Annotated in this window: 84 protein-coding genes and 1 pseudogene (2 of these 85 only partly in view); 7 read left to right on the forward strand and 78 right to left on the reverse strand. The window is 70.5% G+C overall.

Annotated elements, in window-relative coordinates:
- From MF672_RS38735 to MF672_RS38865, 27 genes are all read right to left on the reverse strand, one after another.
- On the reverse strand, positions 1–2,342 hold the 5' portion of the coding sequence (locus tag MF672_RS38735; protein ID WP_242375214.1) for a phage tail protein. Its footprint begins 727 nt before the window's first position; 2,342 of the gene's 3,069 nt are visible here — the first part of the coding sequence; the start codon lies at positions 2,340–2,342; the stop codon falls past the left edge of the window.
- A gap of 3 nt (positions 2,343–2,345) precedes the next feature.
- A complete protein-coding gene (locus MF672_RS38740) occupies positions 2,346–3,530 on the reverse strand; it encodes a hypothetical protein (protein WP_242375215.1) in 1,185 nt (394 codons plus the stop codon).
- Entirely contained in the window at positions 3,523–7,077 is a 3,555-nt protein-coding gene (locus MF672_RS38745) for a phage tail protein (RefSeq protein WP_242375216.1), read from the reverse strand. Before MF672_RS38745 ends, MF672_RS38740 begins: the two co-directional genes overlap by 8 nt.
- Before the next feature lie 329 nt (positions 7,078–7,406).
- Positions 7,407–7,874 (reverse strand): hypothetical protein, encoded by a 468-nt coding sequence (locus tag MF672_RS38750; RefSeq protein WP_242375217.1) that lies wholly within the window; start codon positions 7,872–7,874, stop codon positions 7,407–7,409.
- On the reverse strand, positions 7,875–8,429 hold the full coding sequence (locus MF672_RS38755) for a phage tail tube protein (RefSeq protein ID WP_242375218.1): 555 nt from the start codon (positions 8,427–8,429) through the stop codon (positions 7,875–7,877).
- Positions 8,429–8,701, reverse strand: coding sequence for a hypothetical protein (locus MF672_RS38760; RefSeq protein WP_242375219.1), 273 nt, complete (start codon positions 8,699–8,701; stop codon positions 8,429–8,431). Before MF672_RS38760 ends, MF672_RS38755 begins: the two co-directional genes overlap by 1 nt.
- Positions 8,701–9,024 (reverse strand): hypothetical protein, encoded by a 324-nt coding sequence (locus MF672_RS38765; protein WP_242375220.1) that lies wholly within the window; start codon positions 9,022–9,024, stop codon positions 8,701–8,703. The genes MF672_RS38760 and MF672_RS38765 overlap by 1 nt, the downstream gene beginning before the upstream one ends.
- A 43-nt stretch (positions 9,025–9,067) precedes the next feature.
- The gene (locus MF672_RS38770; protein ID WP_242375221.1) at positions 9,068–9,487 is read right to left on the reverse strand and encodes a hypothetical protein; all 420 of its coding nucleotides are present in this window, start codon (positions 9,485–9,487) and stop codon (positions 9,068–9,070) included.
- Entirely contained in the window at positions 9,487–9,936 is a 450-nt protein-coding gene (locus tag MF672_RS38775; protein WP_242375222.1) for a hypothetical protein, read from the reverse strand. Before MF672_RS38775 ends, MF672_RS38770 begins: the two co-directional genes overlap by 1 nt.
- 10 nt (positions 9,937–9,946) lie before the next feature.
- The gene (locus MF672_RS38780; protein ID WP_242375223.1) at positions 9,947–10,393 is read right to left on the reverse strand and encodes a hypothetical protein; all 447 of its coding nucleotides are present in this window, start codon (positions 10,391–10,393) and stop codon (positions 9,947–9,949) included.
- Positions 10,394–10,465: 72 nt separating this feature from the next.
- A complete protein-coding gene (locus MF672_RS38785; protein ID WP_242375224.1) occupies positions 10,466–10,819 on the reverse strand; it encodes a hypothetical protein in 354 nt (117 codons plus the stop codon).
- A 2-nt stretch (positions 10,820–10,821) separates the two neighbouring features.
- The gene (locus MF672_RS38790; protein ID WP_242375225.1) at positions 10,822–11,739 is read right to left on the reverse strand and encodes a phage major capsid protein; all 918 of its coding nucleotides are present in this window, start codon (positions 11,737–11,739) and stop codon (positions 10,822–10,824) included.
- A gap of 19 nt (positions 11,740–11,758) precedes the next feature.
- Positions 11,759–12,151 (reverse strand): capsid cement protein, encoded by a 393-nt coding sequence (locus MF672_RS38795; protein WP_302893353.1) that lies wholly within the window; start codon positions 12,149–12,151, stop codon positions 11,759–11,761.
- 4 nt (positions 12,152–12,155) lie between these two features.
- Positions 12,156–13,376, reverse strand: a complete 1,221-nt coding sequence (locus MF672_RS38800) for a head maturation protease, ClpP-related (protein ID WP_242375226.1) — start codon at positions 13,374–13,376, stop codon at positions 12,156–12,158.
- A 9-nt stretch (positions 13,377–13,385) separates the two neighbouring features.
- Positions 13,386–15,464, reverse strand: coding sequence for a phage portal protein family protein (locus MF672_RS38805; RefSeq protein ID WP_242375227.1), 2,079 nt, complete (start codon positions 15,462–15,464; stop codon positions 13,386–13,388).
- Positions 15,465–15,478: 14 nt separating this feature from the next.
- Positions 15,479–17,029, reverse strand: coding sequence for a phage terminase large subunit (gene terL / locus MF672_RS38810; protein WP_242375228.1), 1,551 nt, complete (start codon positions 17,027–17,029; stop codon positions 15,479–15,481).
- The gene (locus MF672_RS38815) at positions 17,026–17,301 is read right to left on the reverse strand and encodes a hypothetical protein (protein WP_242375229.1); all 276 of its coding nucleotides are present in this window, start codon (positions 17,299–17,301) and stop codon (positions 17,026–17,028) included. The genes terL and MF672_RS38815 overlap by 4 nt, the downstream gene beginning before the upstream one ends.
- A gap of 11 nt (positions 17,302–17,312) precedes the next feature.
- Positions 17,313–18,266, reverse strand: coding sequence for a hypothetical protein (locus tag MF672_RS38820; protein WP_242375230.1), 954 nt, complete (start codon positions 18,264–18,266; stop codon positions 17,313–17,315).
- Between the two features lie 11 nt (positions 18,267–18,277).
- Positions 18,278–18,580 (reverse strand): hypothetical protein, encoded by a 303-nt coding sequence (locus MF672_RS38825; protein ID WP_242375231.1) that lies wholly within the window; start codon positions 18,578–18,580, stop codon positions 18,278–18,280.
- 14 nt (positions 18,581–18,594) lie between these two features.
- Entirely contained in the window at positions 18,595–19,008 is a 414-nt protein-coding gene (locus MF672_RS38830; protein WP_242375232.1) for a hypothetical protein, read from the reverse strand.
- A gap of 10 nt (positions 19,009–19,018) precedes the next feature.
- Positions 19,019–19,306 carry a hypothetical protein gene (locus tag MF672_RS38835; RefSeq protein ID WP_242375233.1) on the reverse strand — a complete coding sequence of 96 codons (288 nt, stop codon included), beginning with the start codon at positions 19,304–19,306 and terminating at the stop codon, positions 19,019–19,021.
- 18 nt (positions 19,307–19,324) lie between these two features.
- The gene (locus tag MF672_RS38840; RefSeq protein WP_242375234.1) at positions 19,325–20,557 is read right to left on the reverse strand and encodes a hypothetical protein; all 1,233 of its coding nucleotides are present in this window, start codon (positions 20,555–20,557) and stop codon (positions 19,325–19,327) included.
- A gap of 8 nt (positions 20,558–20,565) precedes the next feature.
- On the reverse strand, positions 20,566–21,075 hold the full coding sequence (locus MF672_RS38845; RefSeq protein ID WP_242375235.1) for a hypothetical protein: 510 nt from the start codon (positions 21,073–21,075) through the stop codon (positions 20,566–20,568).
- A complete protein-coding gene (locus MF672_RS38850; protein WP_242375236.1) occupies positions 21,075–21,335 on the reverse strand; it encodes a hypothetical protein in 261 nt (86 codons plus the stop codon). The genes MF672_RS38845 and MF672_RS38850 overlap by 1 nt, the downstream gene beginning before the upstream one ends.
- Before the next feature lie 255 nt (positions 21,336–21,590).
- On the reverse strand, positions 21,591–21,932 hold the full coding sequence (locus tag MF672_RS38855; protein ID WP_242375237.1) for a hypothetical protein: 342 nt from the start codon (positions 21,930–21,932) through the stop codon (positions 21,591–21,593).
- Complete coding sequence (locus MF672_RS38860; RefSeq protein WP_242375238.1) at positions 21,929–22,408, reverse strand: helix-turn-helix domain-containing protein; 480 nt, start codon at positions 22,406–22,408, stop codon at positions 21,929–21,931. The genes MF672_RS38855 and MF672_RS38860 overlap by 4 nt, the downstream gene beginning before the upstream one ends.
- Entirely contained in the window at positions 22,401–22,637 is a 237-nt protein-coding gene (locus tag MF672_RS38865; RefSeq protein WP_242375239.1) for a hypothetical protein, read from the reverse strand. The genes MF672_RS38860 and MF672_RS38865 overlap by 8 nt, the downstream gene beginning before the upstream one ends.
- Positions 22,638–22,727: 90 nt before the next feature.
- Between MF672_RS38865 and MF672_RS38870 the strand changes: the two genes are divergently transcribed.
- The 3 genes from MF672_RS38870 to MF672_RS38880 are packed head-to-tail and all read left to right on the forward strand — an operon-like array spanning position 22,728 to position 23,548.
- Positions 22,728–23,102, forward strand: a complete 375-nt coding sequence (locus tag MF672_RS38870) for a helix-turn-helix domain-containing protein (protein WP_242375240.1) — start codon at positions 22,728–22,730, stop codon at positions 23,100–23,102.
- 18 nt (positions 23,103–23,120) lie between these two features.
- Entirely contained in the window at positions 23,121–23,267 is a 147-nt protein-coding gene (locus MF672_RS38875) for a hypothetical protein (RefSeq protein WP_242375241.1), read from the forward strand.
- A 32-nt stretch (positions 23,268–23,299) separates the two neighbouring features.
- The gene (locus MF672_RS38880) at positions 23,300–23,548 is read left to right on the forward strand and encodes a hypothetical protein (protein ID WP_242375242.1); all 249 of its coding nucleotides are present in this window, start codon (positions 23,300–23,302) and stop codon (positions 23,546–23,548) included.
- A 65-nt stretch (positions 23,549–23,613) separates the two neighbouring features.
- Here the strand turns inward: MF672_RS38880 and MF672_RS51605 are convergent, their stop codons facing one another.
- The 50 genes and pseudogenes from MF672_RS51605 to MF672_RS52305 all read right to left on the reverse strand — a co-directional run.
- On the reverse strand, positions 23,614–23,736 hold the full coding sequence (locus MF672_RS51605; RefSeq protein WP_302893354.1) for a hypothetical protein: 123 nt from the start codon (positions 23,734–23,736) through the stop codon (positions 23,614–23,616).
- Positions 23,733–24,536 carry a hypothetical protein gene (locus MF672_RS38885; RefSeq protein ID WP_242375243.1) on the reverse strand — a complete coding sequence of 268 codons (804 nt, stop codon included), beginning with the start codon at positions 24,534–24,536 and terminating at the stop codon, positions 23,733–23,735. Before MF672_RS38885 ends, MF672_RS51605 begins: the two co-directional genes overlap by 4 nt.
- A gap of 3 nt (positions 24,537–24,539) precedes the next feature.
- Positions 24,540–24,821 (reverse strand): hypothetical protein, encoded by a 282-nt coding sequence (locus MF672_RS38890; RefSeq protein WP_242375244.1) that lies wholly within the window; start codon positions 24,819–24,821, stop codon positions 24,540–24,542.
- Positions 24,818–25,033: a hypothetical protein gene (locus tag MF672_RS38895; protein ID WP_242375245.1), complete on the reverse strand. Its 216-nt coding sequence runs from the start codon at positions 25,031–25,033 to the stop codon at positions 24,818–24,820. The genes MF672_RS38890 and MF672_RS38895 overlap by 4 nt, the downstream gene beginning before the upstream one ends.
- Positions 25,030–25,251: a hypothetical protein gene (locus MF672_RS38900; protein ID WP_242375246.1), complete on the reverse strand. Its 222-nt coding sequence runs from the start codon at positions 25,249–25,251 to the stop codon at positions 25,030–25,032. The genes MF672_RS38895 and MF672_RS38900 overlap by 4 nt, the downstream gene beginning before the upstream one ends.
- A gap of 82 nt (positions 25,252–25,333) precedes the next feature.
- Entirely contained in the window at positions 25,334–25,594 is a 261-nt protein-coding gene (locus tag MF672_RS38905) for a hypothetical protein (RefSeq protein WP_242375247.1), read from the reverse strand.
- A complete protein-coding gene (locus tag MF672_RS38910; protein WP_242375248.1) occupies positions 25,591–25,809 on the reverse strand; it encodes a hypothetical protein in 219 nt (72 codons plus the stop codon). Before MF672_RS38910 ends, MF672_RS38905 begins: the two co-directional genes overlap by 4 nt.
- Before the next feature lie 3 nt (positions 25,810–25,812).
- Positions 25,813–25,974 carry a hypothetical protein gene (locus MF672_RS38915; RefSeq protein WP_242375249.1) on the reverse strand — a complete coding sequence of 54 codons (162 nt, stop codon included), beginning with the start codon at positions 25,972–25,974 and terminating at the stop codon, positions 25,813–25,815.
- A complete protein-coding gene (locus tag MF672_RS38920) occupies positions 25,967–26,332 on the reverse strand; it encodes a hypothetical protein (RefSeq protein WP_242375250.1) in 366 nt (121 codons plus the stop codon). Before MF672_RS38920 ends, MF672_RS38915 begins: the two co-directional genes overlap by 8 nt.
- Positions 26,325–26,906: a hypothetical protein gene (locus MF672_RS38925; RefSeq protein WP_242375251.1), complete on the reverse strand. Its 582-nt coding sequence runs from the start codon at positions 26,904–26,906 to the stop codon at positions 26,325–26,327. The genes MF672_RS38920 and MF672_RS38925 overlap by 8 nt, the downstream gene beginning before the upstream one ends.
- A gap of 46 nt (positions 26,907–26,952) precedes the next feature.
- The gene (locus MF672_RS38930; RefSeq protein ID WP_242375252.1) at positions 26,953–27,309 is read right to left on the reverse strand and encodes a hypothetical protein; all 357 of its coding nucleotides are present in this window, start codon (positions 27,307–27,309) and stop codon (positions 26,953–26,955) included.
- A 102-nt stretch (positions 27,310–27,411) separates the two neighbouring features.
- Complete coding sequence (locus MF672_RS38935; RefSeq protein WP_242375253.1) at positions 27,412–27,840, reverse strand: hypothetical protein; 429 nt, start codon at positions 27,838–27,840, stop codon at positions 27,412–27,414.
- Positions 27,837–28,088 carry a hypothetical protein gene (locus tag MF672_RS38940; RefSeq protein WP_242375254.1) on the reverse strand — a complete coding sequence of 84 codons (252 nt, stop codon included), beginning with the start codon at positions 28,086–28,088 and terminating at the stop codon, positions 27,837–27,839. Before MF672_RS38940 ends, MF672_RS38935 begins: the two co-directional genes overlap by 4 nt.
- On the reverse strand, positions 28,085–28,387 hold the full coding sequence (locus MF672_RS38945; protein ID WP_242375255.1) for a hypothetical protein: 303 nt from the start codon (positions 28,385–28,387) through the stop codon (positions 28,085–28,087). Before MF672_RS38945 ends, MF672_RS38940 begins: the two co-directional genes overlap by 4 nt.
- Positions 28,388–28,456: 69 nt before the next feature.
- Positions 28,457–29,230, reverse strand: coding sequence for a DNA-methyltransferase (locus MF672_RS38950; RefSeq protein WP_242375256.1), 774 nt, complete (start codon positions 29,228–29,230; stop codon positions 28,457–28,459).
- On the reverse strand, positions 29,223–29,894 hold the full coding sequence (locus MF672_RS38955; protein WP_242375257.1) for a hypothetical protein: 672 nt from the start codon (positions 29,892–29,894) through the stop codon (positions 29,223–29,225). The genes MF672_RS38950 and MF672_RS38955 overlap by 8 nt, the downstream gene beginning before the upstream one ends.
- A 717-nt stretch (positions 29,895–30,611) precedes the next feature.
- Positions 30,612–32,111 carry an AAA family ATPase gene (locus MF672_RS38960; RefSeq protein WP_242375258.1) on the reverse strand — a complete coding sequence of 500 codons (1,500 nt, stop codon included), beginning with the start codon at positions 32,109–32,111 and terminating at the stop codon, positions 30,612–30,614.
- Between the two features lie 37 nt (positions 32,112–32,148).
- Positions 32,149–32,526 (reverse strand): hypothetical protein, encoded by a 378-nt coding sequence (locus tag MF672_RS38965; RefSeq protein ID WP_242375259.1) that lies wholly within the window; start codon positions 32,524–32,526, stop codon positions 32,149–32,151.
- A complete protein-coding gene (locus MF672_RS38970) occupies positions 32,523–32,978 on the reverse strand; it encodes an SLOG family protein (protein ID WP_242375260.1) in 456 nt (151 codons plus the stop codon). The genes MF672_RS38965 and MF672_RS38970 overlap by 4 nt, the downstream gene beginning before the upstream one ends.
- Complete coding sequence (locus tag MF672_RS38975) at positions 32,975–33,382, reverse strand: winged helix-turn-helix domain-containing protein (RefSeq protein ID WP_242375261.1); 408 nt, start codon at positions 33,380–33,382, stop codon at positions 32,975–32,977. The genes MF672_RS38970 and MF672_RS38975 overlap by 4 nt, the downstream gene beginning before the upstream one ends.
- Positions 33,379–33,732, reverse strand: a complete 354-nt coding sequence (locus MF672_RS38980) for a hypothetical protein (RefSeq protein ID WP_242375262.1) — start codon at positions 33,730–33,732, stop codon at positions 33,379–33,381. Before MF672_RS38980 ends, MF672_RS38975 begins: the two co-directional genes overlap by 4 nt.
- Positions 33,729–34,091, reverse strand: a complete 363-nt coding sequence (locus tag MF672_RS38985; RefSeq protein ID WP_242375263.1) for a hypothetical protein — start codon at positions 34,089–34,091, stop codon at positions 33,729–33,731. The genes MF672_RS38980 and MF672_RS38985 overlap by 4 nt, the downstream gene beginning before the upstream one ends.
- Entirely contained in the window at positions 34,091–34,963 is an 873-nt protein-coding gene (locus MF672_RS38990) for a DUF2303 family protein (protein WP_242375264.1), read from the reverse strand. The genes MF672_RS38985 and MF672_RS38990 overlap by 1 nt, the downstream gene beginning before the upstream one ends.
- Positions 34,964–34,966: 3 nt before the next feature.
- The gene (locus MF672_RS38995) at positions 34,967–35,332 is read right to left on the reverse strand and encodes a YfdP family phage-associated protein (protein ID WP_242375265.1); all 366 of its coding nucleotides are present in this window, start codon (positions 35,330–35,332) and stop codon (positions 34,967–34,969) included.
- A complete protein-coding gene (locus MF672_RS39000; RefSeq protein WP_242375266.1) occupies positions 35,329–35,487 on the reverse strand; it encodes a hypothetical protein in 159 nt (52 codons plus the stop codon). Before MF672_RS39000 ends, MF672_RS38995 begins: the two co-directional genes overlap by 4 nt.
- Positions 35,484–36,626 (reverse strand): ParB/RepB/Spo0J family partition protein, encoded by a 1,143-nt coding sequence (locus MF672_RS39005; RefSeq protein WP_242375267.1) that lies wholly within the window; start codon positions 36,624–36,626, stop codon positions 35,484–35,486. The genes MF672_RS39000 and MF672_RS39005 overlap by 4 nt, the downstream gene beginning before the upstream one ends.
- Positions 36,623–36,964, reverse strand: coding sequence for a hypothetical protein (locus tag MF672_RS39010; protein WP_242375268.1), 342 nt, complete (start codon positions 36,962–36,964; stop codon positions 36,623–36,625). The genes MF672_RS39005 and MF672_RS39010 overlap by 4 nt, the downstream gene beginning before the upstream one ends.
- Positions 36,961–37,401, reverse strand: coding sequence for a helix-turn-helix transcriptional regulator (locus MF672_RS39015; RefSeq protein WP_242375269.1), 441 nt, complete (start codon positions 37,399–37,401; stop codon positions 36,961–36,963). The genes MF672_RS39010 and MF672_RS39015 overlap by 4 nt, the downstream gene beginning before the upstream one ends.
- Entirely contained in the window at positions 37,398–38,000 is a 603-nt protein-coding gene (locus MF672_RS39020; protein WP_242375270.1) for a RuvC family protein, read from the reverse strand. The genes MF672_RS39015 and MF672_RS39020 overlap by 4 nt, the downstream gene beginning before the upstream one ends.
- Positions 38,000–38,242, reverse strand: a complete 243-nt coding sequence (locus MF672_RS39025; protein WP_242375271.1) for a hypothetical protein — start codon at positions 38,240–38,242, stop codon at positions 38,000–38,002. Before MF672_RS39025 ends, MF672_RS39020 begins: the two co-directional genes overlap by 1 nt.
- Positions 38,242–38,475 carry a hypothetical protein gene (locus tag MF672_RS39030; protein ID WP_242375272.1) on the reverse strand — a complete coding sequence of 78 codons (234 nt, stop codon included), beginning with the start codon at positions 38,473–38,475 and terminating at the stop codon, positions 38,242–38,244. The genes MF672_RS39025 and MF672_RS39030 overlap by 1 nt, the downstream gene beginning before the upstream one ends.
- Positions 38,472–38,780: a hypothetical protein gene (locus MF672_RS39035; protein ID WP_242375273.1), complete on the reverse strand. Its 309-nt coding sequence runs from the start codon at positions 38,778–38,780 to the stop codon at positions 38,472–38,474. The genes MF672_RS39030 and MF672_RS39035 overlap by 4 nt, the downstream gene beginning before the upstream one ends.
- Positions 38,777–39,289 (reverse strand): hypothetical protein, encoded by a 513-nt coding sequence (locus MF672_RS39040; protein WP_242375274.1) that lies wholly within the window; start codon positions 39,287–39,289, stop codon positions 38,777–38,779. Before MF672_RS39040 ends, MF672_RS39035 begins: the two co-directional genes overlap by 4 nt.
- A complete protein-coding gene (locus tag MF672_RS39045; RefSeq protein ID WP_242375275.1) occupies positions 39,286–40,110 on the reverse strand; it encodes an exonuclease domain-containing protein in 825 nt (274 codons plus the stop codon). Before MF672_RS39045 ends, MF672_RS39040 begins: the two co-directional genes overlap by 4 nt.
- Entirely contained in the window at positions 40,107–40,316 is a 210-nt protein-coding gene (locus MF672_RS39050; protein ID WP_242375276.1) for a hypothetical protein, read from the reverse strand. The genes MF672_RS39045 and MF672_RS39050 overlap by 4 nt, the downstream gene beginning before the upstream one ends.
- Complete coding sequence (locus MF672_RS39055) at positions 40,316–41,452, reverse strand: hypothetical protein (protein WP_242375277.1); 1,137 nt, start codon at positions 41,450–41,452, stop codon at positions 40,316–40,318. The genes MF672_RS39050 and MF672_RS39055 overlap by 1 nt, the downstream gene beginning before the upstream one ends.
- Entirely contained in the window at positions 41,449–42,330 is an 882-nt protein-coding gene (locus MF672_RS39060) for a PD-(D/E)XK nuclease-like domain-containing protein (RefSeq protein ID WP_242375278.1), read from the reverse strand. The genes MF672_RS39055 and MF672_RS39060 overlap by 4 nt, the downstream gene beginning before the upstream one ends.
- On the reverse strand, positions 42,327–42,524 hold the full coding sequence (locus MF672_RS39065) for a hypothetical protein (protein WP_242375279.1): 198 nt from the start codon (positions 42,522–42,524) through the stop codon (positions 42,327–42,329). The genes MF672_RS39060 and MF672_RS39065 overlap by 4 nt, the downstream gene beginning before the upstream one ends.
- A 115-nt stretch (positions 42,525–42,639) precedes the next feature.
- Positions 42,640–42,984, reverse strand: coding sequence for a hypothetical protein (locus MF672_RS39070; protein ID WP_242375280.1), 345 nt, complete (start codon positions 42,982–42,984; stop codon positions 42,640–42,642).
- Positions 42,981–43,349, reverse strand: a complete 369-nt coding sequence (locus MF672_RS39075) for a hypothetical protein (RefSeq protein WP_242375281.1) — start codon at positions 43,347–43,349, stop codon at positions 42,981–42,983. The genes MF672_RS39070 and MF672_RS39075 overlap by 4 nt, the downstream gene beginning before the upstream one ends.
- A complete protein-coding gene (locus MF672_RS39080) occupies positions 43,346–43,807 on the reverse strand; it encodes a hypothetical protein (protein WP_242375282.1) in 462 nt (153 codons plus the stop codon). Before MF672_RS39080 ends, MF672_RS39075 begins: the two co-directional genes overlap by 4 nt.
- Positions 43,804–44,058, reverse strand: a complete 255-nt coding sequence (locus MF672_RS39085; RefSeq protein WP_242375283.1) for a hypothetical protein — start codon at positions 44,056–44,058, stop codon at positions 43,804–43,806. Before MF672_RS39085 ends, MF672_RS39080 begins: the two co-directional genes overlap by 4 nt.
- Positions 44,058–44,300 carry a hypothetical protein gene (locus tag MF672_RS39090; RefSeq protein ID WP_242375284.1) on the reverse strand — a complete coding sequence of 81 codons (243 nt, stop codon included), beginning with the start codon at positions 44,298–44,300 and terminating at the stop codon, positions 44,058–44,060. Before MF672_RS39090 ends, MF672_RS39085 begins: the two co-directional genes overlap by 1 nt.
- On the reverse strand, positions 44,300–44,644 hold the full coding sequence (locus tag MF672_RS39095; RefSeq protein ID WP_242375285.1) for a hypothetical protein: 345 nt from the start codon (positions 44,642–44,644) through the stop codon (positions 44,300–44,302). The genes MF672_RS39090 and MF672_RS39095 overlap by 1 nt, the downstream gene beginning before the upstream one ends.
- Entirely contained in the window at positions 44,644–44,967 is a 324-nt protein-coding gene (locus MF672_RS39100; protein WP_242375286.1) for a hypothetical protein, read from the reverse strand. Before MF672_RS39100 ends, MF672_RS39095 begins: the two co-directional genes overlap by 1 nt.
- Complete coding sequence (locus MF672_RS39105) at positions 44,967–45,278, reverse strand: hypothetical protein (protein ID WP_242375287.1); 312 nt, start codon at positions 45,276–45,278, stop codon at positions 44,967–44,969. The genes MF672_RS39100 and MF672_RS39105 overlap by 1 nt, the downstream gene beginning before the upstream one ends.
- The gene (locus tag MF672_RS39110; protein WP_242375288.1) at positions 45,275–45,700 is read right to left on the reverse strand and encodes a hypothetical protein; all 426 of its coding nucleotides are present in this window, start codon (positions 45,698–45,700) and stop codon (positions 45,275–45,277) included. Before MF672_RS39110 ends, MF672_RS39105 begins: the two co-directional genes overlap by 4 nt.
- An 87-nt stretch (positions 45,701–45,787) precedes the next feature.
- On the reverse strand, positions 45,788–45,991 hold the full coding sequence (locus tag MF672_RS39115; protein ID WP_242375289.1) for a hypothetical protein: 204 nt from the start codon (positions 45,989–45,991) through the stop codon (positions 45,788–45,790).
- Positions 45,992–46,010: 19 nt separating this feature from the next.
- The gene (locus MF672_RS39120) at positions 46,011–46,196 is read right to left on the reverse strand and encodes a helix-turn-helix domain-containing protein (protein ID WP_242375290.1); all 186 of its coding nucleotides are present in this window, start codon (positions 46,194–46,196) and stop codon (positions 46,011–46,013) included.
- A 60-nt stretch (positions 46,197–46,256) separates the two neighbouring features.
- Positions 46,257–46,403: pseudogene (locus tag MF672_RS52305) on the reverse strand (hypothetical protein); the annotation flags it as partial.
- A 519-nt stretch (positions 46,404–46,922) separates the two neighbouring features.
- Between MF672_RS52305 and MF672_RS39125 the strand changes: the two are divergent.
- The 4 genes from MF672_RS39125 to MF672_RS39140 all read left to right on the forward strand — a co-directional run bounded on the left by MF672_RS39125 (position 46,923) and on the right by MF672_RS39140 (position 49,136).
- Positions 46,923–47,153, forward strand: a complete 231-nt coding sequence (locus MF672_RS39125) for a hypothetical protein (RefSeq protein ID WP_242375291.1) — start codon at positions 46,923–46,925, stop codon at positions 47,151–47,153.
- Between the two features lie 223 nt (positions 47,154–47,376).
- Positions 47,377–47,727 (forward strand): hypothetical protein, encoded by a 351-nt coding sequence (locus MF672_RS39130; RefSeq protein ID WP_242375292.1) that lies wholly within the window; start codon positions 47,377–47,379, stop codon positions 47,725–47,727.
- Positions 47,728–47,748: 21 nt separating this feature from the next.
- The gene (locus MF672_RS39135; RefSeq protein ID WP_242375293.1) at positions 47,749–48,006 is read left to right on the forward strand and encodes a hypothetical protein; all 258 of its coding nucleotides are present in this window, start codon (positions 47,749–47,751) and stop codon (positions 48,004–48,006) included.
- A complete protein-coding gene (locus tag MF672_RS39140) occupies positions 48,006–49,136 on the forward strand; it encodes a tyrosine-type recombinase/integrase (RefSeq protein ID WP_242375294.1) in 1,131 nt (376 codons plus the stop codon). Before MF672_RS39135 ends, MF672_RS39140 begins: the two co-directional genes overlap by 1 nt.
- Before the next feature lie 941 nt (positions 49,137–50,077).
- Here the strand turns inward: MF672_RS39140 and MF672_RS39145 are convergent.
- Positions 50,078–50,535, reverse strand: partial view of a GntR family transcriptional regulator gene (locus MF672_RS39145; protein WP_247815650.1) — the 3' portion only. 40 nt of this gene lie beyond the right edge of the window; the window shows 458 of its 498 coding nt (coding positions 41–498); its start codon lies off the right edge, out of view; the stop codon is at positions 50,078–50,080.

Genomic DNA, 50,535 nt, shown 5'->3' on the forward strand with positions numbered 1-50,535 from the left:
AGCGTCGCCCCAGACGGGTTGAAGATCATGCGCTTGCCGGAGAAGCCCGTCGCGAGCTGACCGACGAGCGTGACGGCTCCCGTCGATGCCGAGATGTCCACGGTGGCCTGGCTGGAGGAGTTGTACGTACGGAATCCTGTGCCGTCGAGCTGGATGCGGGCGCCGCTGGTGGCCGACAGCAGTTCGAACGAGCCGTCGGTGTCGAGGTGGACGGTGCGCGTGCCGCCCGAGTTGTAGATCTGCACACCGGAAGTGCTGGACAGATCGACCCGAGCGCCCGAGGACGCCGATCGCAGGGTGAACGAACCGGTGTTGAGCAGTGAGACCAGTTCGGTGCCGCCGCTGTTGTAGCCGTGCAGCCCGGTCGCGTTGAGCTCCACTCGCTGTCCGGAGCTGGCGGTGCGGATGCTCGCGCCGATCAGCCAGTTCGCGCTGATGGTCCCGGCCGTGACCTTCGTGACGGTCAGGTCCGAGATGTGCGCGTCGTCCACCAGCAGCGCCGTCACCGTCGCCGTCGCCGACGGAGCCGACCTGTTGCCCGCAGCGTCCACCGCGATCACCCGCACGTACCGGGTCGTGACCTCCTCGCACGGCACCGTCCCGACCGCCGGGATCTCCGCCAGGATCATGCCCGCGCCGCACGGCACCTTGCCCTTCAGCGTGGTGTCGTCCGGCGTGTAGGAGTTGGTGTCGCCGGAGTGCACTTCGAGGTGGTCAAGGTCGGCTTCGAGGTTGAACGTTCCGCCCGACGCCTTGCCGAGGGTGTGCGTGATCTGGATGCTGAGGCGGTTCCCGGCCACCGTCGGTGGCGCCGGGGTGCTGGGCGGGATGGTGTCCGGGTTGGCCAGGGCCGTTTCGACGGTGCTCCAGGCTCCCTGGTTGTTCGAGCTGTCGACCGCGCGGATGCGGACGTCGTACTCGACGCCGGGCGACAGGTCGTTGATCATGGCCTGGAGGGTGCCCCACGGGGCGTAGGCGGTCGCCCAGTCGGTGGCAGGCGAGACGCCGTAGGCGATCTCGTAGTGGTCGCCGTCGAGGATCGTGGAGCCGTCCTCGTTGAGCGGCAGCTCCCACTTGACCAGCATCTTGGCCCGGGTCTCGCCCGTCGGACCGATGTAGACGCCGGACTCGAACGGCAGGTCCCATATCACCGTGCCGGGGATCGTCGAGTCGGGCACGGGGCGCGGCCCGACCGGCTCGACGCCGGCCTCAGACAGGGACTTGAGCAGGTCGCCGACGTCGACCGTGGTCTCGCCGCCCTCCCAATCCACGTAGGAGGTGAGGTCCAGCCAGGTGCCGTTCTTGTCGCGGTAGGCGACCGTCATCCCCTTGCGGATCGGCCACGACGCGCCGACCATCCTCAACCGGACGGGGTTGATCCGTTCGCCTCGGAAGACGATCTCGTTTCCGGTGTCCACGAGGCCGGTGTCCGGGTCGTACACCCAGGCCCAGTCCCCGACGGCGGCGAAAGCGCCGATCACGTCGTAGTCGTCCGTCGTCATCCGCATCGCCGCCCGCGGATTGACGAACCTGCTGAGCTGGTACTCCGCTCGCCCCTGGGCGTTCGTCGGTGTCGTCTGGGACTCGGACATGATCCGCGTCCGCTTCACCGGCTGGCCGCGCAGGTCCTTGTACGGGTTGACCGCGTTCGTGGCCACGCCGGTGACCACCGCGTCGCCCTGGCCCTCCGCGAGTAGCACGAGCCTGTCGGTCCAGTCGTCCACGTCCTGCGCGACGCCCATGTCCCCGCGCAGCCCGTGCAAGGTGAGATCGTCGCCGTCGGTGTGGCGGTTGGGACGCCGGCGCACGATGACCGTATCCGGGACCTCGTCGTACAGATCCTCCGCCAGGCCGGCGTCGAGCCGGCCGTCGCCCGTCACCCGCCACTCAGCGCCCATGGTGTCGCAGATGTAGCTGATCGCCTTGCGCTTGCTCTGCCAGACGTGCCGGCCCTTGTACGTGCCGGGCACCGAGTAGAGCGTGCCCTCGACGACGGCCGTGCCAGCCCCGAGGACCTGGCGGATAGCGTTCGGGAAGGTCGCGTTGATCGACACGCCCGGGGCTTCGATGACGTCGCCCTTGCCGTCCGCGTCGCCCAGCCACAGCGCCATGGACTGGCCGTCGACCGTCTTGCGGATGTGGTCGACGTCGCGGCCGGTGAGGACGCCGACGTAGCGGGCCATGGTGAGCAGCTGGTCGCCGTACTGGGCTGGGTCGAGGCGGCCGGGGATGAAGGCGACGTGGCCGAAGTAAGCGAGCTGGTCGAGGACAGTGCGGGGTGTCTCCTCTACGAGGGTCAGCTTCCAGCTCCCGAGGTCCATGAGCTTCTCGTTGACCGGCATCTGCTACCTCCTCACGGCCGCTACGGTCTCTGGCAAGGCGCCCACGTACTGATTGCGCAGGTCAGTGGCAGCATCTCCGGACACTGCGTCGGAACCGCCGGCGACAACGCCGAGCCAGAAGTCCATCGCCGTCTGGCCGGTCCGGATCAGCCCGCCGCTCGCGTGCGGGTCGAAGTTGCGCGCCGACCCGGCCACAACGCGGTTGCCGTCGGTGTCGTTCGTGCTCCGCACCACGTACGAGGTGCTATCGGTGAGCGTCTCTGCGCTGGCCAGATACACCGAGAGGTTGCCGCTGTCGCCGCGTTGCAGGTAGCCCTCGACGATCCGCGAGCCCCTGCGCAGCGTGAGGTCGAGGTACACCCGGCCCACCGGCGACCGCCGCACGGCCAACCTGACCGTGCACCGTTCGAGATCGTTCTGCAGCACGCTGGCCGAGTCCCAGCCGGTGATCTGCGTGCCGCCGACGTCCACCCACCAGCTCTTGGGCCGCCACGCGCCGCCGGTGAAGGACGCCACCTCGATGCTGCCGCCGCTGGACAGCGGTCGCACCCTCACCAGGCCGTTCGACAACTCCCAGCCATCGGCAGCAAGCGGATGGCCCGCGCCCACCCGCTCCACACCGCGGGTCAGCACCCGCACCCGGCCGCGCAGGAAGTCGGCCACGTCGCAGCCCCAGCGCGGGTTCACTCCGGACGGGATGCCGCGGTAGACGGTGATGTCGCCGTCGGTGCTGGCGCGGGTCATGAGGCTGGGCAGGGTGGAGCCGGTGTAGTAGGCGTAGTGGCCGACCGGCGGCGCGCTCCACCGCTCACCGGTGAGGGCGAAGTCGTTGGCTCGCACCGCGCCCGCCAGGCGGGATTCGAGGTCGACGTCGGTGTCCGGGCCGTGCCGCTGCAGCGAGATCTTCCAGGCGATCTCGGTGATGCCCTGCCGCTTGCGGTCCTTGACCTCGCCGGACGCCGAGCTGACGGTGTAATAGCCGTTCCGCTCCGTCTTCTCCTCGAAGACGACGTTGACCAGAGACCCTTGGCCGCCGAGCACCCCGTCGAACCTGTCCCAGGTCTCCTCCCGGGTGATGAGCGGGCACACCTCCACGCCCTGGATATGCATCGACCAGCCCTGGTACGCGGACTCGGAGAACGTCATCGTTTCCCGGAGCGTGAGACGGCCGAGCTGCAGATCAGACACCGGCGAACTCCTCCCGCTCCAGGTCGCGGATCGCCTGCCGCAGCGACTCCACCAGCCGCCGGTAGCTCACCGGATTCGTGGGGTCGAGCACGCCTTGCAAGCTGACGTTGAGGTTCTCCACGTGCACGGTCCGCCCGGCCACGCCGCCACCCGCCGCGGCCGGCGCCCCGAACGAGCCGGCGAAGTCCGGCGGCCCGGCGGCCACTCCCGGCATCTGCAGCCCTGCATCCAGCGTTGCCGCGCCGGCCGCGAGCACGCTGTCGAGCGTTCCGGTGAGAGCGGCTTGCTGGCCGGAGATGCCCTCGGCCAGGCCGGTCATCATGGACCGGCCGGAGTACAGCGTCCACCCGCGACCGCTGAACGGGCCCGCCTTGGCGGGGCTGAAGGGGAAGAGCGACCGGAGGTGGTTGAGGACGTCGGTGATTGAGTTGTACGCCGTCTGCCACATGGAGTAGACGCCGTTGATCAGGCCCTGCATCAGGCTCCGGCCGCTGTTGTACAAGAGCCCGCCGAGGTCGCCCAGCGCCCCCGTGATCTGCCCCGGGAGGCCGCGTACGACGTTGAGCACGTCGTTGGCTCCGTTGGAGACGGCGTTGCGGATGTTGTTCCAGGCGTCGGAGGCGATGTTGCGGACGTTGCTCCAGCCGTCGGCCCAGCGCTGGCCGATCTGCCCGAGGACGTCGCTGATGTTGCCCCGGATGTCGTCGATCTTGTTGCTGATGGCGGAGCGGATGTCGTTCCACCGGTTCTGGACCTGGCTCAGCACGTCGCCCATCCACCGGCCGATCATGCCGGGCAGGTCGCCGAACCAGCTCACCGCGTCCTTGATCCACTGGACGCCGTCGCGGAACCACTTCGTCATCCCATTGATGAGGTCGGGGATGATGCTGTGGCCGACGAGGGTGTCGTACAGAAATTGGAAGATCGCGATGATCTGGTCGATGTACGGCTTGATGTCCGCTACGAGCTGCGACAGGGCGACGCCCATGCGGGCGATCTCGATTGCCAGCCGAGTGAGTTCGGGGGTCATGGGCAAGATAGCGGGCAGCACCTCGTTGATGAACTTGACCGCCAGGTCAGCGAGGAGCGGTATCAGGGGCTGAATATCCCTTGCCAGCTGCGCAAACGCCGGAATCAAACTGTTGATGATCACCGGCACCAGGTTCAGCAGCGGCGGCAGCAACTGAGTGATCAACGCCGCCCCGATCTGGCCGAACGCGGCGTAGATCGGCTGCATGTACGGCAGCATGATCGCCAGCGCGTCAGAGATCGCCCGCAGCGCGGGCTCCAGCGCGCTGGACAGGGCAGCGATGATCGGGCCGAGCGCCGACCCGAGGTTGGACAGGGCGGCAGCGAGGATCTGACCGAGGACGCCCGCGACCTGAGCGATCACTGGCAGCAGCGGAGCAGCCGCGACCAGCAGGTCTGAGATGCCCTTCCCGAGGGCGAGCAGCCCGGCCTGCAGCGCGGGGTCAGCGAACGCCTTGGCGAGGTATCCAGCCAGCGCAACGAGACCGGGACCCAGCTGAGCCAAGGCGGGGCCGAGCGCGTTGAGGGCGGCGGCCAGAGCGGGCGCGACCGCGGTAGCGATCGTGACCAGCGGGGGGACCACCAGCGCGGCGGCGCCACCGAGCGCGGCGAAGATGTCCCCGATCGCGGCTCCGAGAGGCTCCAACGGACCGATGGCCTCGACCATGCGGCCGAAGCTCTCGACCATGCGGACGAGACCAGGACCGAGCGCGGCGATCCCGCGTCCCAGCACTTCAATGGCCTGCGCGAGCACGGGGCCGAGCGCTGTCGCCACCTTGGCCGCCTCGGGCGCGATGGTGGAGATGGCGCCAACGAGGGATGTGATCACGGGGAGGAGGGCGCGGCCGATGTCCTGCAACGCCTTGAAAATTGCGACCAAGGTCTCCTGGCCCTTGGCCGAGTTGACCCACTCATTCATGCCGTGCACGAGCTGGCCGAGGATGCCGAGCGCGTTGCCGCCGGCCTTGGCCGCGGCATCGAGCAGCCCGGTGAAGGTCTGCCACACGTCCTTCACGAGGCGGCCGAGCTGCTTGAGGACATCGGTGGCGTCGTTGAGCCACTGCCACGCCTGGCCGCTGCTGGAGACCTGGCTCATCCATTGGCCGAAGGTCGTCAGCACGCCCTGCAAGCCGGGCGCGAACGAGGCCAGCCAGTTCGAACCCACCACGCCCAGATCGGTGAACCCGCGCAGGAGCGGATCCAGCGCCGACCAGATACCGCCCAGCAATGTGCGGGTGTTCACCAGCACCTGGTCGAGCTTCTTGACCGTGTCGCCGGCGGAGACGAACTCGAGCACGCTGCGGGTGATGCCGCCGAACGCCGCGGCCAGCTCGGCGAGGCTAGGCTTCAGCCCGGCGATCCCGGCGACGAACGGCTGCAGGGCGCCGGCGAGCTGGTCGGTGAACGCGTCCTGCGCCGCGCCTTTGAACGCCTTGAGCTGCGGGATGACCTCGCCGAACTCGCGGACGAACGCCTTGCCGCCATCGGAGAGCTTGAGCAAGATCTCGCTGAGGGCCTCGCCGTTGCCCGACAAGGCCGCGCCCATGGCCTCGCCGAGCCCGCCCGTGGCAAGCTTCCACGTCGTGAACGCAGCCGCCCCGGTCAACGCGACGCCGGGCAGCCCGGCCAGCAGCCCTGACAGCGGCGCGATCGCCGCCGCCAGCTCGGCCACGTATCCGGCCGACGACGCCGCAGCGGCCCCCAGCGTGGCCACACCGGCGGCCCCCGCCCCCAGCAGCGTCATGGAAGAGGCGACGCTGGTGAACGCCCCGCCCAGCCCCTTCGCGACGCCGGCGAGGCCGCTCATCACGCCGCTGGACCGGTCGAGGTCGGGGGTGAGCCGGGACCGGATGGAGTCGCTCAGCCGGTCGGTGTCTCGGCTGGAGTCAGCCTGGGCTTTCGCGTACGCCTGCGACACCTGCGCGGCCCGCTCGGACACCTTGACCTTGGCCAGCTGCGCGGTCGTGGCGGCGATCTCCGCCTTTTCCTGCTCCCGCGCCGCCGCCGCGGCCAGCCGGATTGCCTCCTCCTTGTCGCCCTCGCCCCTCTTGACCTTCTCGGCGGCTTCTGCCGCACGGTCACTGGCCGCTTTCGCCCGCTCCCCGGCCTCAGCGGCAGCCAACCCAGCGCGCCGCGCGGCCAGCTCCGCCTGGGCGAGCTGGAGCTCGAACCGCTTGATCGGGTCCAGCGCCTGGGAGAAGCCCGCGCTGGCTTCCTTGCCCATGGCCTTGGCGAACGCCTTGCCGGCGGCGTCGCCGACCTGCTCGCCCAGCCGCTTGCCCACGGCGACGAACGGGCTGGCATCGTCGCCGAAGCGGACGCCGTTGTCCTTCATCCCGTCGGCGAACTCGCGGCCGGCCGCATCGCCAGCCGCCTCGCCGATCCGCTCGCCCTCGTCCTCGAACACCGGCCGCTCGGCGCGGAGCCGGGCGGAGGCGTCACGGGAGAACTGCTTGCCGAAGTCGTCACCGATGCCGTCGAAGCCCTGCTTGACGTCGTCGCGGAACTTGTCCGTCAAGGCTCTGACCCTGACGAACGCCTCAGCGAGCGGGGTGCCAGCCACCATGCACCCCCGCTCCGGCCTGTCGTGTGCTGGTGGCTATCCGGCGGCGGCGAAGCGGGCGAGCAAGAGCCTGCGCGCCTCGCGCTCCTCCGGCGTGCGCGGACGGCGTGGCGCCGGAGGCGGAGGCGGCGAGAACACCTCATCGAACGCCTGGTGGGCGTCGCCGACGGCCTTGTCCGAGACGCCCGCGAGAGCGAGTAGCGCGCTGGTCTGGACAGTCTGCGTGCGCCACTCAACCCAGAGGGCGTGGACGAAGTCGAGCTGGTCAGCGAGGGGGAGATCTTCTAGCCGTAGGAGACCACTCGCCGCTCCTGCGGCTCCGTCTCCGTCTTCGCCACTTCCTCGACGGGGACCTCCGTGACCGTGGCCCGCGAGAAGGAAACGACCCGAGCAGTATCCGGCATGGTCGGCGGCCCATCGGGCGAGCCCGAGGACCGCTCCGTAGGGCGCTCACCCTGCTCAGACAGCAGGCCGCCGAGGATCTCGATCAGCACCTCGCCGTCCGTTCCGTGCTCGCGGCAGTGCTGCCGGAACCGGCCGTACTCCTGCGGGCCGAGGATGGCCCGGTAGATGTCGGCGAGGATTGCGATGCCGTCAGCAGAGTCGGTGTCGAACCCGGCGGCGGCGAGGCGGGCGAACTCGCTGATGTCCATCAGGCTGATCTCGCCTTCGCCGACGAACTGAACGCCGTCGAGCTCGAACGTCGCAGGGGTGCTCTCCGCCTTGCGGCTCTTGCTGGTGTAGGAGCGCATCTACGCCGCCCGCGCGTTGTCGAAGAGGACCTTGAACAGCTTGGCCGCCGACGGCTTCTCGAGCTTGAACTCACACGGAATCGTCGCCTTCTCCGCGCCCTTGCGCCGGTTGATCTCCAGGCTGCCCGTCTGCAGGGCCTTGCGGTAGACCCACCGCTCCTCGCCGTCCTCGCTCTCGAAGCCGAGCATCACGCGGACCTCTTCGCCCAGGTCCGGCGGCTCGAACGTGACGATCCCGGTGCCGGAGACGATGCTGCCGCCGTTGAGCGCGCGCTGCAGGTTCTTGGCCGTCATCTCGGCCAGCGCGAATGCGACGGTGCCCTCGCGGCTGGTGAGCGCGACCGCGACCGGGTCCAGCTCTTCGGCCACCTCGACGTTCTCGGAGTCCACGGAGTACGAGAAGCTGCTGCCCTCGTTCGTGTAGCCGAGAGCGGCCCACGCGGCGGACACTGTCTCCCACGGCGTGGTGAGGTCGGTCGGCTCGGTGGTGCCGAGCGGCGCGATGTAGAGCTTGCCGGGGCCGAGCGCGATCGCGTTCGGGTTGCCACGGGCCATCAGACGTCACCTTCCTTGCTGGTGGCCTGGCCGCCCTTCGCGTCAGGCTCGTCGCTGGTCTGCTGGGGGGAGTCGTAGCCGTCCGGCGGGCGCACCTTGTCGGCCCAGCCGTGCGTTTCGACGTGCTCGACCGGCACCCGGTCGCCCGGGTTGAACGCGCGGGCGAACTGGTTGCCGCCGATGAACAGGGCCTCGATGGCGATGTAGTACGGCGGCGCGGTCGGAGCGGGCGCGGACGGCTGCTTAGCGTCGCGGCGGGAGGAGGCGGCCATCAGACGATCCGGAACGCGCCGACCGTGACCGTCGTCGCGCTGGAGTAGGTGATGTCCGCGGACCCGTCTGCCTTGGCGTACCGGCGCCCGACCGGAATCTTCCATCGCTCGCCAGCCGGGATCGCGACGGCCCGGTCGGCGATGGCCAGGCCGTCCACGGTGCCGGGAGTGGCGATGGTCACCGTCACCGACGAGCCGGAGCCGTTGTTGACCTCCAGGAAGATGCCGTCACCGGCCGGGCAAGTGTCGCCGCCGCCGGAGGCGTTGACGAGGGCGGACGCCGCGCCTCCAAGGCCGAGCGTCTGCAGGGTGAGTGCCGCCATCGGAACCTCCAGGTGGTCACGGCGGGGTAAGGGGTAGGGCTGGTCAGCGGAGGTAGAACGTGGCGTCGACCTGGTAGGCGACGAGTTCGCCGCGCGCGCCGGCCTGGTCGTCGATCAGCTGGGGGCCGACGATGTCGTCCACCACCAGGCACGTTGCGTCGCCCATCGGCGTGTGCTGGCCGGACAGGTCGGCGAGGGCGTTGGCGTACGCCACGGCGGCCAGCTCGGCCGCGGTGCGGGTCGCGGCGAAGACCACGCCGGCCATCCGGGCTTCGTCGATCGGGGCCTCGGCCACCATGGCGTCGGCGCCGTCGAGCCGGGTCAACCAGAGGTAGGCGCCCCTGCTCGGGGAGCGGATCTGGGTGTCGAACGCGCCCTGGTCGAGCGGCCGGCCGGGACCGGACAGGGTGGGGTGGTTGTTGATCCACGCGAGGACCGCGCTGGTGGCGGCGACGCGCGCCATCAGGCTCCTCGCAGTTCGGCCAGGGCGCGGCGGAGGTAGGCGTATGGGCGGGTGCCGGGGTGGTGGACAACGCGAGCGAAGACGACCTTGCCGTTGACCATGAACCGCAGCCAGCCGTCCGGCCGGCGTGAGCGGATGATGTGCGGGCGCGTGCCGACCTCCATGAACAGGCCGTACGGCGCTCCGTCTCTCGCCGTGCGGGCCGGGGAGGAGATGTCGGCGTACACGCCGATCAGGTCGCGTCCCCTGTCCCATCGGATCTTCGACCGCATGTAGCCCGGCGGCCGGCCCGCCTCGATGTCCCCCGCGGGGCTCACGTTCGCGAAGCGCTTGGCCGTGCGCGTGCACCGGCGGGCCAGCTTCGCGATGTGCAACCCCACCGGCCCCTCGTAGCTCTTGAGCACGTAGAAGACCTCGGGCTCGTTCCACACCCACACCACGTCAGCCACCAGGACCTCCTCAGAGCGGGTAGTCGCCGTACCAGGCCGGCTCGGGGAACGCCCACTGCGGCAGCAGCGACCCCTCGGTGCCGGAGCCCTGGTCGTCCATCGCCTGCTTGAGCCGGTCGAGAGCGTCCTTGGCTCGCTGGTCGAGCTGAGGGAACCGGTCAGCGTCCGCGTTCCGGTTCGGATACGCCAGCTCGATGTCGGCCGCCGCGCGCAGCGCCGCCGCCTCCGACGCGAGGTGGTACAGGAAGGTCGGCGCGGTGGGGACGGCGCCGCCGACCGCGCCGAGCACCTCCGCGACCGCCGCGGCGATGTGGCGTCGCGCCTGCTCGTCGGTCGGCTCGGTCTGCGCCGAGAACGTGCCGCTGAGCGCTGTGTCGCCGGGAGACGCCGCGTTGCGGGTGCGGGTAGGGATGTGGTCCGCGACCTGTTCGAGCGTCGGAGTCCAGAGTTCGGCCACGGCCCCTCCTCGCTATTCGGTTGTGGCGGCCCGGCCGGCGGCTACGGGGAAACCGCCAGGCCGGGCCACGCTCTACTCCGGCTTGCGGACGTACCGGTCGAGAAGCTGGTCGCGCGTCATCGCGTCCAGCTCGCCGCGGTCGTCGCCCTGGGCGACGCCATACTCGACGAGGTCACCCTTGCTGGACCGTGCGTTGACGGAGGCCGGCGCGCCGCTCACCGTCTCCAGCTTCTTCGGCTCCTCGGCCGGGGCGTCGCCGCCCTTGACCTCCTCGATGAGGTTCGAGTCGAGAAGGTGCTGGATGCGGTCCTCAGGTACGTCGGCCGGAAGCATGGCATCCCGGTACAGGGTGACCAGCATGCGGCCCTGGGCGGTGGACACCGGCACGTGCGTGATGCACGCGCCGGTCACGATGTAGCGCTTCATGCTCACGTCCCTGTGATCTTGATGCCGGAGCCCGGCTCCTGAACGACCGGGACCGTGATGCGACGGCCCCAGACCTCCCACATGTCCCGGCGAGGAAGACGCTCGGACTGAACCTGCACCGCCAGCTCGTCCACGGTGTAGCCCGGGTCCACCTCCGCCTCATCGGCCATGCCGCCGAGCTGCATGCTGTCGATGACCCACACGTCGTCGGACGGCAGCACCGACAGCGGCGCCTTGACGACGATCAGATCCGCGAGGATGTCGACGCTGCCGTTGTAGACCGGGTTGTCCGTGGTCTCCCGGCGGCGCAGCGACGCGAGCTTCTCGTCCGAAGCCATGTAGGCGTACTTCGTGTTCGACATCACGATGATGTTCGGCCGGTAGCCCATCTGCAGGTCCTCGACCTTGGCGATGGCCAGTTCGACGTCCCGCAGGATCGTCGCGGTCGAGTTCCACGCCGCCGAGGCGGCCTGTGTCTGGGTGACGGCAGAGGCCACGGCGGACATGGTGATCGTGTCGATGTGCTTGATCACCGTGTTGACGACCTTGCGCAGGACGCGGTCGAGCTCGTTGCCGGGCCTGGCGTTGCGCTTGATCTTCTCGTCGGTGAGCTGGGTCGCCTGGCCCCACTTGGTGACGGCGGCCAGCGCGGCGGCGCCCTCGGGGGTGACGTCCTTGGGGTACTCGGCCCCGGCGGGGACGGCCTCGATGGGGCGGGTGGTGAAGATCGGTTCCGAGACTTCGTACAGGACGGCGCCGCCCGAGCTGCGGTAGCGCTGGGTCAGGATCTGGTCCGAGATGAATCGCAGGTCCTGGATGGTGCGCAGGCGGCGCTGGATCTGCGCCGGGGACTGCAGTAGCCGGTGGATGGTGAGCAGGTCACCGGACAGGCCCGGAGGGGGCGGCGGGTATGTGGCCATTCTGTCAGGCTCCTTGTCTCTACCAGGCCATCCAGCGGACCTTGGCGGTGTCCGCGGCGGTGGTCAGGGCGACGCCGATGACGGCGCGGGCGTTGTTGATGTCGGCCGCGGTGGTGCCAGCGGCGGCGGCGAGCGAGGCGACGGTGCCGGCTGCGCCGGTGGCGAGCTGGGCGCCTGCGGTGATAGCGCCGGACGCGGTGGACTCGTGGACGACGCCGCGGGCGTACACGGTGACCCGGGCTCCGGAGGGGGCGTCGGCCGCGGCGACGCCGATCCATGAGGCGCTCGATGCGCCGGCTGGGGCGACGGTGCCGTTGCCGGAGACGGCGACGGTCTGGCCACCGGTGATGGCCGCGCTGGTGGTGAAGCCGACGGCCTCGCCGGGGGTGTAGACCGGCAGGTACTCAGCCATGGGGTCAGGCGTCCTTTCCGGGGATGGAGAACAGCCGGTCGATCGCCGCGTTCTCGGCGTCGCTGGCCAGCGGGTCGGTGCCGGGCTCGCCGATGTCCTCGACCGGGACCGAGTTCTTGGGCAGCAGGTCGAGCAGTGCGCGCGTCCCGTCGGGGTCGCGGTCCCACGCCTTCGCGTAGTGCTCGCGCCGGGCGGGCGGGAACTTGCCGTCGCGGAGTGCCTCGTTCAGGACGCGGTCGCGCTCCTCGGCGCGCTGCTGCGCCCGGGCGGCGACGCCCTCGGCGGCGCTGTTGCGCAGCTCGTCGAGGGCGGCGGAGTCGATGAGGGTCATGCCCTCGGGGATGCGGGCTGCGATCGGCTCCGGCGCGGGGGCCGGGGCGGGCTCGGGCGGGGTGGTGTCGGCGCGCTCGGCCAGGGCCTCGTCGAGCGCGTCGAGCAGGGCCGTGTCGTCGAGCTCAGCGTCGGCGTCGATGCCGAGCCGCTCACGCAGGCCCTCGCTCAGAGTGGACATGCTGTCCTCCTCCTGATCGGTTATTGCGGGCCCCGCGGCCGGCTCGGCCGGGGGAGTCTGGACGGCGAGAACCGGCGCGGGGGCGGCGGCACGGCCGGGGTAACGGAACCTCTCGGCGAGGTCCCACGAGTTGGTCACTGGCTGGTCGTCGTCGGTGTCGCGACGCTGCCCGACCTCGTCGGCCAGGCCGGCGGCGACCGCCTCGTCGGCGGAGAACCACGCCTCGCCGCGCATCCGCTCGCGCCACTCGGCTACGGTGCCACCCGCGCGCTCGGCGTACACGCCGGCGATGTTGTCGGAGTGGCGGTCGAGCATGTCGGCCATCTCCCGCATGTCGGCGGCCTGGCCGTAGCAGAACCCGGACGCGTCGTGGATCATCATCTGCGAGTGGGGCTCCATCACCACGCGGTCGCCGGCGAGGGCGATGACGCTGGCGATGGAGGCGGCGAGGCCGTCCACGTGGGTGGTGACGTGCGCGGTGTGGGCGCGCAGCAGGTTGTGGATGGCGATGCCGTCGAAGACGTCGCCGCCCGGCGAGTTGATGCGCAGCGTGATCTGCGAGGCGGTGATGTCCTTGAGGTCGCGCATGAACTGCTCGGCGGTGGTGCCCCACCAGCCGATCTCGTCGTAGATGACGACCTCAGCGGTGTCGGCGAGGTTGGTGATGCGGTACCAGTCGCCCGCGCGGGGCGGCCGGGGCGGGCGGTGCTGCACGCGGGGCTCCTAGGTCCAGAGGGCGTAGACGGTGCCGCGGCAGCGGACGCCGCCCTGGCAGTCGATGTATGAGCCGGTCCCGTACGCGGCCTCGGCTGCGGCGAGGTCGTCGAACTCCTGGCCGTCGATGTCGCGGCAGGGGCCGCAGGTGTTCGGGTCGAGCACCTCGCTGCTCAGGTAGCGGGCGTCGGGTGCCTCGTGCAGCACGGCGAACCGGCCGGACGCCTGCGCCTGCGAGAGAGCGGCGCCGAGCTGGTCGCGCAGGAACCGGTCGGACAGGCCGGCCAGGAACGCCACCACTGCGGCGGCCACCGTGGCGGCTGCCGCGCCTGGGGTGGTGAGGCGGAGCGCTTCGCGGGCGGCTGCCCCGGCCAGCCACACCGCGAGGAGGGTGGCGATGACGGTGGCGACTGCGCCGAGCCCTTCCTCGTCGACCGGCGGCGGCTCGACGGTGACGCCCTGGCTCGCAGCCTCGGCCGCCATCTGGTCGGCGGAGGTGCCAGCCAGCGCCACCATGGCCGCGGTGAGGAGCGCAGCGGCGGCGGCCCAGTCGAGGCTGAGCGCGCACAGCGCTTCGAGGTCCTCGTCATCGAGCGCCTGCTCGATCTGCTCACCGAGCTGGCCGCGCCAGGTTTCGGCGATGTCCTGCCAGTCGACGAGCAGCTCGTCGAGCGCCTCCTGCCACGCCTGCTGGATGGCGGCGGGGTCCATGCCGGAGGTGTCCTCGTCGAGGGTGAGCTGCCGCCTGGTGCCCTCCTCGGCAGTGGCGGCGCGCGGTTGGCGGGCGCGTGGCCGGCGCCGGGCCCGGGCCGCAGGGGGCTCCGGCGCCGGGTCTGGTGCGGGCGGCGGCGTGGTGGGTCGCGAGGTGGGGGCGTCCGGGTCGCGTTCGGGAAGCTTCCAGGTCTTGCGGACGTAGGCTTCAAGCTCGGGGTCGGGGTCAATCGCACCCGACCGGATGAGCAGGTCGAGCGCTTCGGCGGTGACCTCGGGTCGGGCGCCGACGTCCTGCACGACGATCTTGGGGGCTGGCTCGTCGTCGCCCCAGTTGTAGTCGACGAGCTGGGTGACGATGCCGTCGATGCCAGGCTGGCCTGAGGTGGCGGCGTCGGCGATCTCGTCGGCCACGCTCTGGAGCGACAGGAGGAACAGGTCGAGGAAGCTCTGGCCGAGCGCCCTCGATCCGTTCGAGGTGTCGCCGAGATCCATCAGCCCCGCCAGGGCGCTGCGGCTCATCTGCTGATCGAGGTAGTGGATCATCGCCATGGCGTCCGGCGCCGACCCGGTCATGCCCGTGATCGCGAGCTGGAAGCCCGCAGGAAGGCCTACGCCGGCCTGGTCGCCTACGCGCATCGAGCTGGCCAGCCGCTGGGCCTCGGCCACCTGCGCCGGGGTGGCGCCTGTCGGAGCGGTGACGGATGGGACGCCCATGCCGAAGCGGCGGATCGCGGTGGCGTTGACGCGCCACATCTCGTGCTTGAGCAGCCAAGGCCCGTACGAGGCGCGCATGATGGAGCGTCCGGCCCAGTTGGCGCCTTCGCGCTCGTGCACGTACCAGGCCAGGCGATCGGCGGGGATCGGGTTGCTGGCGGGGGCGATGTCTTGCTGGATGGAGCGGATGGTGCCGTCGCGGTGGAGGTTGATGGCGCCGATGGTGTGCGGGAGCCGCTCGCCGAGATTGATCAGGCGGGCGAGGCCGTTGCGGATCTCGTACCGCCGCTCGAACACCGAGAATCCGTACGTGAGGCTGAGCAGGGCCAGCCTGAGGTGGTCGGCCCAGGAGACGCCGCGCCGCCTCGCTGGGCCGGGCTCCACGTCCGCGCCGAGGATCGGCAGGCCGAGGTCGTCGGCGACGAGCTGGACGACCTCGTCGCGGCACCCGGCCGGGTCGATCATCCACGTCGCGCGGCGGATGGGCAGGGTGTAGGCGGCGAGGACGCCGGTGAGCTGGGGGTCGTGCCGCATGCGGGCGTAGGTCTGGACGCTGTTGGGCCAGATGAGGTCGGGGATCTGTTCGAGCCAGTCGCCGAGCCAGAGGCCGGCGTAGTAGGTGTCGAGGTGGCCGATCTCTCGGGTCGGGGCGCTGGCCATGGTGTTCACCCCGTTCAGTAGGTCATCGTCATGAGGTCGAGGCCGCCGCCTGTACCGGTCGCCGCGGCGTACGCCTGGCCGATCACGTCATCCACCGGCGCCGCAGCCCGACGCGCATCCACCTGCGCGGCGTTCTCCGACGGCAACCAATGCGCGCTCACGACCCGGGCCGCGTACGAGAGCGTGTCGACCTGGTCGTCATGCGCCGCCGACGGGAACGAGGCCAGCTCGTCACACCAGACGTCCAACCAGTCCGCCCCAGCGGGGAACCACACCCGGCCGGCCTTCACCCGGTTCGTCGCCGGAATCGCCCGCGTGATCTTGTCCGTCTCGGCGACCAGTGGCTGCACCGGGATGCCTGCCGCCGTCGCGTCCACCGCGAGCGTCGTGCTGATGAAGGACTGCTCGATGAAGACGGTGTCCGCGTGCCAGCGCTGCTGGAGCGGCCGGACGTGGTCCCAGTGCTCCCCCTCTTCGAGCCGGCCGCGGTTCCGGCCGAGCAGGATGAGGTCGCCGTCCGGGGAGATGGCCCAGGCGGCGGCCACCGTGAAGTCCGCCGAGGTGCGCTTCGACGCAGCGAGGTCGACTGTGATGAACCGCCAGCAGTCGTCGAGCTGGACGGCCCGGCCGCCGAGGTCGACGCGCTGGCCGCCCAGCACGCCGTGCCACGCCGCGTCCGCAGGCATCTGCCGCCAGTAGCGGAAGTCGCTGCGCTTGAAGAGGTTGCCGTCGGCCGCGACCGGGTTCTGCTGGAAGATGCTGTTGAACACGTACGCCGACCGCTTGACCTGGAGGTCGTGGAAGTATCCGGGCTTGCGCCGCTGCACCGACTCCAGCTCCTGGCCCGGCCGCCGGCCGAGCGGATCGTTCGGGCCCGCGATGGCCGGGATGCGCACGATCCGCCAGTCCCCGGGCTCGCGCGTTTCGAGGCGGCCGGCGAGGTCGTCCTCGTGCCACCGCGTCATCATCACGATCACCCTGGCTCGGGAGGAGAGCCGGGTGGAGCCGTTGGACTCCCACCAGTCCCAGTCCCGATCCCGATAGGTCGCCGACTCCGCCTCGGCCCGGCCCTCGACCGGGTCGTCCACGATGAGCACGTCCACCGGCTCGCCGGTAATGCCGCCCGCGATGCCGACGCACACGAGCTGGCCGCCCTGCTCGGTCTCCCACCGGCCGGCCGCCCGAGAGTCCTGCCGGAGCGTGATGCCGAGTTCCGGGTGGGCGAGAATGTCGCGCCGGATCTGCCGGCCCCACCGTTCGGCCTTGTTCGCCGCATAGCTGACGATGGCGATGCGCAGGGTCGGGTCGTGGGAGAGCAGCCAGGCCGGGGTGCGGCGGCTGATCTTCTGGCTCTTGCCCTCCTGAGGTGGGCAGAACACCATCAGCCGGTCGTGAGCGTTGCCGTCGAACAGTTCGACAAGCTCGCGGTCGATGAGGTCCAGCATCGCGGTCTGCCGATGCCCGGCCGGGTCGAGCGCGGCGGACATCGCGCCGGGCGTCGGCCACTTGCGGGTCTTGGTCTGGAAGTGCTGGGCCGCGTACTCCCACGGGCTGAGCACGGTCACGGGGTGCCGACCGTGAGCGTCCCGGACCGGCGCACCGGCCGCTGCGACGCCGCCTCCAGCCGCGTCCACACCACGTACTCACCCGCCACCAGCTCGACATCACTGCCTTGGCCGATCAGGAGCACCGCGTCCTCCCCATCCCAGCTCGCGGCGTGGTAGTCGTCCTCGGCCGGCTCGTCGGCGGTCTCGAGCACGACCGCGATGCCGACCGGGAAGCCGTCCAGGCCGGGCCCCCAGGGCACGCGCAGCTCCTCGCGCGAGGAAGCCGGCATGTACGGCATGCTCACTCCCCTCCAAGGACGGGCGGTCCCACCGACCAGGACAGGCTCGCGACCCCGACCGGCCAGCCCAGCCGCGGTGAGCCGACCCGGACGGGCACGTCCAGCTCAGCCACCTCGGAGACCGCGGCAAGCCCGGCCGCGAGCGGCGGCAGGCCGGCCGTGACCGGACCGCCCGGGACGAACACGGCCGCGCCGGCGGCGGCAGATAGCGGCGGCAGGCCCGCCGCCGCTTGCCCCTGCACAAGCGTCTGGCCCGCGGCCGACGCCGACAGGCTGGGCAGCCCACCGGCGACCGGACCGCGCACGAGGAGTCCGCCGTCGCCGCCGGCCGCGAGGCCGGGCAACGTGGCGGCCACCGCGCCGGGCACCCTCACGCTGGCCCCGGCGGCGGCACCGAGCGGCGGGAGCGCGGCGGCCAGCGTGCCGGTAATGGCGTCCTCGAGCGTCGAGGACGAGTTGCCAGGCGTGCCGTCCCATGCCGCCGAGGGCGAGTCGCCGTCGAAGTAGTCGCCGAGCACGCTGCCGGCCTCGATGAGGCACATGGTGGCGTGCACGGTGGTGACGGTGTAGTTAGTGCCGTCGAGGATGATCTGCGCGGTCGCCGCGCCAGCCGGCGCGGTCGCGGTGACGCTGGCCCGGGTCACTACGTTCGCGGTCAGGCTGTAGGAGCCGTTGCTGTAGGAGATGACGCCGTCGCTGGCGTTGCGCCACTCCACGTAGATGTTGCCGCCCGCGCTGAACGCGTTGTTGGGCCGGACGTAGACGCTGAGCGTGTACTCCTGCCCGGCCACCGCGGCGCCGCCGGCGGTGCGGATGAAGGTCCCGGCCGTGTACTCGGCCGCGTTGGGCCGGTCGAATCCGGTGACGGCGGCCCGGGCCGGGGTGGCCTCTCCGCCCCACCCGGTCGCGTTGTTGGTGAGGCAGGGGTTGACGCACAGGTTGTGGCGGGTGGCCATCGTCTACGGCTTCAGGGCGAGGTGGAGCCGCCGCGGACAATGTACCCGGACAGCGGCGGCAGCGAGCTGCAGGTGTAGGTGACCGTGTGCGTGGACGGCTCGTCGGCGCCCTCCGGCCAGATCCATTCGCCCTGCTCGTCGAGGTCCATCACGTCGAGCTCGGCGCGGACCGGGCTCTCGTCGTAGACGCGCAGCGTCCAGCCCGTCTCCAACGGGATGCCGTTGGCCGAGCACCAGTTGATGAGCATCTGGTACGGCGGGCTGGCCCAGTGCGCCGGGTCGTGGCGGACCTCGACGGTGAGATACAGCGACATCGCACGTTCTCCGTTCAGCCTGCGGGCATGGTGATCGTGCCGGCCGTGATCTGCACGGTCGCGCCGATGCTGATGGTGGTGGTGTTGAGGATCAGCTCCGTGCCGGACGTACCGGCCGAGCCATCCAGCACCGTGTTGGCGTCGCGGTCCACGATCCGGAACCACCCAGCCGTGCCAGCGGCAACGCCCGTAGTCGAGAGCGGAGTGCCGAGCAGCGTGGCGACGCCGGCGCTCGACGCGCTGAAGGCCGGATTCGCCAGGGACACCTCGGCGAGCAGCGTCCCGGACGGAGCGGTGTTCGCCGACGCGGGCTGCGTCCCGGTGTAGATCCGCAGCCTGCCTTGGGCGTTGGTGGAGCCGGTGTCGATCCGGTCGACGACCGCGTCGGCCGCGGCGTTGCGGACGGCGTCGGGGATGCGGGTGGCCAACGGAGCCTCCTCAGGTGATGTTCAGGTCGAATGGGCCGAGGAGGGGTGCCTCCGGACCGGACGTGATGCGGACCCAGATCCCGTAGGTGATGCCTTTGACCAGCGGCCAGTCGGTGCCGGGGCCGATCAGCGCCGCCGCGCTCTGGCCAAGCCACACCGCGGTCTCCCAGTCGCCGGTGGCAGGGTCCTGGCCCTCGGGCAGGAACGCCATCGACACCGGGAGGTCAGTCAGCTCCGGCGGGCCCTTGAGGATGGGGACCTTGATGTACTCCACCGACAAGTGCGAGATCCGCAGCATCGCGACGCCCCCTCCGGGTCAGGTGGTCGGTCTGCCAGCGGTCCAGCCGCGCACCGCCCCGTCGGCGGCGACCGCGCGCTCCGGCTCGCCCGCGGCCCAGCCGCGCTCGGCTCCGGGGGTGGTGACGGTAATGTCGTAGATGATGTCCGTGGGCACCTCGGCCACCAGGCCCGGCAGCGTCGCGCCCAGCGCGCCGGACACGACGACCGCGCCGACGGCGGACGCCGACAGGGCGGGCAGGTCGTGGTCGACGATGCCGAGGAAGACGGTCCCGTCCAGACCGGCCGAGATGCCGGGCAGCGTAGCCGCGATCTCGCCCGGCGGCTGCACATGACCTGTCGCCGCGGCTCCGAGCGACGGCAGCCCGACCGCCAGCTCACCCGGGGACTCCGCGGTCCCTGCTGCGCTGGCGGACAGCGACGGCAGCCCGAGCGCGGCCGAGCCTGCGACGACTGCCGCGCCGGTCGCGGAGGCCGAGAGACCGGGCAGCGTGTGGGTGGCGGAGCCCGAGACGCGGACGGCGCCGGTCGAGGCCGCCCCGAGGGGAGGTAGGCCGGCGGCCACGCTGCCGGTGGGGGGCGTGGAGGAGGTCGGGATCGCGAGGCGGTGGCGGCCGGTCGACCACGAGATCGGCGGCCCGTCGGGGTCGAGGCTCGCGCCCGTGCCGCCGGACAAGGTGTTGGCGTTGCCGCTGAAGTCGGTGGCTTCGAGCCGGTCGAACGGGTACCAGCACCTGAGGTTGCTGGTGCGCTGCGGTTGGTAGGTGTACGCCTCCTGCAGCAGCTCGTCCGTGGTCAGGCGCACGCCGGACCAGACTTTGACGGCGGCGATGCTGCCGTTGAGCCAGCTGGTGGACAGGCCGCCGACGCCGAGCAGGAGGAACCCGGCGTTGAACGTGGTCGCGCCGTAGTTCGGGGTGCTCGTGGTCAGGGTGCCGCCGGCGTCGCCGATGACGCGGCTGACGTCGCCGTTGGTTTCGGCGCCGATGCCGACGTACGTCCAGGTGCCGACGGTGAGCGTGTGGCTAAGGAGGGCGTTCCATTCGCCGTCGGTTTCGATGGCGAGTGCGCTGCCGTCCCAGGCGCGGACGGTGAGCCAGTCGGAGGAGCCGTTGTCGATCTGCCAGAGGATCGTGGAGACGAGGCGGTTGGCGGCGAGCTTGACCCACATGGAGACGGTCCACGCGGACTGTGCGCCGAGGGCCAACGCTCGGTTGTAGGACTCGCCGGAGGCGTCGAACCGGACGGCCACGCCGCCTCCTACGTGTCGGAGTAGCTCAGCCTCACGGAGGTGAGGATGGCGTCGCCGGTGAGGTCGTCGTTGGCGTCGCTGACCAGGCGCGTCACCTTGATCCACACTTCGTCGTCGGCCGCGATGCTGTCGAGGTTGCTGATGGTGACCGTGGTCTTCATCAGCTTCTGTGCGTTCGTGCTGCCGAGGTCTGTGGATGCCTGCTGCGCCGTGGCGAACGCTTTGGTCTCGACGTTCTGGGTGTCGGTGCCGGGGGTGATCGCGGCGATGGCGACCTGCCAGGTGACGCCGTGCGTCGAGGTGGTGGAGGTGTCGGCGTACCAGATGACGTCCGCGGTGACGTTGCCCGAGCCGTAGCCGGCGGGGTTGAACTTCCAGTAGGCGACCTCGGCGGCGCTGGCGTCGTAGGCGAGGCCGCTGACCGTGAACGAGGTGCCGTAGTTGCGGACGTACTGCGGGAACGCGGACGCGCCGAAGGTCGCCTCTTCGGGGGCGAGGTACTGGCGGAGGGTGGCCATCAGGCGGCCCACCGGGTGCGCAGCTGCTCGCGGAGCTGGTCGCGCTCGTCCGGGGTGGCGGGTACGGGTTCGCCGCGTCGGATGCAGCCGTCGATGGTGGCGAGGTCGTTGTAGTCGTACAGCGTGACCTGATCGTTGGCCCATCGGCGCACGTTGTAGCGGGTGGCCCAGGAGTAGATGGTGCCGACGGCGCGCGGCTGGCCGGGGCGCTTGGTCAGCTCGGCGGCGGCCTGGGCGGCGGTGACGGGGCGGGGACGCATGGCACCCCCTGGATATGCGAAACGCCCTCGCCGATGAACCGGTCGAGGGCGTAGATCACGTGACGTTACTGTGGCTAGCTTGCCCGCAGGTCAGGGGGTTGCGCAAGTGGTGGGTACGCCGAGCCACTCGCGGACTGTCAGTGTCAGGGCGTGTTCGGGGATGTGGATGGGGAGGACGGCGGGGATGACGAGCACGTCGCCGGGGGGCGTGGTCGTGGGGGTCATGGTGGTCATTATCCCAACGCGGCCAGGTCATCACTCGCCACGGTCACGCAACTCCATCTGCCACTCGTACGCCGCGCGTGACTCTTGCTCCAGCTCGCGCAGCCGCTCCTCCATGCTGTCGTCCGGGGTGGGCGGCGTTGTGACGCGGTCGCGGACCTCCTTCGGGATGGGGAAGTCGGTGGCCGCGTGCCACTGCTCGTGGGCCCACGTCTGATCGCCGTACGTGCCGCTGACTTGGACCATGGCGTGGCAGCGTGGGCAGATGGCGTACGAGAGCCACCCGTCCGCGCCCTTGATGGCGGTCTCCAGCCACCCTTGCAGGTGGGGGCGTCCGGCGTTGTCTCCGGTCTCGATCACGAACCAGTGGGTCATCTGGTGCTCAGCTCCTCGTCGGCGAGGGCCGCCAGCAGTGTCGCGGCGGCCGAGATCTCCTGTAGCTGCTCCGGCTGCATGCCGGCCAGCGCCTTGCGGGTCTGGTCGAGGTCGCCCCGGTAGGCCCAGCCCATCGCGCCCTGGGCGGCGAAGACGCGGCTGGCCTGCTCGAAGCCCTTGCCGATCTCGGCGATGCCCTGTTGGAAGGCGGCGGCCCAGTCCGGCTGCTGGGGTTGGCCGGTTGTGTCGAGGCCAGCGAGTCGTAAGCCTTCGGCGAGATCGATGTCGAGGGTGTCGCACAGCTTCTTGACGGTGCGGACGATTGGTGGGTTCTTCTGGCTGGCGAGCCGGTCGTAGGTGACGCGGCCGATGCCGGCGCGCTGGCAGAGGTCAATCTTGGACCAGCCGCGTTGGGCGCGCTCGAGTTCGGTCCGCTGGAAGAACTGAGCGCCGGGTGGGGTGCTGGGGTCAACCATCCTGTTTTCCCTTCTTGGCGGGCTCGATGCCGTTGTCGCGGGCCAGCTTGCGCACGTACGCGGCGGTGAACGGCGAGTGCTCGACGACGTCGGTCGGCCGCTCCTTGGCGCGGAGTGCGTTGAGGGCGGCGTCGATGACGGCCTCGCGAGCTTTCTCGTGGGCCTGCTCGGTTTCGCGGTAGCGGCGAGTGGCCTCGTCGAGGACGGCGATGGGGTCCTGCTCGGTCATGCGCAACAGAGTAGCGCAATCCTCTTGCGCTGCACAGCAGTGTTGCGCTAGCGTGAAGCGCAACAGAGAAGCGCAATCAAGGAGCGAGACGTGGCCGCCACCCTCACCACCGCCGAAATCGCCGCCGCGCACCGCGTCTCCGTACGCACCGCACAGCGCTGGGCGCAGCAGGGCAAGGTGCAGGCGACCAAGCAGGCTGGCCGCTGGGTTATCTCGGTCCCCGCCCAGCTCGACGACTACAAGCCCCACCAGATCGACAACGCCCGCGACGCCATCGAACAGGGCGCGATCCTCCCCACCAGCCGCCCCGGCATCTACACCGCCGTGTCCAGCGACGGCACCACCCACTACCTCGTCGCGGAGGAGTCCTGCACCTGCCCGGCCGGGACGAAGGGCCGCTACCGCTGCTACCACCGCGCGGCGGTGGCTCTGCTCGAAGCCGCCCGCACCCGCCGCGCCGCCTAACCCAGGAAGGGCCACCCCGTGAAGATCAGCCCGCGTCACGCCGACATCCTCGCCCACGCCGATCTGACCGACCAGGACATCGCCGACTACGCCTCGTTCGCCTCGGACGACGAGGCGGAGCAGGCCGCGATCGTCCAGCAGATCCGCGACGCACGCACCGCCTGACCTACCCTTCACCCACGACACAAGGAGCCACGATGCACGCGGAGCACCCCGAATCCGTAGGCGTGATCATCGAGTACAGCTTGGACGGCGGTCACGTGTGGCATCACGGCCGAACCCTTGCAGGTTGGATCGCCGAACCGGCGTACGCCGACGCCCTTCGCAAGCAGAGGCAGATCGTTCGCGACTCCGCCCGCCAGGAGCACGGCGACGTGGACCGCATCATCACCCGAGTCCTCCGCGAGGACGACGAACGGGCCGAGGTTAATCGTCCTCGCTCGTAGATCCCTCAGCGTCAGGCGGTCTGCCCCGTTGCGGGGTAGGCCGCCTTCCGCATGCCGCCAGCCACCTACCCCCACACCAGCCACGCCACCGCGACCGCGATCACCAGCCCGTACACCGTCAACTGCACCGCCAAGCGCAGGCGCAGCGCGCGGAGTGCGTTCCGCCGCATCTCGTCTGGGGTGCTCATGACGCGGCCACCTCCCGCTCGTGGTCGTGCTCCTCCGCCTGCTTCGCGTACTCGTCCCCGTACTCGTCCTCGTTCATCAACCGGCCACACGACTTGCACTGCCAGTAGCCGTCATCGGTCTTGCCGATTTGGCGCTCCCGACAGCGCGGACACTCGATCGGGCTGCGGTTCGACGTCGGATCCGACTTTGTCATCCCCCGCAGGCGACGCTGCCACCTGAGGATGTCGAGCCCAACCTCGACCGACCACGGGTCCAACAACATGTCGTCCATCTGGCCGAGCAGCCAGCCAACGCTGACGGCGCGGGCGTGCGCGCCGCGGGCCCGGCGCGGCCGTTCGGGGTAGCCGCGCGCCGCCCGCCATTGGTCCTCCACCTCGGTCAGGAACCCGAACAGCTCGTCGAGCTCGTCCACGATCTGCCGGTGGTCGAGCGGCTTGACGCCGTTCGGGCCGGACATGGCGGCGCCGCGGTGGCCGTCCACGCCGGCGGCGAGCACCGCGGCGGTGTCGTCGAGTTCGGCCAGGGCGTGGCGGATGATGCGCGGGCATCGCGAGCACCAGACCGGCTGCCCGATGGGGACGGGGATGGTGGGCGGTTCGGGCCGGGCCGACGGCTGGGGCTCAACCGGCAGGATGAGAGGGACACGCCAGGCGGCGAGCGCGTGACGGTGGTGTTCGAGGGCGTCGAGGTGGAGGAGCATTTCGTAGTCGTGGCGGGTGACGGCCTGGTCGTACGCCTCCCATGCCTTGCGGGCGGCATTCGCGCACGGTCCGGGGCATGCGTCTTCGCGGATGGGCAATGGTCAGTCCCCCTGGAAGTGGTCGGGCAGGTCCCACGGCACGGGCTGGCGGTGGCCTCGCCCGGCACGAGTGCAAGCCGGGCAGATGCCGAGGTGGCCGTAGACGCTGGCAGGGTTCGGGATGAGCGAGGTCTTGCCGTCGATGTCGCGCCACTCGTGCCCGCCGAACGGGCGCTCGCAGAGCGGGCAGGGCTGCCAGGCGTACTGGGCGAGCCAGGCGAATGCCTTGTGTGCCCACCGCCAGCGTTCCGGTACGAGGCGAGTGAACGGGTGCGTGTGGTTCACGGCCGCTCCCCGATCTCGTGCGTGCCCGCCGGGTCGGTGGCGACCACGAGCTGCCCGGCAGGCACGTACGGACTGGCCACGACTCGCACGTCGGGCAGCAGGACGAGCGCGACGGCGACCTGCTCGCGGTCGTCCGGGTGGCAGAAGACGTGGGCAGGCTCGGGGCGGCTCTCGCGTAGGGCGCGCAGGATATGGCCGATCGTGGTGGTCATCTATCCCCCTTGAGGTCGCGGGTGGCGAAGCGGTAGAGCAGCGCGAGTGGTACGACGGCGATGGCGACGAGCGGCCACATGATGGCGAGCATCACGTCTTCGCCTTCGCCCATGCGGAGCTGGGGCCAGCGCCGGTCGAGGAGGTTGACGGCTCGGGCGGTGGCGGTGAACCCGGCGGCGTAGATGATCGCGGCGAGGGCGATCCAGAGGGCGGTCATGGGCGGTTCCGTTCGTTGGGCGAGAATCAGCAGCTCAGGATCGTTTTCGGCACGTCCCGAAAACGATCCGGCCAGGGGGCGCTCATCGGCGCCGCCGGTAGTAGGCGCGCTTCACCCGCGACGCGTTCGGGTGCGTGATGCCGATCAGGTCCCGGTACGCCCGCCACCAGCCGAACGAGGGGCTGACGGCGGTGAGAGTGATGGTGACGGGCCACTGGAACGGCGGCCCGGCCGGGGGGAGGTCGTCGATGATGACGAGCCCGTCGTCGAAGGGTCGGCCGATCTCGGTCCAGCCGGGCCCGTCGGGGTCGGTGCCGAGCGGGGCGACCCAGACGCGGTTCATGGGCACTCGCTCTCGCGCCACACCATGGCGGTGTCCGGCACGTAGGCCCCGGCGTTCTCGGCCTTCGGGCCGCCGGTGTGCTGGCCGCAGACGGGCAGCCAGCAGCCTGTCTCATTGCTCCAGCGCCAGCCGATCGAGGGGCTGTTGTCCCCGCCCCAGTCGCAGGAGCGGCCGTTCGCCGGGTCGGGTGGGAGCGGGCGGTTGAGATGGGCCATGGGTCAGTCCTCCACTTCGTCGAGGTCGAAGCTCATGCAACTGGCGGCGGTCAGCTCGTACGGCATCTGCGATCTGTTCACGGCGGCGAGCACGTGCTCCAGGACGACGGCACCAGCGGCGGGGGTGCGGAAGGTGAGGGTGATGCTCACGTGCGGGTCAGGCACGTTGTGCTCCTTCGAGGGCGTCGCGTACGCGCTGCGCGGCGGCCGGGTAGTCCGCGATGTGGGCGGGGTCGCCGGCGTGGTTCATGACGAGGTCGAGGTCCCGGGCCGACACGGTCACTTCTCGGAGGTCGGGGCCGTCGAGGGCGGCGAGGATCTTCTCCGCGAGGAGCCACAGGCCCGGGGCGTCCTGGTCGGTCTTCGCCTCCTCGCAGAGCTGGCGGACGGCGGCGATGGCGGTTCGGGCGGCGTGGAGTTCGTCGTCGCGCACCGCCTCAATGATGTCGAGGTAAGCGGCGATGGGGGCGCGGGTGGCGAGGGCCATGCCGAGGCGCACACGGTAGCTGTCCTGGTCAGCCACGATCGGTGTCCTCTCCGTCGAGGGCGCGGATGGTCGGGCACGGGCACGGGTTGCCGCAGTAGCAGGTGCCGGGCTTGTACGGGATCTCGGCGTGGAGCTGGCGCACGCGGGCGTTGCCGGCCTCGGCGGTGGAGGCGCGTTCGGCCCGGGCTCGTGCTGCCTCCAGGCGCTTGGCGAGCACGCCGTTCTCCGCAGGTGGCGGAACCATGCGGTAGTGCGCGGCCACCTGCGACGGCTTCGCCGCCTCGATCCGGCAGCCCCTGCACGTTTCGCGGGACGACCACTGGCCGTGGTTCAGCGTCCCGCACACGCACTCCCACGCGGGCGGGCACGCCAGCAGGTCGCCTTCGAGGGCGGTGGCGAGCTTGTCGGCGATCTCCCACACGTAGCCGCCGATCTGGCCTTCGCTGGTGGGGGTGGGCCGGTCGGTGCCCCAGAGGAGTTCGATGAGGTGGGCGCGTAGGCCGTGATCGGCGGTGGCGCGGTGGAGGGCGTCGGGGTTGCAGGCGGTGCGGTCGGCGATGGGGATGGTCCAGGTGTGGCCGGCCATGGTGGTGACGTCGATTTCAGGCATGGTCGGTCTCCTTGAGTGCGGTGGTGACGTGGTCGGCGCACGCCTGTTAGCCGCGCTGGTAGTCGGTCAGCGGCTGGTCCGTGGGGGTGACTCCGGAGACGTGGGCGGTGGTGTTGAGGAACAGGGTGGAGTGGACGCGGGTGATCGCGGCCCGGGCGGTGCGGAGTTGGCGTTCGAGGGCGGTGCGCTGCCGCTCGTGCTCGCGTTGGAGGTCGGTGAAGCGGGTGCGCCAGTGGTCGCGTTCCTGCTCGGCGGTGGCGATGCGCTCGTCGGCGTCTTGCTCGGTGGCGGTGATGCGCGGGTTTGCGATCTCGCGGGCGCGCTGCTCGATGTACGCGTCGAGATTGGTGATCGAACGTTCGAGGCGGAGGACGAGGGGGCCGAGCGGATCGAGCTGGGTCACAGGTCCTCCCCGGGGTCGCACTGGCAGATCTGGTGCGGGTGGCAGCCGCACGGCTGTGTCTCGGGGGCCCACTCGATGGGCGGGGTGGCGGCGAGGTAGTCCTCATCGACGTGCATGGTCGGTGTCCTCGTTTCGGTGTCGGGGGTCGGGCGCGGGATGGGTTGCGGGCGGGGCTGTGGCGGTCGCTGGCGGGCGTTGGGTGCGGTCCTGATGTCCTGGCGTCTGGACGACGCGAGAAGCGCTCACAGCCGCTCGTGCCGCGTCCCGAGTCGCCTTGAGGACGGCTCGGACGCACGTCCGCTCGATGTCTGCCAGGACGTACTTGACGTACCGCTTCCCGGCCGGGGTGAGCGGGATCGTGGTCTTGATGCCGGTGACACCGTCGAGGCCGGTCCATTCGTCGTCGCCGGGGTGGATGCGGATGTCCACCCGGATGTGCGCGGCGCGGCCCTCCGCGCCGAGGGCGCGGTAGTCGCGGCGGGCCTGCCGCCACTCGCGGAGCTGTCGGACAGCGTGACGAAGGCGGATCATGCGTCTGCTCCCGTCCAGATCGTGAACCTGTGCTCGCCCTCGTGATCCACGTCCAGACCGCAGCGGACACCGCCGCCGGGCTTGGGCTCCCAGCAGGCTGGCCCGTCGTCCTCGGCCGGGCAGGTGCAGAACACCGACCAGTCGGGCTCGCCGCAGTCGCCGCGCGGGCAGTAGCAGGAGCCGATGCCGTCGCCGGCGCCGTTGTACGGGTCGGGCAGACTGCACACGTCGCAGACGTCGGCCGTCACGGCTGCTCCTCGGGCTGCTCGACAGGCTGGTACATGGACTCGAAGGCGTCCGGCTTGATCGGGTAGAAGTCGCCCAAGACGGAGCGGATGACCCAGTCGCCGAAGTCGGCCTTCCTCCGGCCGTTGAGCGTCCAGATCGTCAGGCCGTCGATCTGCCGGTCGGGGCCGAACCAGGGCTTGGAGTCGGCCCACTCGTAGACGTCCCACAGGTTCTCGCGGGTGAGCTGGACGGCTTCGACCTCGCCGTGCTCGTGCCGGAAGGTGCTGGTCTGGGGTAGCGGAGGGTGAGTTTCGACCATGTTGATCATCCTTTTATCTGCGGGAACAGCTATTCCCGAAAGTTACTGAGCGTGATATTTTCCGGCGCTTCACGACGTCGCCTCCGAGAACAGATCGGCGGTCGCCAGGCGCTCAGCGGCGCGCTCGGCGTACTCCTCGTTCAGCTCGATGCCAACCGCGCGGCGACCGAGTAACCGGGCGGCGAGCAGCGTGGAGCCGGAACCCGCGAACGGGTCCAGCACCAGGCCGCCCTCGGGCGTGCACTCGCGAACGAGCGCCTCGACGACGGCCAGCGGTTTCTCGTCCGGGTGGCGCTTCTGGAACCGCACCGAAGGAGCCTCGATCAGGTAGGTGACCGAGCGGGGCTGACGGGTGCCGTCGTCGGTCCATGCGTTCTGGCGGCCGTCACGTTGATGCTCGGCGGCGCGGGCCAGCTTGCGGACAGTGCCCTTGTTGGCGTCGACGCGCTCCCGCTCCCACTCGTGGTGCAGGTCCGACCAGCGGCCCCGATACCAGTGGTAGGCCCACTCGTGAAGCTTCACCAGCCGGTCACGGGAGGTCGGGCCGGTGCCGTTGCGTTTCACCCACAGCGCCTCCTGGGCGAACTTCCAGCTGCGGAAGTCGTCGCGCTGGTCGAGGAACATGCGGGCGGAGCCGAAACACCACAGCGACGCCGACTGCGGCAGCACGGTCGACACGGCGTCGACCCAGCCATTGGGCCACGTGTCCCACTCGTTCGCGGTCTCGCCGTACGGAGGGTCCGCGACGCAGGCCACCGGTGCGATGTCGAGCAGCGGCAGCACGTCGCGGCAGTCGCCGAGGTACAGCTGCACGGTGTCGTCGGCGAAGTATGGCTCAAGCACGATCGCCCGCCTCTCCGGCGATCTCCAGCAGCACGCCGGGCACGACCTCGGGCACCCGCGCCCGTTGCGCGGCCGTCAGCTCCAGCGCGTCCAAGATGCGGGAGATCGCGCCTGCGATCAGCGCGCCCTGCTGCTCGGCAAGCCGGATCTCCCGGTCGGCGATCCCCATGTCATGCGCCGTCTTCGCGAACCGGACGCACCGGTCGCGTTCCTTCTCCTCGAGGAGGGTGAGGCCGCGGGCGGCTTCGCCGGTGGCGAAGATGCCGATGTCCTTCACGCCGCTCCTCGTGTGGCCGATGAGGCCGGCGCCGGGGCCGAGGTCCGGGTCGTCTGAACCCCCCAGGCCGCCGCCGTCGTTCTGGGCGTCGGCCACCTGCTGCTCCAGCAGCGACGCGTACAGGTTCACGCGCGCCCAGGACATCTGCAGCATGGCCAGGACCGCTTCCGAGGGGGTGACGTCCTGCCGGCCGGGAACCGCCCGCCAGGCCGAGAGGGCGGCGCCTTTCGCCTTCAGCACCTCGGTCTTCTGGCCACCGTGGGTCCGGCACGCGTTCGTCCCGCGGATCGCCGAGGCGTGGCAGTCGTCGCCCGGGCGGCGCTTCGATCGCTTGGTGCATTCGTAGCGTTTGTGCTGCTCGCACCAGCGGGCGCCTGCTTCGTTCATGAGGTCTCTTGACTTCAAGAGGCCACCTCCGGGGCGATGACGTAGGGGTGTCCGCATTGGCCGATGCGGTAGGCGCGGCAGCGGACGGGGCGGTGCCAGTTGGTGCGTTGGCAGTGGGGGCAGGTGGCGAGTAGCCATCGGCGGCCGGGGACGGGGCGTGCGGGTGCGGCCTGGGTGAGGAGGCACACCTCCACCGGGCCGGTGCGGTCTGGTTTGCCGCAGACGGTGGCGCAGCCGCCTGCGCAGGCGCCGAGCTCTTCGGGTCGCCGGCAGACGAGGCACACCGCGGCACATGGGAGGTGCTCGCTCCAGGGGCGTGGGAGGTCGAGGGTGTGGCGGCGGTTGCGTCGCGTCTGGGTCTTCTTCGTGGGTGCGGGCGGTGGCGGTGGCGCGGTTGGTTCGGGGTCGAAGAGTGATGGCTGCGCGGGGTCGATCGTGGGGGTTCGGCGGGCCATGTTCATGCACCGCCGGACGGGTTTTTGATCTTGGTTTGGGGGTGGCTGTTCCCGGGGCTTGTTCCCTGTTCCCTCCCTATAGAGGGAGGGAACAGGGAACAGGTCAGCCGGGGCACAGTGGGAACAGTCAAGGGAACGGCTGTGACCTGGGGGTTTGTGGGGTGTGGGAACAGTTGGGAACAGTCAAGGGAACAGGTCAACAGGCGAGTGTGACGGGTACAGGTTTTTCGAGACAAAACGGTCATCATTCGAACGCTCCTGATCATGATTTCTGAGCCACCTTCAACGCCGTCACGACCTCCTGAAGAGCCGCCGTCTTACCCGGCAACGGAACGTTGTTCTGCTTCGCCCAGACCCTCAACGCATCCCGCCCGAGCCCCGCCGGAACCCCGCGCATCATCAACTCGTCCACGAACGTCTGGATCTTCAACCGGTGCGCGTCCGCCTCCGTGGCGTCCGTCAGCTCATGCCGCGTACGGCCCGCCAGCCACGCCCCGCCCCGCTCCTTCTCGCCCCGCCGCGTCAGGTGGAACACGTCGTCGCCCAGGCCCGTCCGGGTGTGCGTGCGCAGCATCTTCAACCTGGTCGTGACCGCCTCGACGTTCTCGCTGTACGTCCGCATCTCGTCATAGGCGGTCAGCTCCCACACGTGATCCACGTCCTGCGTCTTCGCGCTGGACCCGCGGGAGCCCTTCTCCATGTCCTTGCCGAAGTGGTCCAGCCGGATCGACGCGATGCCCTGGCCCTTCAGCGGCTCGTGGATGCGCCGGTACAGGTCCAGCCAGGTGTCGCTGTCGTTTTCCTTGCCGGCGATGAACCGGCTCACGGTGTCGAGGACGACCACGTCGGGCCGGGTGTCGGCCACGATGGCGAGCATCTCCCGCGCCGCGGTGTCGGATGCGTTCAGCGCCCCGGAGAACGGCGGGAACAGCCGGTAGTCCACCCGGTCCTGCAGGACCTCGAAGTCGTCGGCGGTGGCGCCGAGCGCGCCGAGCCGGGTCGCGATGTCCCGCTGGCTGTTCTCGCGGTCGAAGTAGAGCACGCGGATGGGTTCGCGGCGGATGTCGCCGAGGGCGGGCCGGCCGGTGATGGCTCGCCAGATCCAGTCGAGCACGAACAGGGACTTGCCGACCTTGCCGTCGCCGACGAGGGCGACCTGCTGGCCGCGTTCGAGCCAGCGGCCGGGCAGCCAGTCGATGTCGGAGTAGTCGGCGGTGAGGGCGTCGAGCCAGTCGACGCGGGGGAACCGTTCGGCGAGCTGGTTGCCGGGGGTGCCGGTGGTGAGGTCGTCGGCGGTTTTGATGAGGTGTTCGCCGAGGTCGCGCAGCCGGTCGGGGCTGTCGTCGGGGTCCTGGCCGTGGATTTCGCGGATGGCGCGTTGGAGCCGTGCGATGCTTTCGCGGTTGCGCCAGTGGCGGGCGACGATGCCGGCGTGGTGGGTGATGTCGCCGGCGTAGATGCCGCGGGTCATGAGGTCGTGCAGGTAGGCGGGGTTGCCCTCGATGACCTTGTGGAAGGTGCCTGCGCGTTGGAGGTAGTCCTTGACGGCGACGGGGTCGGTGGGGTGGCCGTTCTGGTCGAGGTCGAGGATGGCGGCGTAGATGGTTTGGTGGTGGCCGCGGAGGAAAGCTCGGGGTTCGGGGAGTACGGCGCGGACGTGCTGGACGATGTAGGGGGTCGTCATGCACGTGCCGAGGATGGCCTCCTCGGCGTCGAGGTCCCAGAGCGGGTCTTGCGGAGGGTCCTGCTCGTGGTTGGTCAACCGGGTCCCCTTGGTGCTGGTGCTGCTCGGTGGGTGGTCAGGGTGTCGGGGGCAGGCCCTGTCTTCGCTGCCTGCGCGCGGCACGCTGGGCCTCGACCGTTGCGGCATACTCCTTAGGCGTGGACCACGGGCTGGTCTTGACGGCCGTCAGAGGGACGCCCTGCTCGACGAGGTGAGCAGCGATGAAGTCGGCGTCGTCGCGGTCGGTGTACGGGCCGATCTGGATGACCTGGCCGCCGAGGGTCGTGGTGAGGATCTGCACCTGGCCGCTGGTGTCGAAGCGGTGACGGTAGGGCAGCCACCAGTTCATAGCGTTCGGAGCGGCGTGGTAGAGGCGTACCTCGTTGAGCTGCACGCCCCAGACCGTCGGCGGCTTGCGCGGCGCGGGAGTGAAGAGGGCGAGCTGGCGGGTCATACGTGCCACTCCTTCACGGGGATGCCAGCGGCGCGGGCCCGGCGGGCGCAGTCGGTCGCGCCGCGGGAGCGGTTCTTGATGAAGGCCAGGCACACGTCCGCGCCGAGGTTGACCATCGCCTGGTTGCGGGCGTGTCCGGCGTAGCGGCAGTAGGTGGTGCCGTGGCGGCCGGGGCGGCGGTGGGAGTCCCGGCAGTTGGGTCCGCAGCTGGCCCAGGCGGCGGGGTGGCGTTCGACGGCCAGGGCCTGGCCCATGTTGTCGCGCCAGCCGGCCTGGTCCTCGCAGTAGAAGTCGGCGATGGCGTCGGCACCGCGCGGGCAGTGGCCGTGGACGACGACGAATTCGCGCTCGCCGCGGGCGGCGGCCTGGTCGATGGCGTCGGTGATGGCGTCCCAGATTGCGCTTTCGTCCGACCAGGTGCGGCTGCCGGTGATGAGGATGCGGTACGTCACCCGGTCACCTCGCGCGCCGTCACCACGAACGAGTGTGTCCCCGCCGTCGAGGGGCGCCGGTCCCAGCTGATCGCCTCGTACTGGCGGCCCGCGACCTCGAACCGCTCGCACGTGAACGAGACGACCATCTCGAACGGGATGAGCCAGCCGCGGCCGTACACGCTCTTGACGTAGGTGTGCGGCAGCGTGTCGCCGAGCTTCTTGCGCAGGTTGTAGATCAGCTGCCGGACCGCGGTGTCCTCGCTGTCGAGGTGGCGGGCGAGGGCGTCGGGGGTGACGATCTCGCCGGCGTTGGCTGCGAGGCAGGCGAGGGCGGCGTACTCGAGCGGCCCGAGCTGGAGGGGCTGGTCGCCGAGGTAGGCCCGGCGGGCGAGCGCGTCGATGCGCACGGGCGGCGGGGTCATGTGGATCTCCTGAGTCGGGTTTCGCGGGCTTGCTGGTCGGCCACGGTCTGCTTGGCGGCGGCCTGAACGCTGGGGCTGGCGCGGCGCTTGCCGGAGGCGATGGCGCGGGCGTCGGTCGTCCACGACTCGACGGCGATGGCGGTGTAGGTGGTGTCCGGCGTCCACCAGGGGTGCTCTCCGCAGTAGCAGCGGGCCGGAGCGCAGTACGCGCTCTGGCCTGGCTCGGGCTGCCCGGCGAGCGCGGCTGGCGTGTGCGCCGCGCACCGCCAGCCGGGGAGGTAGTGGCGCGCTGGGGTGGCGCCGCAGTGGGTGGCTGCGGCGCCGTTCCATTGCCCGCAGGGCTGCGTCATCGGAGGGGCACGTCCTGGGCGATGCTGCGCTGGGTGATCTCGTCCAGCCGCGCGGCCAGCGACGCGGCGTGCCGCTGAGCGTCCTGTAGCTGCTGGTACAGCGGGCTGGTCTTGAGCTCGGCGAGTTCGGCCCTCAGACGGGCGAGCTCCGGCCGGGCTTCGGCGAGCTCGGCGCGGTGCTCGTCGGCCTCCTCCTTGACCGCCATCGCCTCGATGCGGGCGTCGATGAGTTGCCGCTTGAGGCTGTGGTTCTCGTCGGCGAGGTCGTCGAGTTCGAGGTCGGCCTGGGCGTTGCGTGCGCGGGCGGTGTTCAGCTCGGCGAGGAGGTCGCGCCGGGTGCGGAGCCAGTCGAGCAGCATCACGCACCCGCCGGGGTGCCGCGCAGGACCTGCGTCTTCAGCGCGTCCTCGACCTGCTTGACGACGGCGAGCACGGCGTCGCGCAGCACCGGCGCCGGGTCGTTGAGCAGGTAGCCGATGTTCAGGCCGCCGCCGCGCTCGATCCGGTACCGGAACCGGGCCTCGATGCCGTACACCACCTGCTCGTCGCCCTCGACGACGGGCAGGTCGAGGCAGGGGATCGCGAGCTTGAACGTGGCCGGGATCTTGATCTGGCCCTTCGCGCCGGCCGTGGCGTCGGTCGTCTCCTCCCAGGTGAGGTTCATGTCGCCGGACGCGAGGCGGGTCCCCGAGTTGAACTTCACGGTCGTCTTGGCCTGGAACGACTGGGCCAGCTCCAGCATCTCGGCGGCGGCCGGCTCGCGGATGTCCTCGAGCCGCTCCTCGATGTGCTCGGCGAACTCGCGCTGCTGGAGCCAGCGGCCGTCGTGTGTGGTCCATGCCTGCCAGGCGCGGGTGGTGCGGAGCTGGAGGGTGAGGCGGTGGTCGCCCCAGCGGGGGCCGTCGGCGCTGTGGGCGTTGAGGATGGCGGTGATGCGGAGCTGGTTGACGTTGACGTAGGTCTCGGTGGAGTCGTCGGCGTGCTTGCGGTAGTAGGCGAGGAAGGAGGCGACGTCCTCGACGGTGGTGGTGCCGCGCTTGCGCTGCGGGGTGTGGAGGCGGTCGAGGTAGGCGTCGGTGCCGAGGTCGAGGAGCTTGGGGCCGGCGGTGGTGGGGAAGGCGTAGATGTTGCCGGGCTCGAGGAGGACGCCGTCGGATTCGGCGCGGGCGGCTTCCTGCGCGATCTGGATGACGGCGTCGTTCTCGGTGCGGGTGGAGTCGCTGGTGGGCACGGGTCAGACCGTCCTGACGTTGTCGTAGTTGGGCTTTCCGACTTCGCGCAGGCCGGGGATGGTGGCCTGGCGGGGGTTGTCGCGCATGAGGTTGCCGCTGGTGTCGAAGAAGAAGACCCCGGCGGCGGGCTCGGGGCGGGGCGCCTTGAGGACGACCTCGCCGGCGACGTTGAGGGCGCTGGCGTTGCCCTTGAGGGGTTGCACGGTGATGGTGAGAACCAGGTGGCCCTTCTTGCCGATGTCGGTGACGGCGGTGACGAGCTGCTGGAGGAGGTCGGCTGCTTCGTCGGCGACGGCGCCGCCTTGGATTTCCTGGAGCATGGCGGCGAAGGGCCGGACCTGGCCGGGCTCGTCGGGGGTGTCGGTCACGTGGTTCCTTCCGGTGGAGTGGTGGAGGTCTGGCAGCAGGGGATGCCGTCGGCGGGGCAGCCGTTCAGGCAGTAGGCGCAGCCGGCGGTGATGCAGTGGTCGCCGGTGTCGTCGGCGGCGCGGGTGGCCGGGACGCACCGGCAGCAGGCGGTCATTCGTCCGCCTCGGCGGCGATCACCACGCGCTCGTCCGCGCGGATCACCGACTCCCAGCACTGGCCGCACGCCGTCTGCCCGATCCGCCGGCGCGTGGTGTGCTCGCGCGCCTGGCACAGCCGCGCGGCCTTCTTCGCCAGCGGGTGGGTCTTGGTCAGGTAGTCCGGCTCCCACGACCACGCCTGCACCGCCGACCCGGCGGCGCGCGCCTCGCGGGCCTTCTTCCGCAGCCGGCGCACCGCGTTGATCGCGTCCGTCGCGGACAGCTCGCCGGAGCGGACCCGTTCCTTGCTCGCGTCGTCCAGCTCGAGCAGCGCCAGCGACGCCGACACCGACCCCTGCGGGATGCCGGTGCGGGCGGAGATGAGCGCCCCGGAGTAACCCTGATCGCGGAGGCGGCCGAGGGCCTCTGCCTTCTCCATCGGGTTCAGGTCGCGGCGTTGGATGTTCTCGACCAGCATGACCTCGACCGCTGCGGCGTCGTCCACGTCGTGGCGGATCACGGCAGGCAGAGAGGTGAGGCCCGCGCGCGCGGCGGCGGCGCGGCGGCGGTGGCCGGCGAGGAGTTCGTACTCGTCGGGCTTGCCGGGTAGGGGGCGGACGGTGACGGGCTGCAGCAGTCCCTGCGCGGCGATGCTGGCGGCGAGTTCGGTGAGGTCGCCGAGGTCGTCGCGGATGTTGCCGGGGTGGTCGTGGATGCGGTTGAGGGGCAGGTCGGTGACGAGGGTGCCGTCGATGGCGGACCGGCCGGTCACGGGCGGGGCCTTGGCTGGGGCGGCCGGGGCGGGTCGCGGCGCCGCTGTCTTGGGCGTGGGCGGGGTGGTGGGTGGGGCGGGTTCCTGGAACTGGATGGTGCGGGGCGCTTCGGCTTCTGCGAGCAGGCCGCGGGCCCAGTCGAGCAGCTCGGCGGGGACGCCGTCGGGCAGCTGCGCCCGGTACTTGGGGCGGCCGGGGTGGTAGACGCGGCCGTTCTTGTCGATCATCCAGCCGGGCTGTTGGCTGATGGTCTTGCGCACGGCGCCGATGGGCCAGCCCGACCGGGTGGCGACGGCTTGCATGGTGTGGCCAGCGACGAGGAGCGCGAGGACGCGGGCGGTCTGATCGGGCATCGTGGTCGTGGTTGTGGCGGTGGTGGTCATGCCGCCTCCGTTCGCGGCTGCGGGGGTTGGTTGGTGGCCTGCTGGGCGCGGGAAGCGGCGGCGTAGCGCTCGACGCTGCGCACGCTGACGCCCAGTTCAAGAGCGATGGTCCGCTTGCTGAGCGGCGGACGGACAGCGGCGAGGGCCTGGTAGCGGGCCGGCATGCGCCGACCGTGCCTGCTGGTGGGCTGCCATGGGTTGTTGGGGGTGACCTTGGGGAACAGCTGCATGGAGCCGTTGCGCTGGCGGCGGGTGTAGCACGAGGCGATGAGGCGGCGGCCGTGGTGGCGGCCGGTGCGGTTGCAGCAGGCGCAGGTGATGATGGGGCGCTCGCTCATGCCGCACGCTCCGCCCGCTCGGCGGGCACCAGGGCCATGCTGAGGTTGAAGCCGAGGAGGTATCCCTCGAGGGTGGTGAGCAGGATGCTGTCGCCGGCGTGGATGCGCACCTCGAGGCTGCTCACGGCGCTCTTGGTGGTCCGGAGGTGGTGGCTCAGCATCTGCTGGCTGAGGCCTCGCTGGCGTCGCATGGCGGGGAGCTTTGGCATCAGGTCGATGAGGTTGCCGACGATGGTGCCGGTGGGGTCGATGGCGACGAGGTGGTGGTGGACGGCGCGGGCGTAGGCGTGGGCGTGGTGGGTGAAGGGGGCTTTGCGTCCGGTGTCCCAGGAGCTGATGGTGTTGTAGTAGACGCCGATCTGGGCTGCGAGGTCTTTCCGGCGGAGGCGCATTTCGCGGCGGAGGGCGCGGAGTTGGAGGTGGATGGGCTGGGTCACGGCGTCGTCACCGCCTTGGGCCAGGCCACCTTGTCGAGGGCGGCGCGCTGGTCCTTGGGCAGCGTGAACAGCGGATGTCCGAGGATGTCGAGGCCGGCCGCGCGCAGCCACCAGGCGTCGCACTGGTCGCCGCCCTTGTCTCCGGGGAACTCGCGGCTGGCGCGCTTGTACGCGGCCATCGCCATGGCCGTCTTGTCCGCGCCGCCGCTGCCGGTCGCGTATTTCTTCAGCGTGGACGGGATCACCCGGGCGTACGGGACTCCAGCCTCGGCGAGGAGTTCTCGGACCACGCCGTGGACCATGCCGGTGATCCCGGCCGACTTGGCGTGCATGGGGAGGTCCTCGATGACGACCAGGGCGGCTGGCGTTGCGTTGGGGTTGTCCATGAACTGGGGGCCGCCGACGGCGAGGGCGACGAAGCGGCGGATGTGCGTGAGCCGGTGGTCGCCGTCGCTGTCTTTGGTCTTGAGGGTGGTGGTGGAGCCGTCGCTGAAGGCGATGCCGGGTGAGGTGAGCGATAGGTCGAGGCCGATCACTCGCGGTGTTGGGGCCGGGGCCCCAGCCCCGATGGCGGGGGCCCCGGACGTCTGGGTGTGCATCACGCCTCCCATGGGCGCGTTGAGATGGTCTTGGGGGCGGCCGGGGGCTGCTCCTGGCCCCACGTCAGGAGCAGCAGCCCAGCCAGGATCAGCAGCGCGCCGATCGTCGCGGTGAGCGCGAGCAGCCACGCCTCACGACGGCGCGCGCCGGTCAGGATCTGCGGCAGCACGTAGCGCGGCTCGACGTCGGCGACCTCCTCGTGGAAGGCCCGGCGGGCGGCGTCCTCGTAGTACGGGTGCATCACGCACCCCCGCGCAGCACGTCGTCCAGCTGGTGCTCGGTCCACCAGCGCTCCCACAGGTCCGGGTCGCGCGCGAGCTGGCCGGCGACGGTCATCCGGTGCGCGGACAGCCGGGCCCAGCGGCGGCGCTGCGCGCGCCGGGAGCGCATGGTCGGGCTGGCGAGGTGGCCGATGTAGGCGGCGAGGGCGGCGGCAGCGCACGCCCCCGCGCACAGCAGGTACGGGGCGTTCACGACACACCTGCCAGAGGCCCACCATCGGACTCGCCACCCGCCGCCTTCCAGCGGCGCTCCTCAACGATCGCGATCACCTCGCGCAGCTCGTCAGCCCTCGCGCGGGCGGCGACCGCCTGCTCGTCGTACCGGGCCGCCGCCTCCATGTGCCGGGCGGCCGTCTCCCGCTCCTGCCCGCCGCGCTTGGCCAGCTCGTCAGCGGTCGCGTCGGCGGTGACGGTCCAGCGGCGGAGCTTGACGAGCAGGTCGTCGGACTCCGCCAGCGGGACGAGGTCGGCCTGGGCCTGGGGGTCGAAGACGTTCACCGAGCCGCCTCGCTTCCCGCCTGGTGGCAGTCGTGCTCGCAGGGGCCGCCGACGCAGGATCCGCACTTGCCGTCCCGGCAGTCCGGGTCAATGAGCGGCTCCTCGTCGGGGTCGTCCTGGCCGATGTCGAGCAGCCCGAGGAGGATCTCGTCGCCGTCCTCCCCGAGGTCGATGACGACAGTGCCCTCGGGGCCGCCGATCGTCAGCTCGACCTGGCCTGTGACGTTGTCCCGGCTGGCGTGGTACTCCTGGGCGGTGACGCGCGCGATCTCCGTCTGCGTCAGGTCCGGTCCGCCGTGGGCGGCCAGCAGCTTGAGCGCGGCCCTGCCGCCGTTGTGCCGCCTGACCTGGCGGAGGATCTGCTCGGACACGCCCATGTGCTCGCACAGGGCCATGCGGTTACCGGCCAGCAGGTTGACGATGCGGGAAACGTCGTGGGTGCCGGTGACGACCAGGACAACGACCGGGTCCCCGTGCTCGTTGTCATAGGCGCGGGATTCGTACGTCATCGGGCAGCCTCCGCCCTCTCATCAGCGAACGGGGTAACGGGCCACGCCGTCGAGATCACGGCGTTCGGGTCCTGCTGCTCCTTGGCCTTCGGGCTGCGGAGATACTCCTGGTAGGACAGCGCCTGCTCAGCCGCCCACTGCTTCTGCCGGGCGAACAGCTCCGGCAGGTCCACCGCGAGCGCGTCGAACCGCCAGCGTTCGTCCTTCCACCCCGACAGGCGAGGCCGCTTGTCCGGGTGGAACGCGTAGAAGCCGATCTTGTACGCGACCCGCGCCGAGATCAGCGCGTCGTACCGGGCACCATGCGCGTCGTCGTCGGACCACTCCACCTTGAACACCTCGGCGCACGTCTTCAGCGCGTGCGCGCCCTGCTCCTCCGAGACGCGGCGCCGCCACGGATCGACCTGTTTCGACAGGAGCTTCGTGTCGATGACCGGCCCGATCACGCCGCCCGTGCACTCCTCGACCGTCGGGTAGCCGTGGCGGCGGCACTCGCGGTCCAGGACGGTGAGGTCGTAGACGATGTTGTGGCCGACGAGCGGCACCCGCTGGTTGATGGCCTCGGCGACCCGTACGGCGGTGTGCTCGACGACGACTTCGGCGGGCTGGCCGTGCTCGGCCAGGTACGCCGACGTGTAGCCGTGGATCTTCGACGCTTCCTCGGGGCACTCGACGGCGGCGAGGAGCGGTTTGTGGTCGATGGTCGCGAGGCCGCCGCCGATGTACCCGAGGTACGCCTCGACGATCAGCGCCTCCTCGGGGTCCGTGCCGGTTGTCTCTAGGTCGAAGGCCGAGAGTCTGGAGAGGGGCCAGGGTGTCATCGGCCACCGTCCATCCGGGGAAGCGCCACGTTGGTGCGCCAGGCGAGCAGCTCGGAGGCGGCGGTGCACAGAGGCTCCACGAACGCCGGGTCCACCTCAGCCGTCATGAACGCGGCGAACTTGTTGGCCTCCTCCTCGTCGGTGAAGGGGCCGTAGCAGGCGTGGTGGTTGTCGTTGACCGGCAGGCGCACGATCCAGGCGTCCATCACTCGCCGCCGCCCTGCTGGCGCTGCTCCTGCGCCGCCTGAAGGGCCGCGTCCCACGCCGCCGTCTGGCCCTGGCAGTCCGCCAGGATCGCGGCCACCTCGGACAGCTCCTGGTCCGACAGGTCCGCCGGGCCGCTGATCGTCCGGTCCAGCAGCAGCGACAGGTCGCGCAGCCGGTCCGCTCCGCTCATGGGCTTGTCCATGCCGTCGAACAGCCTGCCGATCTGCTTCTCCAGCTCGGCGCGCTGCTGGGCGATCTCGAGCTGGCGGGCCCGCAGCTCGGCGAGCACGCGGTCGGCCTCATCGGTGGTGAGGGTCTTCGTGGTGCCCTCGATAGGCCGGGCGAGGAAGTCGCTGAGCCACTCGAAGCGGGCCTTCTCGTTCAGCGCGGTCGAGCCCTTGCCGGTGTGGGCGGTGATGCCGCACGCGGTCATCAGCATGCTGATCTCGCGGAGCTGCGCCGTGGCGGCCGGTGCCGGCGCGGTGGCCGCTTGCGCTTCGCCGGGCGGGGGCGAGGTCTCGCGGCGGATGATGTCGGCGGCGGTGGCCCGGCCGTTCACCGTCACCTCGGCGCTGTACTGCGTCTCGGTGTCGAGCTCCTCCGACGCGTACGGCATCGCGTACAGCACGTCGGCGGCGATGAGGCGGCAGATCTCGCCGGTGGCGCGGGCGACGAGCATCGTGCGCGGCTGCCGCTTCCACTCGCTCTTGCCGGTGAGTCCCAGGAGCGTGGCTCGTTCGAGGTCCCATTCGACCTGCTGCCACTCGGTCTCGCCCTTGCGCTTGCCACGCATCACGCAGCGGGTGTCGGAGGACTCGACGACCTGCACCGTGTGGCCGTGCGACTGGACCAGGCCGCGCATGGCGTGGGCGCGCAGGCCCGGCGTGCCCTGGATGATGTCGATGCTGCGCAGGGTGGCCATCGGCGGCAGACCGAGCTCCTGCCCGGCGAGGATGGCGGCGGTGATCTCCTGCGGCTTCCCGCGCAGGGTGGCCGGGATGAAGCTGGAGCGGGCGAGCACGTTGGCGATCTGCTCGGCCTGCTGTGCTTCCATGGCGAACTGCACGAGCGGGCTCGGCTGGGCGACGGCCAGCTCGTGGCCGCGCTGCTGGTTGGGGATGGCGAGTTCGGTCACTGGATTTCCTCGGTGATGACGTCGGTGGCGGACCATGCGTCGGTGGTCCAGCGGGGCAGGATGATGGGGGCGATCTCGTCGCCGTAGCCAGGCCAGATGCCGGTGGCGGCGCATGTCGCGTAGAGGTCGAGGGCGCGCCGGTTGCGTTCGCGGCCGGTCTCGACGTCGCTGGGGTCGAGCGCGACGACGTTGATCAGGTACGGCGGGGTCTTCTCCTGGAAGCAGAAGGCGAACAGCGGGTCGTCGTCGAGGCCGGCCGCGGTGACGGCGTCGCGGTACCAGGGGTCTTGCATGAAGTAGCCGTGGTTCGCGATGGCCTTGGCGGCGGCGTGCGGCGACGCGTCGGTGGTGGTCTTGTAGTCGGCTACCACGAACCGTCCAGCGGTGCGGTACGGGACCCAGTCGAGCCGGGAGCGCCGCCACACCCCGGTGTCGGGGTCCTGCCAGATGAACGTTTTCTCCGGCTCGCCGTTGGCGGGGTCGAACAGGGGGCCGGCGAGGGGGTGGCGTCGGATGGCGTTGGCCATGCCGTGGATCTGGTCCCAGTCGGCGGGCTTGAGCGGGATGGCTCCGCGCTCGCGCACTTCGGCGACCTCGGCCTTGATCTTGTTGGTGCGCCACTCGTCCGCGTCGATGCGTACCAGTTCTGGGCCCGCGCCGAGCACCAGTTTGTGCGCGGCGCTGCCCAGCTCGAACACCTTCTTGGGGCCGGGCGGGTTGTCGGCCTGCCACCGGTACTTGGCCGGGCCGCCCGGCTGGAGGAGCAGCCGGGCGCCGGAGGAGGACAGCGACCCGCCGGGGACGGGGTCGCTGTGGTAGGTGTCCTCGTCGATGTGGTCGTAGACGCCGGCGCCGAGCCGGTCGAGGGTGGCGGTCACTGGTCGTCCTGTTCGTCGAGGTAGTCGCGCTCTTCGGCGTGGGACAGGCGGGGCCCGCCCCGCCAGGACGGGCGGCGGGGCCGGCGGCTGGTGGGGAACGGGTCGTACGGGTCGTCGCATCCGGCGGTGGCGAGGTATTCGGAGATCTCGTCCTCGGATGGCAGGCCCGGCCATTCGGGTTCGAAGGTGCTCATCGGCAGCTCCCGCAGGTGGTGGTGGAGCGGGGGTTGATGTGGCCTCGGGGGCAGATCCAGGTGGACGGGGTGCCGGGCGGCAGCCAGGGCAGCGACGGCGTCTTCTTCTTGGCCATCACGCGGCCCCGTTCCTGCGCCGGAGCACCTCGCGCAGCCGCTCCGCCGTCACCGGCACGATCAGCCCTTCCTGGCCGAGCTGGTCGAGGAGGGCGAGCGCGTCGTCGATGCGGACGAGGTCGGGGGTGGTGAAGGTGACGCCGATGGCCTTGGCCCAGTCGGTGACCTGCTGGTCGTCGCCGATGAGCGGCAGCGCGGCAGCCAGGGCGGTCGCTGCGGCGTCGGCGGCGGCGAAGTGCGCCTGTGCCTGCTGCGCACGGGCCATGACCCACTCAGGAGCTTCCTCGGTTTGAGACTCCTGCAGGAGTCGCTCGCCCTCGTGGTAGTGCTCGGGGCCGGTCATTGGGCACCGTCCCTGGGCAGGATGCGGACGATCTGGTACGGCCCCACCGCGATCTCCCAGCGGCCGGAGCACGCCGTCCGCGCGCCCGACGCCAGCGGCAGGCCGCCCTTGTACGGCTCGAACCGGGTGATGCGCCGCGTCTCGAAGTCGCGGTGCAGGTGCACCAGGAAGTCGCCGATGCGTAGGTCCTTGCCGTAGATCGGCACACCCCAGGCGGGGTTGCCGACCGGCGGCAGCGGCTCAGCCGCAGCGGCGGCGGTCGCGGGCTTGCGCGGCCGGCCGCGCCGCTTGGGCTCCTTGAACTGGCCGCCGTACCAGTCGGCCTGGGTCTGGGAGTCGAACCCGTCGGGCGTGTGGCGGCTCACCGGGCACACTCGCAGTCCGCGTCGCACCCAGCGTGGTCGCCATGGTGGTCGCAGCCGCAGTGGCGGGTTCCCTCACTGATCGCCAGGGCCCCCCGCCAGTCCTCCATCTGGTCTTTCATCTGGCTGGTGAGGTCGTGGGCAGCGAACATCATCGGGCAGCCGCCGACCCCGCCACAGTCGCTGCGGTTCGGATGGATCAGGTCGTGCTGGTCTTCGAGGACGCGCCAGCGGTCGGCGAGGCGGTCGAGCTCGGCGCCGTAGCGGCTGACCTCGTCGGGCACCTGGTCCTCGACGGGCTCGGCGTGTGCCAGCAGGGCGCGGACGGCGGCCGAGAGCTGGCCGAGCCAGTACGCCATCGTGGGGCGGGTCATGTCGCCAACGCGGTGGAGGTCGAACTCCTCCAACGTCTCGCGGGAGATCGCCACGGCGGTGTCCCGGGGCATGTCGGTCGGGTTCATCGGCTACCGCCCTCGGGGACGGCCGCGAGGACCGGCTGGGGCGCAGGCCGGCGGAGGCAGCCTCCGGAGATGAGGTCCACGTGCATGCCCTGCTCGACCCAGTCGGCGTGGATCGCGCCGCAGCAGCGGGCGTCCTGCCAGCGCACGGCGACCTTCCCCGCGTGGACGTGGGCGGCCTGGATGCGGACGGGCTCGCCGTCGTTCCAGCTGGGCACGGAGACGACCTGGCAGGCGATCAGGTCCACGGCCATCACAGGTCCTCCCCGAGGTGGATCGCGCCGGGCGTCTGCAGCACCGCGCGGCCGGTCGCCCGGAGCGACTCCAGCGTCTGCACGGACTCCTGATGCGGTGTGCCGAGGTGGGCCCGGAGCCGTCCGACGGTGCAGCCGCAGATGGTCCAGGTCTGGAAGACCGCGCCGCCGTCGGGCTGCATCTCGGCGAGGGTGAGGTGGACGTCGGGGTGGCCGGGGCCGGTGTGGTCGATGGGCGCCATCAGCACTCACCCCTCTGCACGGGCACGATCTGCGGGCGGGACGTCCAGTCGAACGGCGTGACATCGGCGGCGTCGGCCGCCGCCCGCATCAACCGGGCGAAGTCGTCGCGCGGACGCAGTTGCGCATGGCGGTTCAACCACTGGGGGTCGTCCCCGTGCGCGGCCATGTGCGTGGCGAGGGCGTTCAGCGCGGCGTCGGCCACGTTGAAGTCCTGCTCGGCTGCCTGGCGGAGGGCGGCGTGCACTTCGTTCCGGGACACGCGGTAATGGGTGAGTCCGGCGACCCAGTCGGCGGCGGTCCGGAGGACGGGGCCGATGGTGGCGGCGGTGATCGTCGTGGCCATCAGTACGGCGCCTCCATCTCGTCTTCCGACGGGTACCGCTGGGCCAGCAGGCGGCGCAGCTCCGGCAGCAGCTCCATCAAGGCGTCCACGTCGCGGGTCTCGGTGAACTCCAGCGCCACCGCGTTCACGTGGTCAGTCATGCCGTCCGGCAGCACCAGCAGCGCACGAGAAACCAGAGGTCCACCCGGGTAGGGGACGTCGGCTTCGATGGCGCTGATATACGGAGCGAGCGGGTCGTTGTAGCGGCGGCTGACGCTGAGCCTGATGGCCAGGGGCTGCCTGCCGCGGTCACCGATGCGGGCGTTCAGGACGGGTCCGGCCATCACGCGCTCACCCCGAGCAGCTCGACCGCCAGCGCGTCGACCGGCTCCACGTACTCCGCCCCCACCCGGGCGGCCACCCGGCGGGCGTACCCCGGCATCTCGGCCAGCGCGATCCACCCCTCCGTGCCGTGCGACACGACCGGCCAGCCCGGACGGTGCTCGGCGATGTGCAGACGGGGCGGGGTGTCCCAGATGGAGGTGTAGTGCTCGGGGTCGTCGGCCGTGACGGGCTCGATGGTCACGAAGTGCATGGCGTCCTCGGCCGCGGCGGGGCGCACGGCGGCCCGGTTCGGGAAGGAGAGGACGGTCACCGCGCACCGCCGGCGGGCTGCTCGCGGCGGGCGTGCTCGGGGATTTCGATGGTCAGCTTGTGCGTCTCCGTCGTGACCACCACGAGGTCGGAGACGTAGGCGGCGTGCGTGTAGACCTGCATGGGCGCGGCGCCGAAGTACAGCGTCACCCCGCCGAGGCCGTGCTCCTCGTACGGCTCGACCAGCGCGCCAGCGTCGATCGCGTGGAGCATCCAGGTCGTGATGGTCTCCCGAGCGTCCTTCGAGTGGACGAGGAAGAGGGAGACGCTGCCCGAGTCGTGGACTGTGAGGGCGTCCAGGTAGGGCAGGTCCGGCGTGGTCCGCAGGAACGCCGCGATGCGCTTGAGCCCATCGACGTGGGCCTCGATCGTGGACAGCGCGCGCTCGCTGGGGGCGGGCTGGTCTGGGATGATGGAGGTCATCTCCATCTGCTCCTCTCGTTGAGTCTCTAGAGCGGGTGGGGGTACTGGGCCCTCGTCCGGCTGCATCCGGGTCGGGGGCCCGCTGAATCAGCGGGACAGCGGCAGCAGCGCGCGCCGGGCGCGCGCCTCCCGGGTCCTCGCGCGGGCGGCCGACCGGAACGCGCGTCGGCCCGCGGCGCACGCGTCCTGGTGCCGCGCCTTCCGGCGGAGCCGACGCGCCTGGCGCGGCGTCAGGTCCGCGCGGCCGGTCTGGGCCAGGTAGCTGGCGGCGCGCTGAGCGGTGGTGAGCATGCGGAACTCCTCCGGGGGATCAGGTCTGGGCAGTGCGCTTGGCGAGGAACGCCTGGATCGCGGAGTCGGGCACGCGCGTCATCGGCTTCTTGCTTCCGGTCGGCGACACGTCCGTGGTGTACAAGTCGCCCTTGCTGATCAGCCGGTAGACCGTGGACCTGGACACCCGCAGCGCCTCGCCGGCCTCGTTGATCGTGTGAACCATCTCTCCCTCCTCTCTGCTGGTGGAAGATTCTTCTGCCAGTGGATTCGAAAAAAGGGTGTCCTCCTGGCATCCGAGAGCGGCCGCGATCCGCTCTGCGGTGGCGGCGCTGCATGAGGTGCGAGCGCCGGAGGTCAGGTAGGAGATGAGCTGCTTGGGGACGCCGATCTGGTGTGCGAGGGTGACGGTGTTGTGGCGCCCCGCCGCCATCAGTTCGCGCAGCAGGGTGCGGCTGCGGAGGACTCGCTCGGGACGCCCTGGCACTTGCTGGTACCTCCTGAGACGTTGGAAGAATTTTCCAACAGCTTAGGCATGGCAGGTCTTGTTGTCTAGCGGGGTGGCCGTATCCGGCCACCTATCCGGGTGGATCTGGTTTCATTACTACGATCTTGTTGTCTGGGCAGACTCATGGATACTGCTGTCGGCGCGCGTTGACAGAAGAATCCAACAGGCGTGACTGGCAGCAGGGTGCAGCAGTAAAGGCGAGGGCTAACGAGAGGCGCCACGATGCCGCCGCGAGACATCGAGGACACCGCAAGTGAGCACCCCCTCAGCGACTACGTCCAGGCGTACCTGGCGCGGTCAGGGCTGAGCAGGCGCGCGTTCGCTGCGCAGTGTCGCGACCCAGAGACGCAACAGGTCCTGAACCACACCTACATCGGCGATCTAGTGACTCACCGGGTGCCTCGCGCGCCGGAGATGTGGAGGCTACGCGCCCTAGCTGCGGGAATGCCGGGCGAGACCATCACCGAGAGCCTGGAGGATTACCGCCGGCGGTTGGCGGAGATGCAGCGCATGGCCGCTATCCAGTGGCTCGACCTGGGGGAAGTCCTCAAGGTGGACACCGGAGGAGGGACGTTCGTGACTTTGAGTGTCCCGGCCGAGTGGTCGGACCGGCGACGTGCGCGGTTCATCAGGATGGCGCAGCAGCTCGCGCGCGATCTCGACGAGGAGGACTGAAATCCCGAAATGTAGCGTAACGGATACTATGCGCTAACGCGGCTGAAGATTTTTCAACCATACCGTTGTCTGACGGGTCACACTTATCCGGCACGAATGCAAGCCCGGAAAGTCAACGGTGATGATCCTCATGGCACTTGCACCACCCGAACGACCCCAGCTCCTCGCTCCTGGAACGGTCCGGTTCCGTGCACTACCCGGCGAACGCCTCTGCTGGCAGCCGGTGGTCTTCCACTTCACCCGCCGCGGCACCATGCTGTGGGCCGTCGACGAAGACCTCATCGACCCCCTGTTAGTCCCGCAACTCACCACGCTCGGCAACCTCGCCTTCAACGCCATCCAGTCCCCGGCCATCTCACCAGACCGAGTACGGATCCACCGGGATCCCTCGCTCACCGGCAGCGACCTGCTCGCCGCCGACTTCTCCGGGCCCTTCATCGACGTCCTCATGCCGCGTGAACTGATCAAGCCCGAGATGGCCCGCCACCTCGAGGCGCACGCCACCCTCGTCCTGGGCGAAGTGCAGAGCAGACTGCCGCTCCTTCGCCGGCGACACCCACGGCACGTCGCGTAGCCCCCCGCTGGAAGGAGAACCATGGCATCGATCCGTCGTACCCGCGCCGGCCGCTGGCGCGTCACCGTGCGCCTGCCCGACGGCAAGCACCGCTCGGCCACCCTCAACACCCGCACCGAGGCCCAGAACTGGGGCGACGCCACCGAAGCAGCGCCAGGCGCACGCTTCGACTGGAGCCCGGATGGGCTGACCATCTTCGTCCCTGAGGAGCTCATCACGATGGACATGGCGCACAAGCTCGAGGGCGTGCTGCGCGAGGCACTTGGGGCGGAGCCGTGATGGCGTCCTACAGGAAGCTGCCGTCCGGGAAGTGGCAGGCGAGTGTGCGCGGGCCCGGCGGCAAGCGCCACACCAAGACCGACCGCCTCAAGAGCGTCGTGAAGGTCTGGGCGGAGGACAAGGAAGCCGAACTCCGCCGCGGTGAGTGGCGCGACCCGCGCATCGGCCGGATCACCGTGGGGGAGTGGCACGACCGCTGGTGGGAGGCGCGCGTGGTGGCCGACACCACTGCCGAGCGCGACCGGAAGAACCTCGACCGCTACGTCCTGCCGCACTGGGGCCACTGGCCCCTCGACTCCATCACCAGGATGGAGGTCGAAGGCTGGGTGAAGCTCCTGTCGAAGGAGGGCGGCCGCGCGCGGGACGGCACCAAGAAGCCACTCGGGGCGCCGACGGTGCACCTGGCCTACAGGGTGTTCTCCGCGATGCTTCGCGCGGCCACCGAGGAGAAGCCCCCGGTGATCCTCAACAACCCGTGCCACGGCGTACGCCTGCCTGCCCTGCCGGCGAAGAAGCGGCGCTACTTCACCGACGACGAGCAGGAGCGCATCCTGCAGCACCTGGCGGAGCCGTACCGGACGCTGGTGGAGCTGGCGCAGTGGTCGGGCCTGCGGTGGGAGGAACTGGCCGGCCTGCACGGCAGCGACGTGGACTGGTTCCGCGAGCTGATCGAGGTTCGGTGGGTTCTGACTCCGAAGGGGCTGCGGCCGTACCCGAAGTCGGATGATTCGGAGCGGGTGATCCCGGTGCCGGGGCACATCATGCAGGCGATGGCGGTGCTGCTGGAGGGGCGTGATCGCGGCGGTCTGGTGTTCCGGCCGCGTACGGGCCCGGAGAGGCCGGTGCACTACCAGACCTTCTACTGGCATTGGCGCAGGGCTCTGGAGGCCGCGGGGGTGCCGTACGCGCGGCCGCACACGAACCGGCACACTGCTGCGTCGCGGCTGGTGCAGATGGGCGTGCCGATCATTCAGGTGCAGCACATCCTGGGGCATGACTCGATCAAGACGACGGAGCAGTATTCCCATCATGATCCGTCGGCGCACGCGGATATCAAGCGGGCGTGGAGTGAGCGTCTTCGGGGTCGGGGGCGCATGGGTGACGCACGATCATCGGGGGAGCGGGGGTGATGTGGGCGTGGCCTGGGCGGATGCGGGGAGTCGGAAGACATCATCCCGGTCTTCTGACCCACACCACGCCCTGCGGGCCCCGGCCCTCCACACGTACGCAGCCCACCACCGCCACCCGCAGGGCCCGCCCCCCCTCGCCTCCCGCCCCTCACCCAGAAGAACCCCACACCAGCCCCACCAACCCCGGAGGCCCGAAGCCCGAACCACAACCAATAGCCGCCGCGAACGCGACCATGTCCCCGCAGCCATGTCCCGCGACCGAGCACCCCTTCGACCGCGTACTCGTCAACCGCCCGCCCCTTCGATCGCGACCGCGCGTCCCTTCGACCGCGCGTCCCTTCGGCCTCGCGCTTTTGAGGGCGCGTCCCTTCGGCCTCGCGTTCCCCTTGATGGCGCGTCCCTTTGGCCTCGCGTCCCTCCGACCTCGCGCTCTTGAGGGCGCGTCTCCCCCAGGGCGCGTCCCTTCGATGCCGCGCCCTTTTGAGCGCCCGCCCCTTCAACCACGCAGCCCTACTCGCGAGCCTCTCTAGTTGGCGCACCCCCTACGCCGTCACCTCATGCCCCGCACCCCACCGCGGTCGCCTGCCTCCTGCCCGCGGCCTGCTGGCGGCGTAACCTCGAGAGCCTTCCCCGCTGGTTGCCCACGGCCGCGCGCAGTCCAGGTGTCGCTCACCTACGACTTGCCACTGGCGTAATCGTGGCTCGCCAGCCCTCCCCGGCCGGCTTGCCCGCCGCCCCGCGCGACCCGCTGACTGACCCGAACCCACACGGTCGGCGTCACCACCCACCCCGCAACTGCCGCCCAATCGCGCTCGGCTTTCGCGCCCGGCTCTCGCGCCCGTGTCGAACCCCTTCAACCCCGTCCAGGCCCTCCAGCCCGAGCCCAACCCTGCCTAACCCCTGCCTAACCGCCGCCCAAAACCCCTCCAACACCGCCCGCCCTACCGCGGCTCAACCAGCGAGCGGCGCGGCCAGTCCTCCTGCGGCGAAACATAGACCCCACCCTCCACCCCCGCGAAAACCCACCCGCACTCCCGCAAATGCGCAACAGCCCTCCGCACCGTGACCTTCGCCACCCCATGCCGCCGCATCAACGAAGCCTCACTCGGGATTGCCCTATACGGCCGAAGCTCACCCCGCCGGATCCTGGCGACGATCTCATCAGCGATCCGGACATACATCCCTCTCGACCGCTTCAGCAACGGCACCCCGACCGGCCCCACAAAGGTCCCTTCCCCCTGAATGGTGTGAACCAGCCGGCGCCGACGAAGCTCCCGCGCCACATTGCGCGCCGTGGCGCGCGCGATCTCGAACTCCACCTCGAGGTCCGCCTCGCTCGGCACGGCCTCGCCGGGCTGCAACTGCCCGCTGTTGATCTGCTCCTCGATCACCTCCGCGA

The organism is Actinomadura luzonensis, assembly GCF_022664455.2.
In the GTDB taxonomy this organism is placed as follows: Bacteria; Actinomycetota; Actinomycetes; order Streptosporangiales; family Streptosporangiaceae; genus Nonomuraea; species Nonomuraea luzonensis.

Excerpts from the sequence above, each read along its gene's own strand:
- MF672_RS38750 (WP_242375217.1), bottom strand. The coding sequence starts at position 7,874 with ATGCGCTCCTACACCAGCAAGAGCCGCAAGGCGGAGAGCACCCCTGCG.
- MF672_RS38755 (WP_242375218.1), bottom strand. The coding sequence starts at position 8,429 with ATGGCCCGTGGCAACCCGAACGCGATCGCGCTCGGCCCCGGCAAGCTC.
- MF672_RS38760 (WP_242375219.1), bottom strand. The coding sequence starts at position 8,701 with ATGGCCGCCTCCTCCCGCCGCGACGCTAAGCAGCCGTCCGCGCCCGCT.
- MF672_RS38765 (WP_242375220.1), bottom strand. The coding sequence starts at position 9,024 with ATGGCGGCACTCACCCTGCAGACGCTCGGCCTTGGAGGCGCGGCGTCC.
- MF672_RS38770 (WP_242375221.1), bottom strand. The coding sequence starts at position 9,487 with ATGGCGCGCGTCGCCGCCACCAGCGCGGTCCTCGCGTGGATCAACAAC.
- MF672_RS38785 (WP_242375224.1), bottom strand. The coding sequence starts at position 10,819 with ATGAAGCGCTACATCGTGACCGGCGCGTGCATCACGCACGTGCCGGTG.
- MF672_RS38790 (WP_242375225.1), bottom strand. The coding sequence starts at position 11,739 with ATGGCCACATACCCGCCGCCCCCTCCGGGCCTGTCCGGTGACCTGCTC.
- MF672_RS38795 (WP_302893353.1), bottom strand. The coding sequence starts at position 12,151 with ATGGCTGAGTACCTGCCGGTCTACACCCCCGGCGAGGCCGTCGGCTTC.
- MF672_RS38805 (WP_242375227.1), bottom strand. The coding sequence starts at position 15,464 with ATGGCCAGCGCCCCGACCCGAGAGATCGGCCACCTCGACACCTACTAC.
- MF672_RS38815 (WP_242375229.1), bottom strand. The coding sequence starts at position 17,301 with ATGCCGGCTTCCTCGCGCGAGGAGCTGCGCGTGCCCTGGGGGCCCGGC.
- MF672_RS38820 (WP_242375230.1), bottom strand. The coding sequence starts at position 18,266 with ATGGCCACCCGCCACAACCTGTGCGTCAACCCCTGCCTCACCAACAAC.
- MF672_RS38825 (WP_242375231.1), bottom strand. The coding sequence starts at position 18,580 with ATGTCGCTGTATCTCACCGTCGAGGTCCGCCACGACCCGGCGCACTGG.
- MF672_RS38835 (WP_242375233.1), bottom strand. The coding sequence starts at position 19,306 with ATGCTGCGGATCTCGCACTTGTCGGTGGAGTACATCAAGGTCCCCATC.
- MF672_RS38845 (WP_242375235.1), bottom strand. The coding sequence starts at position 21,075 with ATGGCCACCCTCCGCCAGTACCTCGCCCCCGAAGAGGCGACCTTCGGC.
- MF672_RS38850 (WP_242375236.1), bottom strand. The coding sequence starts at position 21,335 with ATGCGTCCCCGCCCCGTCACCGCCGCCCAGGCCGCCGCCGAGCTGACC.
- MF672_RS38855 (WP_242375237.1), bottom strand. The coding sequence starts at position 21,932 with ATGACCCACTGGTTCGTGATCGAGACCGGAGACAACGCCGGACGCCCC.
- MF672_RS38860 (WP_242375238.1), bottom strand. The coding sequence starts at position 22,408 with ATGGTTGACCCCAGCACCCCACCCGGCGCTCAGTTCTTCCAGCGGACC.
- MF672_RS38865 (WP_242375239.1), bottom strand. The coding sequence starts at position 22,637 with ATGACCGAGCAGGACCCCATCGCCGTCCTCGACGAGGCCACTCGCCGC.
- MF672_RS38880 (WP_242375242.1), top strand. The coding sequence starts at position 23,300 with ATGCACGCGGAGCACCCCGAATCCGTAGGCGTGATCATCGAGTACAGC.
- MF672_RS51605 (WP_302893354.1), bottom strand. The coding sequence starts at position 23,736 with ATGAGCACCCCAGACGAGATGCGGCGGAACGCACTCCGCGCGCTGCGC.
- MF672_RS38895 (WP_242375245.1), bottom strand. The coding sequence starts at position 25,033 with ATGACCACCACGATCGGCCATATCCTGCGCGCCCTACGCGAGAGCCGC.
- MF672_RS38900 (WP_242375246.1), bottom strand. The coding sequence starts at position 25,251 with ATGACCGCCCTCTGGATCGCCCTCGCCGCGATCATCTACGCCGCCGGG.
- MF672_RS38905 (WP_242375247.1), bottom strand. The coding sequence starts at position 25,594 with ATGAACCGCGTCTGGGTCGCCCCGCTCGGCACCGACCCCGACGGGCCC.
- MF672_RS38910 (WP_242375248.1), bottom strand. The coding sequence starts at position 25,809 with ATGGCCCATCTCAACCGCCCGCTCCCACCCGACCCGGCGAACGGCCGC.
- MF672_RS38925 (WP_242375251.1), bottom strand. The coding sequence starts at position 26,906 with ATGCCTGAAATCGACGTCACCACCATGGCCGGCCACACCTGGACCATC.
- MF672_RS38935 (WP_242375253.1), bottom strand. The coding sequence starts at position 27,840 with ATGATCCGCCTTCGTCACGCTGTCCGACAGCTCCGCGAGTGGCGGCAG.
- MF672_RS38945 (WP_242375255.1), bottom strand. The coding sequence starts at position 28,387 with ATGGTCGAAACTCACCCTCCGCTACCCCAGACCAGCACCTTCCGGCAC.
- MF672_RS38955 (WP_242375257.1), bottom strand. The coding sequence starts at position 29,894 with ATGAACGAAGCAGGCGCCCGCTGGTGCGAGCAGCACAAACGCTACGAA.
- MF672_RS38965 (WP_242375259.1), bottom strand. The coding sequence starts at position 32,526 with ATGACCCGCCAGCTCGCCCTCTTCACTCCCGCGCCGCGCAAGCCGCCG.
- MF672_RS38975 (WP_242375261.1), bottom strand. The coding sequence starts at position 33,382 with ATGACCCCGCCGCCCGTGCGCATCGACGCGCTCGCCCGCCGGGCCTAC.
- MF672_RS38980 (WP_242375262.1), bottom strand. The coding sequence starts at position 33,732 with ATGACGCAGCCCTGCGGGCAATGGAACGGCGCCGCAGCCACCCACTGC.
- MF672_RS38985 (WP_242375263.1), bottom strand. The coding sequence starts at position 34,091 with ATGCTGCTCGACTGGCTCCGCACCCGGCGCGACCTCCTCGCCGAGCTG.
- MF672_RS39000 (WP_242375266.1), bottom strand. The coding sequence starts at position 35,487 with ATGACCGCCTGCTGCCGGTGCGTCCCGGCCACCCGCGCCGCCGACGAC.
- MF672_RS39005 (WP_242375267.1), bottom strand. The coding sequence starts at position 36,626 with ATGACCACCACCGCCACAACCACGACCACGATGCCCGATCAGACCGCC.
- MF672_RS39010 (WP_242375268.1), bottom strand. The coding sequence starts at position 36,964 with ATGAGCGAGCGCCCCATCATCACCTGCGCCTGCTGCAACCGCACCGGC.
- MF672_RS39020 (WP_242375270.1), bottom strand. The coding sequence starts at position 38,000 with ATGCACACCCAGACGTCCGGGGCCCCCGCCATCGGGGCTGGGGCCCCG.
- MF672_RS39025 (WP_242375271.1), bottom strand. The coding sequence starts at position 38,242 with ATGCACCCGTACTACGAGGACGCCGCCCGCCGGGCCTTCCACGAGGAG.
- MF672_RS39040 (WP_242375274.1), bottom strand. The coding sequence starts at position 39,289 with ATGACGTACGAATCCCGCGCCTATGACAACGAGCACGGGGACCCGGTC.
- MF672_RS39045 (WP_242375275.1), bottom strand. The coding sequence starts at position 40,110 with ATGACACCCTGGCCCCTCTCCAGACTCTCGGCCTTCGACCTAGAGACA.
- MF672_RS39050 (WP_242375276.1), bottom strand. The coding sequence starts at position 40,316 with ATGGACGCCTGGATCGTGCGCCTGCCGGTCAACGACAACCACCACGCC.
- MF672_RS39065 (WP_242375279.1), bottom strand. The coding sequence starts at position 42,524 with ATGAGCACCTTCGAACCCGAATGGCCGGGCCTGCCATCCGAGGACGAG.
- MF672_RS39070 (WP_242375280.1), bottom strand. The coding sequence starts at position 42,984 with ATGACCGGCCCCGAGCACTACCACGAGGGCGAGCGACTCCTGCAGGAG.
- MF672_RS39080 (WP_242375282.1), bottom strand. The coding sequence starts at position 43,807 with ATGAACCCGACCGACATGCCCCGGGACACCGCCGTGGCGATCTCCCGC.
- MF672_RS39085 (WP_242375283.1), bottom strand. The coding sequence starts at position 44,058 with ATGGCCGTGGACCTGATCGCCTGCCAGGTCGTCTCCGTGCCCAGCTGG.
- MF672_RS39090 (WP_242375284.1), bottom strand. The coding sequence starts at position 44,300 with ATGGCGCCCATCGACCACACCGGCCCCGGCCACCCCGACGTCCACCTC.
- MF672_RS39095 (WP_242375285.1), bottom strand. The coding sequence starts at position 44,644 with ATGGCCACGACGATCACCGCCGCCACCATCGGCCCCGTCCTCCGGACC.
- MF672_RS39100 (WP_242375286.1), bottom strand. The coding sequence starts at position 44,967 with ATGGCCGGACCCGTCCTGAACGCCCGCATCGGTGACCGCGGCAGGCAG.
- MF672_RS39110 (WP_242375288.1), bottom strand. The coding sequence starts at position 45,700 with ATGACCTCCATCATCCCAGACCAGCCCGCCCCCAGCGAGCGCGCGCTG.
- MF672_RS39115 (WP_242375289.1), bottom strand. The coding sequence starts at position 45,991 with ATGCTCACCACCGCTCAGCGCGCCGCCAGCTACCTGGCCCAGACCGGC.
- MF672_RS39120 (WP_242375290.1), bottom strand. The coding sequence starts at position 46,196 with ATGGTTCACACGATCAACGAGGCCGGCGAGGCGCTGCGGGTGTCCAGG.
- MF672_RS39125 (WP_242375291.1), top strand. The coding sequence starts at position 46,923 with ATGCCGGGCGAGACCATCACCGAGAGCCTGGAGGATTACCGCCGGCGG.
- MF672_RS39135 (WP_242375293.1), top strand. The coding sequence starts at position 47,749 with ATGGCATCGATCCGTCGTACCCGCGCCGGCCGCTGGCGCGTCACCGTG.
- MF672_RS39140 (WP_242375294.1), top strand. The coding sequence starts at position 48,006 with ATGGCGTCCTACAGGAAGCTGCCGTCCGGGAAGTGGCAGGCGAGTGTG.